This is a genomic window from Actinomadura sp. NPDC048021, from assembly GCF_040653135.1.
Lineage (GTDB): Bacteria > Actinomycetota > Actinomycetes > Streptosporangiales > Streptosporangiaceae > Spirillospora > Spirillospora verrucosospora.
Window position 1 is genome coordinate 55,602 of the sequence record NZ_JBEZJQ010000031.1, and the last position, 56,303, is coordinate 111,904.

Annotated in this window: 49 protein-coding genes; 24 read left to right on the plus strand and 25 right to left on the minus strand. The window is 72.9% G+C overall.

Annotation, left to right across the window (positions count from 1 at the left end; all coding sequences use genetic code 11):
• Positions 1–7 precede the first annotated feature (7 nt).
• On the minus strand, positions 8–154 hold the full coding sequence (locus AB0C87_RS36485; RefSeq protein ID WP_165959128.1) for a GPGG-motif small membrane protein: 147 nt from the start codon (positions 152–154) through the stop codon (positions 8–10).
• A gap of 148 nt (positions 155–302) precedes the next feature.
• Positions 303–2,465: an anthranilate synthase component I gene (locus tag AB0C87_RS36490; RefSeq protein WP_353832316.1), complete on the minus strand. Its 2,163-nt coding sequence runs from the start codon at positions 2,463–2,465 to the stop codon at positions 303–305.
• A gap of 333 nt (positions 2,466–2,798) precedes the next feature.
• On the opposite strand from AB0C87_RS36490, the gene AB0C87_RS36495 reads away from it, so the two are divergent.
• From AB0C87_RS36495 to AB0C87_RS36550, 12 genes are all read left to right on the plus strand, one after another.
• Positions 2,799–3,050 carry a DUF3311 domain-containing protein gene (locus tag AB0C87_RS36495; protein WP_360581498.1) on the plus strand — a complete coding sequence of 84 codons (252 nt, stop codon included), beginning with the start codon at positions 2,799–2,801 and terminating at the stop codon, positions 3,048–3,050.
• A 4-nt stretch (positions 3,051–3,054) separates the two neighbouring features.
• Positions 3,055–4,665, plus strand: a complete 1,611-nt coding sequence (mctP, locus tag AB0C87_RS36500; protein WP_345182155.1) for a monocarboxylate uptake permease MctP — start codon at positions 3,055–3,057, stop codon at positions 4,663–4,665.
• Positions 4,666–4,808: 143 nt separating this feature from the next.
• Complete coding sequence (locus tag AB0C87_RS36505) at positions 4,809–7,604, plus strand: family 20 glycosylhydrolase (RefSeq protein WP_360581499.1); 2,796 nt, start codon at positions 4,809–4,811, stop codon at positions 7,602–7,604.
• Positions 7,605–7,770: 166 nt separating this feature from the next.
• Positions 7,771–8,871, plus strand: a complete 1,101-nt coding sequence (locus tag AB0C87_RS36510) for a hypothetical protein (RefSeq protein WP_345182151.1) — start codon at positions 7,771–7,773, stop codon at positions 8,869–8,871.
• Positions 8,868–9,818, plus strand: a complete 951-nt coding sequence (locus AB0C87_RS36515; protein ID WP_345182149.1) for a DUF6772 family protein — start codon at positions 8,868–8,870, stop codon at positions 9,816–9,818. Before AB0C87_RS36510 ends, AB0C87_RS36515 begins: the two co-directional genes overlap by 4 nt.
• Positions 9,819–9,832: 14 nt before the next feature.
• Positions 9,833–10,174, plus strand: coding sequence for a hypothetical protein (locus AB0C87_RS36520; RefSeq protein ID WP_345182147.1), 342 nt, complete (start codon positions 9,833–9,835; stop codon positions 10,172–10,174).
• A gap of 11 nt (positions 10,175–10,185) precedes the next feature.
• Positions 10,186–11,700, plus strand: coding sequence for an ABC transporter substrate-binding protein (locus AB0C87_RS36525; protein WP_360581500.1), 1,515 nt, complete (start codon positions 10,186–10,188; stop codon positions 11,698–11,700).
• A complete protein-coding gene (locus AB0C87_RS36530; RefSeq protein ID WP_345182143.1) occupies positions 11,697–12,758 on the plus strand; it encodes a LacI family DNA-binding transcriptional regulator in 1,062 nt (353 codons plus the stop codon). Before AB0C87_RS36525 ends, AB0C87_RS36530 begins: the two co-directional genes overlap by 4 nt.
• Entirely contained in the window at positions 12,758–13,684 is a 927-nt protein-coding gene (locus tag AB0C87_RS36535) for an ABC transporter permease (RefSeq protein WP_360581501.1), read from the plus strand. The genes AB0C87_RS36530 and AB0C87_RS36535 overlap by 1 nt, the downstream gene beginning before the upstream one ends.
• Positions 13,685–13,841: 157 nt before the next feature.
• Positions 13,842–14,720, plus strand: a complete 879-nt coding sequence (locus tag AB0C87_RS36540) for an ABC transporter permease (protein WP_360581502.1) — start codon at positions 13,842–13,844, stop codon at positions 14,718–14,720.
• A gap of 25 nt (positions 14,721–14,745) precedes the next feature.
• Positions 14,746–15,780, plus strand: coding sequence for an ABC transporter ATP-binding protein (locus tag AB0C87_RS36545; protein ID WP_345182137.1), 1,035 nt, complete (start codon positions 14,746–14,748; stop codon positions 15,778–15,780).
• Positions 15,777–16,847, plus strand: a complete 1,071-nt coding sequence (locus tag AB0C87_RS36550; protein ID WP_345182134.1) for an oligopeptide/dipeptide ABC transporter ATP-binding protein — start codon at positions 15,777–15,779, stop codon at positions 16,845–16,847. The genes AB0C87_RS36545 and AB0C87_RS36550 overlap by 4 nt, the downstream gene beginning before the upstream one ends.
• On the opposite strand, the gene AB0C87_RS36555 is transcribed toward AB0C87_RS36550, so the two are convergent.
• From AB0C87_RS36555 to AB0C87_RS36570, 4 genes are all read right to left on the minus strand, one after another.
• Positions 16,832–17,239 (minus strand): phosphomannose isomerase type II C-terminal cupin domain, encoded by a 408-nt coding sequence (locus tag AB0C87_RS36555; RefSeq protein ID WP_345182132.1) that lies wholly within the window; start codon positions 17,237–17,239, stop codon positions 16,832–16,834. The two genes, AB0C87_RS36550 and AB0C87_RS36555, sit on opposite strands and share 16 nt — an antisense overlap.
• A complete protein-coding gene (locus AB0C87_RS36560) occupies positions 17,236–17,892 on the minus strand; it encodes a TetR family transcriptional regulator (protein ID WP_360581503.1) in 657 nt (218 codons plus the stop codon). Before AB0C87_RS36560 ends, AB0C87_RS36555 begins: the two co-directional genes overlap by 4 nt.
• 95 nt (positions 17,893–17,987) lie before the next feature.
• The gene (locus AB0C87_RS36565; RefSeq protein ID WP_345182130.1) at positions 17,988–18,581 is read right to left on the minus strand and encodes a lytic polysaccharide monooxygenase; all 594 of its coding nucleotides are present in this window, start codon (positions 18,579–18,581) and stop codon (positions 17,988–17,990) included.
• A 254-nt stretch (positions 18,582–18,835) separates the two neighbouring features.
• Positions 18,836–21,730: a M36 family metallopeptidase gene (locus AB0C87_RS36570; RefSeq protein WP_360581504.1), complete on the minus strand. Its 2,895-nt coding sequence runs from the start codon at positions 21,728–21,730 to the stop codon at positions 18,836–18,838.
• A 397-nt stretch (positions 21,731–22,127) separates the two neighbouring features.
• On the opposite strand from AB0C87_RS36570, the gene AB0C87_RS36575 reads away from it, so the two are divergent.
• A complete protein-coding gene (locus tag AB0C87_RS36575; RefSeq protein WP_360581505.1) occupies positions 22,128–22,850 on the plus strand; it encodes a hypothetical protein in 723 nt (240 codons plus the stop codon).
• 30 nt (positions 22,851–22,880) lie between these two features.
• Here the strand turns inward: AB0C87_RS36575 and AB0C87_RS36580 are convergent, their stop codons facing one another.
• The 6 genes from AB0C87_RS36580 to AB0C87_RS36605 are packed head-to-tail and all read right to left on the minus strand — an operon-like array spanning position 22,881 to position 28,979.
• Positions 22,881–23,753 (minus strand): class I SAM-dependent methyltransferase, encoded by an 873-nt coding sequence (locus AB0C87_RS36580; RefSeq protein WP_360581506.1) that lies wholly within the window; start codon positions 23,751–23,753, stop codon positions 22,881–22,883.
• Positions 23,750–24,748, minus strand: a complete 999-nt coding sequence (gene rfbB, locus AB0C87_RS36585; protein WP_345182123.1) for a dTDP-glucose 4,6-dehydratase — start codon at positions 24,746–24,748, stop codon at positions 23,750–23,752. The genes AB0C87_RS36580 and rfbB overlap by 4 nt, the downstream gene beginning before the upstream one ends.
• 37 nt (positions 24,749–24,785) lie before the next feature.
• Positions 24,786–25,739 (minus strand): homocysteine S-methyltransferase family protein, encoded by a 954-nt coding sequence (locus AB0C87_RS36590; RefSeq protein WP_360581507.1) that lies wholly within the window; start codon positions 25,737–25,739, stop codon positions 24,786–24,788.
• 19 nt (positions 25,740–25,758) lie between these two features.
• The gene (locus AB0C87_RS36595; RefSeq protein WP_345182118.1) at positions 25,759–26,877 is read right to left on the minus strand and encodes a PLP-dependent aspartate aminotransferase family protein; all 1,119 of its coding nucleotides are present in this window, start codon (positions 26,875–26,877) and stop codon (positions 25,759–25,761) included.
• A gap of 1 nt (position 26,878) precedes the next feature.
• Positions 26,879–28,189: a cysteine desulfurase gene (locus tag AB0C87_RS36600; protein WP_360581508.1), complete on the minus strand. Its 1,311-nt coding sequence runs from the start codon at positions 28,187–28,189 to the stop codon at positions 26,879–26,881.
• Positions 28,182–28,979 carry a crotonobetainyl-CoA--carnitine CoA-transferase gene (locus AB0C87_RS36605; RefSeq protein ID WP_360581509.1) on the minus strand — a complete coding sequence of 266 codons (798 nt, stop codon included), beginning with the start codon at positions 28,977–28,979 and terminating at the stop codon, positions 28,182–28,184. The genes AB0C87_RS36600 and AB0C87_RS36605 overlap by 8 nt, the downstream gene beginning before the upstream one ends.
• Before the next feature lie 226 nt (positions 28,980–29,205).
• Between AB0C87_RS36605 and AB0C87_RS36610 the strand changes: the two genes are divergently transcribed.
• The 3 genes from AB0C87_RS36610 (at position 29,206) to AB0C87_RS36620 (ending at position 31,833) form a co-directional block, all read left to right on the plus strand.
• Positions 29,206–30,558, plus strand: coding sequence for a nucleotide sugar dehydrogenase (locus tag AB0C87_RS36610; protein ID WP_345182112.1), 1,353 nt, complete (start codon positions 29,206–29,208; stop codon positions 30,556–30,558).
• 81 nt (positions 30,559–30,639) lie between these two features.
• Positions 30,640–31,548 (plus strand): SUMF1/EgtB/PvdO family nonheme iron enzyme, encoded by a 909-nt coding sequence (locus AB0C87_RS36615; protein ID WP_345182110.1) that lies wholly within the window; start codon positions 30,640–30,642, stop codon positions 31,546–31,548.
• Between the two features lie 9 nt (positions 31,549–31,557).
• Positions 31,558–31,833, plus strand: coding sequence for a MoaD/ThiS family protein (locus AB0C87_RS36620; protein WP_345182108.1), 276 nt, complete (start codon positions 31,558–31,560; stop codon positions 31,831–31,833).
• 37 nt (positions 31,834–31,870) lie between these two features.
• Here the strand turns inward: AB0C87_RS36620 and AB0C87_RS36625 are convergent, their stop codons facing one another.
• The 3 genes from AB0C87_RS36625 to AB0C87_RS36635 form a co-directional block, all read right to left on the minus strand.
• Positions 31,871–33,019: a DegT/DnrJ/EryC1/StrS family aminotransferase gene (locus AB0C87_RS36625; RefSeq protein WP_345182106.1), complete on the minus strand. Its 1,149-nt coding sequence runs from the start codon at positions 33,017–33,019 to the stop codon at positions 31,871–31,873.
• An 80-nt stretch (positions 33,020–33,099) separates the two neighbouring features.
• Positions 33,100–34,299 (minus strand): macrolide family glycosyltransferase, encoded by a 1,200-nt coding sequence (locus AB0C87_RS36630; protein ID WP_360581510.1) that lies wholly within the window; start codon positions 34,297–34,299, stop codon positions 33,100–33,102.
• A 32-nt stretch (positions 34,300–34,331) separates the two neighbouring features.
• The gene (locus tag AB0C87_RS36635; RefSeq protein ID WP_353832331.1) at positions 34,332–35,093 is read right to left on the minus strand and encodes a methyltransferase domain-containing protein; all 762 of its coding nucleotides are present in this window, start codon (positions 35,091–35,093) and stop codon (positions 34,332–34,334) included.
• 129 nt (positions 35,094–35,222) lie between these two features.
• Here AB0C87_RS36635 and AB0C87_RS36640 point away from each other — a divergent pair, with 129 nt between their 5' ends.
• The gene (locus AB0C87_RS36640) at positions 35,223–36,227 is read left to right on the plus strand and encodes a methyltransferase (protein WP_345182099.1); all 1,005 of its coding nucleotides are present in this window, start codon (positions 35,223–35,225) and stop codon (positions 36,225–36,227) included.
• Between the two features lie 15 nt (positions 36,228–36,242).
• Here the strand turns inward: AB0C87_RS36640 and AB0C87_RS36645 are convergent, their stop codons facing one another.
• Positions 36,243–37,937 carry an ABC transporter substrate-binding protein gene (locus AB0C87_RS36645; RefSeq protein WP_360581511.1) on the minus strand — a complete coding sequence of 565 codons (1,695 nt, stop codon included), beginning with the start codon at positions 37,935–37,937 and terminating at the stop codon, positions 36,243–36,245.
• A gap of 347 nt (positions 37,938–38,284) precedes the next feature.
• On the opposite strand from AB0C87_RS36645, the gene AB0C87_RS36650 reads away from it, so the two are divergent.
• Genes AB0C87_RS36650 through AB0C87_RS36660 form a run of 3 tightly spaced genes read left to right on the plus strand, consistent with a single transcriptional unit; the run spans position 38,285 to position 42,669 of the window.
• Positions 38,285–39,622 (plus strand): aminotransferase class V-fold PLP-dependent enzyme, encoded by a 1,338-nt coding sequence (locus AB0C87_RS36650; protein ID WP_360581512.1) that lies wholly within the window; start codon positions 38,285–38,287, stop codon positions 39,620–39,622.
• Positions 39,619–41,391: an ABC transporter substrate-binding protein gene (locus AB0C87_RS36655; RefSeq protein WP_360581513.1), complete on the plus strand. Its 1,773-nt coding sequence runs from the start codon at positions 39,619–39,621 to the stop codon at positions 41,389–41,391. Before AB0C87_RS36650 ends, AB0C87_RS36655 begins: the two co-directional genes overlap by 4 nt.
• 39 nt (positions 41,392–41,430) lie before the next feature.
• Entirely contained in the window at positions 41,431–42,669 is a 1,239-nt protein-coding gene (locus tag AB0C87_RS36660) for a DUF885 domain-containing protein (RefSeq protein ID WP_360581514.1), read from the plus strand.
• On the opposite strand, the gene AB0C87_RS36665 is transcribed toward AB0C87_RS36660, so the two are convergent.
• From AB0C87_RS36665 to AB0C87_RS36675, 3 genes are all read right to left on the minus strand, one after another.
• On the minus strand, positions 42,650–43,783 hold the full coding sequence (locus AB0C87_RS36665) for a nucleotide disphospho-sugar-binding domain-containing protein (RefSeq protein WP_345182088.1): 1,134 nt from the start codon (positions 43,781–43,783) through the stop codon (positions 42,650–42,652). The genes AB0C87_RS36660 and AB0C87_RS36665 overlap by 20 nt on opposite strands.
• A 153-nt stretch (positions 43,784–43,936) precedes the next feature.
• Positions 43,937–45,160 (minus strand): cytochrome P450, encoded by a 1,224-nt coding sequence (locus AB0C87_RS36670; RefSeq protein WP_360581515.1) that lies wholly within the window; start codon positions 45,158–45,160, stop codon positions 43,937–43,939.
• Between the two features lie 95 nt (positions 45,161–45,255).
• On the minus strand, positions 45,256–45,957 hold the full coding sequence (locus AB0C87_RS36675; protein WP_345182083.1) for a DUF899 family protein: 702 nt from the start codon (positions 45,955–45,957) through the stop codon (positions 45,256–45,258).
• A gap of 342 nt (positions 45,958–46,299) precedes the next feature.
• On the opposite strand from AB0C87_RS36675, the gene AB0C87_RS36680 reads away from it, so the two are divergent.
• Positions 46,300–46,971 (plus strand): DNA alkylation repair protein, encoded by a 672-nt coding sequence (locus AB0C87_RS36680; protein ID WP_345182081.1) that lies wholly within the window; start codon positions 46,300–46,302, stop codon positions 46,969–46,971.
• A 21-nt stretch (positions 46,972–46,992) separates the two neighbouring features.
• On the opposite strand, the gene AB0C87_RS36685 is transcribed toward AB0C87_RS36680, so the two are convergent.
• The 3 genes from AB0C87_RS36685 to AB0C87_RS36695 are packed head-to-tail and all read right to left on the minus strand — an operon-like array spanning position 46,993 to position 49,979.
• Positions 46,993–47,649 carry a hypothetical protein gene (locus tag AB0C87_RS36685; RefSeq protein ID WP_345182079.1) on the minus strand — a complete coding sequence of 219 codons (657 nt, stop codon included), beginning with the start codon at positions 47,647–47,649 and terminating at the stop codon, positions 46,993–46,995.
• Entirely contained in the window at positions 47,636–48,688 is a 1,053-nt protein-coding gene (locus AB0C87_RS36690; protein WP_360581516.1) for an NAD-dependent epimerase/dehydratase family protein, read from the minus strand. Before AB0C87_RS36690 ends, AB0C87_RS36685 begins: the two co-directional genes overlap by 14 nt.
• A gap of 52 nt (positions 48,689–48,740) precedes the next feature.
• A complete protein-coding gene (locus AB0C87_RS36695; RefSeq protein WP_360581517.1) occupies positions 48,741–49,979 on the minus strand; it encodes a macrolide family glycosyltransferase in 1,239 nt (412 codons plus the stop codon).
• A 183-nt stretch (positions 49,980–50,162) separates the two neighbouring features.
• Between AB0C87_RS36695 and AB0C87_RS36700 the strand changes: the two genes are divergently transcribed.
• Both AB0C87_RS36700 and AB0C87_RS36705 read left to right on the plus strand, forming a co-directional pair.
• Positions 50,163–51,176 carry an ATP-binding cassette domain-containing protein gene (locus AB0C87_RS36700; RefSeq protein ID WP_353832340.1) on the plus strand — a complete coding sequence of 338 codons (1,014 nt, stop codon included), beginning with the start codon at positions 50,163–50,165 and terminating at the stop codon, positions 51,174–51,176.
• A gap of 10 nt (positions 51,177–51,186) precedes the next feature.
• The gene (locus AB0C87_RS36705) at positions 51,187–52,014 is read left to right on the plus strand and encodes an ABC transporter permease (protein ID WP_360362545.1); all 828 of its coding nucleotides are present in this window, start codon (positions 51,187–51,189) and stop codon (positions 52,012–52,014) included.
• A gap of 6 nt (positions 52,015–52,020) precedes the next feature.
• On the opposite strand, the gene AB0C87_RS36710 is transcribed toward AB0C87_RS36705, so the two are convergent.
• A complete protein-coding gene (locus AB0C87_RS36710; RefSeq protein ID WP_360581518.1) occupies positions 52,021–53,451 on the minus strand; it encodes an NDP-hexose 2,3-dehydratase family protein in 1,431 nt (476 codons plus the stop codon).
• 102 nt (positions 53,452–53,553) lie between these two features.
• Between AB0C87_RS36710 and AB0C87_RS36715 the strand changes: the two genes are divergently transcribed.
• Positions 53,554–54,291: a methyltransferase domain-containing protein gene (locus tag AB0C87_RS36715; RefSeq protein WP_353832343.1), complete on the plus strand. Its 738-nt coding sequence runs from the start codon at positions 53,554–53,556 to the stop codon at positions 54,289–54,291.
• 23 nt (positions 54,292–54,314) lie between these two features.
• On the opposite strand, the gene AB0C87_RS36720 is transcribed toward AB0C87_RS36715, so the two are convergent.
• A complete protein-coding gene (locus tag AB0C87_RS36720) occupies positions 54,315–55,088 on the minus strand; it encodes a class I SAM-dependent methyltransferase (protein ID WP_360581519.1) in 774 nt (257 codons plus the stop codon).
• Between the two features lie 41 nt (positions 55,089–55,129).
• Complete coding sequence (locus AB0C87_RS36725; RefSeq protein WP_360581520.1) at positions 55,130–56,131, minus strand: aldo/keto reductase; 1,002 nt, start codon at positions 56,129–56,131, stop codon at positions 55,130–55,132.
• Positions 56,132–56,303 lie beyond the last annotated feature (172 nt).

The following is a 56,303-nucleotide window of genomic DNA, read 5'->3' on the forward strand; positions in this document are numbered from 1 at the left end:
TTTTCGGTCAGGTGAAGATGCTCACCCCGCCCGGGCCGACGAGGAGGCCGACGACGATGAGGACGATGCCCCAGAGGAGGTCGCGCCGCGCGAGGATCACGTAGATGCCGGCGATCACCAGGATGACCGCGATGAGCCACAGGATTGTCATCATGGACCCCGGCGTCCCCCCAGGGAGACCCAAGAAACCCCAATCTCTTTGCGGATGACCGAATTACCCGTTTTGTTACAGAGGGGGAAGGTCGAGCCGCCCCCTCCCCCTCCGCGCGACGACGGCGATCATCCGCGCCCCGACCGGGGCGTCAGCCCGCGGCGCGGCACAGGCGGAGGACGTTGGCGACGATGCGGTGCCCGGCGCCCCCGGCCGCGGTGAGGATCGACTCCGGGTGGAACTGCACGGCCCAGCGCCGCCGCGCCGGGTCCTCGATCGCCATGACGACGTCCCCGGTCAGCGCCGTGACCTGGAACCCCTTCACCCGGTCGGGCGTGGCGTGCAGCGAGTGGTAGCGGGCGGCGGTGAACTCCCCGGGCAGGCCCTCGAACAGGTCGCCCCCCTTCACCTCCACCCGGCCGGGCTTGCCGTGGGACGGCTCGGGCAGCAGCGACAGCTCGCCGCCGGCGTGCTCCACCATCGCCTGCAGCCCGAGGCACACGCCGAAGACCGGCAGCCTCCGGGCGTCCAGCTCGTCCAGGAGCGCGCGGGTGCCGAAGTCCTCCGGGCGTCCGGGGCCCGGCGACAGCACGACCAGGTCGGGCGCGTGCTCGTCCAGCAGCCGCAGCGGGAACCCGTGCCGCAGGGTCACCACGGAGGCGCCGTGCTGCCGGAAGTAGTCGGCGAGGGTGTTGACGAACGAGTCCTCATGGTCGACGAGCAGCACCCTGACGCCCTCGCCCGGCTGCGCGGGGAGCGGCGCCTCCTGCGGCACGACCCCGGCGCCCTTCCGCGCGGCGGCGAGCGCGCCCAGCAGGGCGCTGGCCTTCAGGTGCGTCTCGCGCTCCTCCTCGTCGGGGTCGGAGTCGTAGAGCAGCGTCGCCCCGGCCCGCACGGTCGCCACCCCGTCGCGGATCTGCGCGGTCCGCAGCGTCAGCCCGGTGTTCATCGAGCCGTCGAAGCCGACGCAGCCGACCGCGCCGCCGTACCAGCGGCGGGGCGAGTCCTCGTGGTCCTCGATGAACTGCATCGCCCACGCCTTCGGCGCGCCCGTGACCGTCACCGCCCACATGTGGGTGAGGAACGCGTCGAGCGCGTCGAAGCCCGGGCGCAGCCGCCCCTCGATGTGGTCGACGGTGTGGATGAGCCGGGAGTAGATCTCGATCTGCCGGCGGCCGAGGACGCGCACGCTGCCCGGCACGCAGATCCGGGACTTGTCGTTGCGGTCCACGTCGGTGCACATGGTCAGCTCGGACTCGTCCTTCGCCGAGGACAGGATCGTGCGGATCTGCTCGGCGTCCTCCAGCGGGTCGGCGCCGCGCCTGATCGTCCCGGCGATCGGGCAGGTCTCGACGCGGTCGCCGCTGACCCGGACGAACATCTCGGGCGACGCGCCGACCAGGAACTCGCCCTCGCCGAGGTTGAAAAGGAACTCGTACGGCGCCGGATTGGACTCCCGCAGCCGCTCGAAGAACGCCGCGGGCGCGTCGCAGCGCCCGTACATCGCGTGCCCCGGCGTCACCTCGAAAAGGTCGCCCCTGACGAACTTGTCCTTGGCGTCCCGCACCATCTGCGCGTACACGCCGGGGACGGGCTGCGCCGGGACGGCGGCCCGCCGCCGGACCGGCGTCGCCCCGGTGCCGCGCGGCAGCCCCGCGGTGCCCGACCCGTCGACCTCGAACTCGTAGGAGATCCGGTGCGAGGTCTCGCGCTTGCGGTCGACGACGACCATCTCGTCGGCCAGGTGCAGGACGAGGTCGCGCTGGTCGTCGGGGCGCTCCAGCCGCGTCCGCAGCGGCTCGAACTGCAGCGACAGGTCGTACCCGAACGCCCCGTACAGACCGAGGTGCGGGTCGTCGCAGCGGAACAGGTCGACGACCGCGCGCAGCGCGGTGAAGACGGTCGGCTGGCGGCTGCGCTCCTCTTCGGCGAAGAAGCCCTCGGCCGGCGGGACGAAGACCTCGAACAGGCCGGGCTCGTCGGTCCGCACCTCGCCGACCTCGCGCAGCGCGCCCGCCAGCGCGGGCAGGACGACCCGGCCGCGCCCGTTCAGGGAGCGGACGGCGACCGTCCGGCCGCGCGCGACGATCTCCAGGCAGGGATCGACGTAGGCCATGTGCCAGCGGCTGTAGCGGCCCGGGTACTCCATGCCGGAGCTGAGCACGCCGCCGCGCCGCTCCCCCACGGCGGCGACGAGGACGTTCAGCGCGTCGGACTTGCGCTCGGAGTCGACCGGGACGGCGGTACGGGTCACCCGTACGCCCCCGGCCGTGACGAACTCGCTGGTCAGCGGCTGTCGTGAGACGGTCTCCACCGCGGTGGCCCCTCATGTCGGGCCCCCACCGGGCGTCGCGAACAGGAAACGACCGCCGGTGAGGGCGGTCGCCTGGTCGTGAACACGCGCGAACCGGCACCGCCTCAGCGGCGCCACCACCACCGGGAGGCTGCGGTTCGCATGCGGCGAGGCTACCACGGGCGCACGGTTCCCCACCTGGCGCTTCCCGGCGTGGAGCGATCCACCGAAGTCGTGCCGCGGCCGATATCGGGCTGTGACCAGGGCGTGTGTAGGCTCGCCCGGCCGCACCCCCGGCACGGTCCCGTCGCGCGACCCGGGCGGACCGTGCGCGGGCCAGACGAGGAGGACCCCATGACTCCCGACGACTCCCGGGAACCGACTCCGACCCAGCCCCCGCCGCCGGACGCCGACCGCACCGACCGGAGCCCCTGGAACTGGCTCCTGGTCGTTCCCGTCGTGCTCCCGCTGCTCACGCTGCTCTACAACAGCGATGAGCCCCGCCTCGCGGGCTTCCCCGCCTTCTACTGGATCCAGCTGGCCTTCATCCCGCTGGGCGTCGCCTGCACCGTCCTCGTGTACCACATGACGAAGAAGCGGGGCTGAGCCGATGGCACGCGACCACCTCACCGAGATCATCATCTTCGCCGTCCTGTTCCTGCTGGTCAGCGGGATGGGCTTCGTCGCCGCCCGGTGGCGGCGGCCCGACTCCATGCACAGCCTGGACGAGTGGGGCCTCGGCGGCCGCAGCTTCGGCAGCTGGGTCACCTGGTTCCTGATCGGCGGCGACCTCTACACCGCCTACACGTTCGTGGCCGTCCCCGCCCTGGTGTTCGGCGCGGGCGCGGCCGGATTCTTCGCCGTCCCGTACACGATCGTCGTGTACCCGCTGGTGTTCCTGGTTCTGATCAAGCTCTGGTCGGTCTCGCACGTGCACGGCTTCGTGACGCCGGCCGACTTCGTCCGGGCCCGCTTCGGCTCCCCGACGCTGGCGCTCGTCATCGCGATCACCGGCATCGTCGCCACGATGCCCTACATCGCGCTGCAACTGGTCGGCATCGAGGCGGTGCTGAAGACGATGGGCGTGAACGGGCACTGGCCGATCATCATCGCGTTCGTGATCCTCGCGGCCTACACCTACCAGTCCGGGCTGCGCGCCCCCGCGCTGATCGCCTTCGTCAAGGACGTGCTGATCTACCTGGTCATCATCGTCGCGGTGCTGTACATCCCGGCGAAGCTCGGCGGCTGGGGCGACATCTTCGACGCGGCCAAGGCCAAGTTCGACAAGACCCCCGCGCCAGGAGACGGCATCACGATCGCCGGCAGCGGCCAGCTGAACTACGCGATGCTGGCGCTCGGCTCCGCGATGGCGCTGTTCCTGTACCCGCACAGCATCACCGGCGTGCTGGCCAGCAGGAACCGCAACGTGATCAAGCGGAACATGGCGGCGCTGCCCGCCTACAGCTTCGTGCTCGGCCTGATCGCGCTGCTCGGCTACATGGCCGTCGCGGCGGGCGTGAAGCCGGTCACCACGGACGGCAAGCCCGACACCAACACCGTGGTCCCGCAGCTGTTCGACCACATGTTCCCCGACTGGTTCGCCGGCGTGGCGTTCGCCGCCGTCGGCATCGGCGCGCTGGTCCCGGCGGCGATCATGTCGATCGCGGCGGCCAACCTGTTCACCCGCAACATCTACAAGGAGTACATCCGCCGCGACGCCGACGCCAGGGAGGAGGCGACCGTCAGCAAGCTGGTCTCGCTGATCGTCAAGGCCGGCGCGGTCGTGTGCATCCTCGCGCTCGACCCCGAGTTCTCCATCGACCTGCAGCTCATCGGCGGCGTCATCATCCTGCAGACGCTGCCGGCGGTGGGTCTCGGCCTCCTCACCCGCTGGTTCCACCGCGGCGCCCTCATCGCCGGCTGGGCCGCCGGCATGGCGGCCGGCCTGTGGATGCTGTACCGGATCCCGAACCCGGCGAAGGGCAAGGAGCACTTCGGCGGCTCGGCCTACCCGCTGAGCGACCTCGGCCTGGACACCAAGACGACGGTGTACGTCGGCATGCTGGCGCTCGCCGTCAACGTGGTCGTCGCGGTCGCCGGCACCCTGGTCTGCAGGGCCGCCAAGCTCGCGGACGGCGAGGACGCGACGCGCGCGGCCGACTACCTCGCCGACGAGGGCGACCCGCGGGTCAAGGATCTGGAGCTGGAGGCCAGCACCTGATCCGGCCCGGCCGGCCACCGGCGGCGCCGACCCGTCAAGATCCCCGGACTGACCGGGAGCGGACGGGCGGCGCCGCCTGCGCCTTCCGCGGTGGCCGGATCAGGCGCGGCCCCGCGGCAAACTATTAGGTTACTTTCCTATTCATGCCGAACCGACCCGCGGCCGTGCTGTCGGCCGCCGCGCTCGCCGCGAGCCTCGCGGCGATCGTCACGCCGGGAGCCGCCGCCGCGGCCTGCCGCCCGGACGCGCGCGATCTCATGGTCACCTACCAGCCGGTGGACCATACCGTCGCCGACGCGCAGTACCACCGCGCGCGGCTGACCATCGACAACCACGACGACCGCTGCGCGCTGGGCGCCGGCGGATGGGCGATGTACTTCAACGCCGTCCGCCGGCCCGCCGCCGTCCTGGACGGGTCGGCGGGCGACTCCGCCCGCGCGCGGCTCGCGGGCCAGGGCCTCGCGATCACCCGGGCGGACGCCGCGCGGAGCGGCGACTTCTACACGCTCAGGCCGGGGGACGGCTTCGCGCCCGTCGGGCCCGGCGAACGGCGCGCGATCGACGTCGACTTCGAGCTGTGGGCGGTCCACAAGTCCGACGCGCCCGCCGGGTGGACGATCGCCTTCGCCGGCGGGCGGCCGTCGTGGCTCCCGGCCAAGGCGCTGCTGGACCCGGCGGATCCGAAGCAGACCACCGCGTTCTCGGGCGACCACCGGCCCGTGCAGACCGCCGCGTCGCGCTATGCCGAGAACACGGCGCGCAGGCTCGACCTCACGCTGCGGCAGAGCATCGTCCCGCAGCCGCTGTCGGCCGCGGCCTCCGGCGGCACGGTCGCGATCGGCGGCGGGTCGCCCGTCTCGGCGCCGCGCTCGCTGCGCCGGGAGGCGGGCTACCTGCGCTCCGCGCTGACCGACGTGGCCGGCGGGCGCGGCGCGCCCGTCGCGCTGAGCGTCGACCCGAGGCTCGACGCCGACCGCGACGGCGAGCCCGACCCCGAGGGCTACACGCTGACCGCCGACGGCGGCGGAGTAAGAATCGTCGGCGCCGACCGCGCCGGGGTCCTCTACGGCGTCCAGACGCTGCGGCAGCTCGTCCCCGCGGGCGCCTACGCGGCGGCGGCGAGGGGACGGCCCGCGTCCACGGTCGAGGTGCCGCGCGCGAGGATCTCCGACGCGCCGCTGTTCGGCTACCGGGGCCTGCAGATCGACGTGGGCCGCCACTTCGAGACCAAGCGGACCATCGAGAAGTTCCTCGACCTGATGAGCTTCACCAAGCTCAACCGGCTGCACCTCGGCCTGACCAACGACGAGGGCTGGCGGCTGCAGATCCCGGGGCTGCCCGAGCTGACCGGGTTCGGCTCCGGCCGCGCCTTCGACCTCAAGGAGACGGAGGCTCTGCACCAGGGCATGGGGTCGGCGAACGACCTCGGCCCCGGCGACGGCATCTCCGGCAAGGCGGCCGGGCCGGCCGAGGCCAACCTCGGCCGGGAGCCCGCCTACCAGGGCTTCGAGCAGGGCACGCTCAACTTCGTCGGCAAGGGGAGCGGCTTCTACTCCGTACAGGACTTCGAGGAGATCCTCAGGTACGCGACCGAGCGGCACGTCGAGGTCGTCCCCGAGCTGAACTTCCCGGCGCACGCGCGCGCCGCGGTCCAGTCGATGGAACGCCGGTACCAGCGGACGCACGACTCCGCGTACCGGCTGCTGGACCCGGCCGACACGAGCCGGCACACCAGCGTCCAGTACTACACCGACAATCTCGCGAATCCGTGCCTGCCCAGCACGTACGCCTTCCTGGACAAGGTCGCCTCCGAGGTGGCGAAGATGTACGAGCGCGCGGGCGCCCCGCTCAACCGGCTCAACCTCGGCGGCGACGAGCCGCCGGGCCCGCCCGAGGGGTGGTGGTCGGGGTCCCCGGCGTGCCAGAAGGCGCCCGAGACGGCCGGCAGGTCCGGTGAGGAGCTGAAGGAGCTGTTCTTCACCCGCTGGAACGCCATCGCGCATAAGTACGCCCCCGCGACCGCCGGCTGGGAGGACATCACCGACCCGACGCGCTCGTTCCGCCTCAAGGGGTTCACGCCGCTGCCCTGGCAGAACGTCTGGGGCTGGGGACGCGAGGACTGGGCCTACCGGTTCGCCAACGAGGGCACCCCGGTGATCCTCGCGCACGCCACGAACCTCTACATGGACCTCGCCTACAACAAGGACCCGGACGAGCCCGGCTACTACTGGGCCGCCTACGTGGACGAGAAGAGCACCTTCACCTACCAGCCGTTCGACGTGTACGCCAACGCCACCGAGGACCGCTGGGGCAACCCGGTCACGCCGAACCCGTCCTGGACGAAGCTGACCGCCGAGGGCCGCAGGAACATCCTCGGTCTGGAGGCGCAGCTGTGGGCCGAGAACGGCAAGGCTCCAGGGATCCGTGAGTACCAGGCGTTCCCGAAGCTGCTCGGCGCCGCCGAGCGGGCCTGGAACCGCGACACCCCCGCACCGGACGAGATGGACGCGGCCTGGAGCGTCTTCAGCAACACGCTCGGCCAGAAGACGTTCCCGCTCCTGTCGTTCTACAAGCCGGTGGGCCTGAGCGGCGCCGGGGTGAACTACCGCGTCCCGCCGCCCGGCGCGAAGGTCTCCGGCGGGACGCTGGCGGCGAACGTCCGTGACCCGGGCCTGGCGGTCGAGTACTCCACCGACGGCGCGAACTGGCGGCCGTACGCGGGGCCCGTGCGGGTCGGCGCGTACGCGCTCGCCCGGACCCGGAGCGCGGACGGCCGCAGCAGCCGCATCTCCCCGGCCGGCGTCCCGGCCTGGCGGAACAGCACGGCCTACAAGGCGGGGGCGCTGGTGAGCCACCAGGGCGAACTCTTCCGGGCGACCCGCGACGGCTCCGGCGGGGAACCCGGGCGCGACCCCGGCCACTGGGCGCTCCTCCAGTAGCCGGGCGCCTCCCGACCGGCACGGCGACGGCCCGGTCGTCCGCTCACGCGGACGGCCGGGTCGTTTTCTTTTCGGCTCTTGACAGGCGGATAGGTGAACATCGAAGGTGTGTGAACGATCACGTTAACGTTAATGTGACGCCGCCGACAACGGAAGGCCTCCTCGCATGAGGACACCGCGTCCCCCCGCCCGCCCCCTCGCGGCCCTGACGGCCGCCCTCGCCGCCGCGGCACTGCTCGCCCCCGCCGCGGGCGCTCAGGCCGCGCAGGGCCCGCACCGCAAGATCGACCTGCGGATCGCGACCTACAACACCTGCGGGCACGGATGCCTGCCGACCACGCAGGCCTGCGTGGACACCATCGGGCGCGACTGCGCCACCAAGCTCGAACCGTGGGCCGACGGGCGCGCCGCCCGGGTCGCCGACGACATCGTCCGCGCGCGCGCCGGGGTCGTCGTCACCCAGGAGATCGGCAACAACGCCACCCCGACGCAGCCCGGCGTGGACGTGGAGTCGTTCCGCGCCCCGCTGACCAAGGCGATGGCCGCCCGCGGCTACGCCGAGGCGCCCGCCGACTACGCCGGGACCAGGCACCCCCAGGAGGGCTACCGGCTGCAGTCCGGCGCGGGGCGCTTCACCTACTACGACGCCCGCAGGTTCTCGCACCTGGACGAGCGCGGCCGCGCGCTCCCCCACGACCTGCTCTGGCTGCCGGACTCCACCGAGATCTACGGCAAGACGATGACCTGGAACACCCTGCGCGACCTGCGCACCGGGCTGCGGTTCGTGGTCGTCGACATGCACCTGGAGTACCGCAAGAACGGCGCGACCGACCCCAACGGCTGGACCAAGAACTGGGACGAGGTCCGCTACCTCGACGCGCGCCGGACGGCCGAGTACCTCACCCGGGACAACGCCGACACCCGGCGGCTGCCGATCGTGTTCGCCGGGGACATGAACTCGGCGTCGAAGGAGGACGGCCACAGCGCCTACGACGCCTTCTCCGACGTGGGCTACGCCGACTCGTTCGAGGCCGCGCCCGCGAGCCGCCGCACCGGCGCCGAGTACGCCTCGTTCAACGGCGGCAAGATCCCGCTGCCGAGGTCCGAGGACAAGATCGACCACATCTTCGTCCGCAACGGCACGCGCGTCCTGCAGTGGACGCTCGTCCCGCAGACCACCGCCCAGGCCGGCGAGCCCCGCGACCTGCTGCGGTCCGACCACAACATGGTGCACGCCACCGTGAGGATTCAGGAGCCCACCCGATGACCTCCCCCGCGAGCGAGCGGTCGCTGGCCGCCGAACTGCGCCGGGCCGACCCCGCCCTGTCCCGCTTCAACCCGCTCGACCGGATCCTCGTCCACGACGAGTTCAACACCGGCACGCACGGGTGGATCGAGCTGCTCGGCAACTACGACGGGCACGGGAACCTCGACACCGTCGACGACCACATGCGCGACTTCCGGCCGCCGCAGCTCAGCTCCTGCAACTTCTTCGACGTCGGCACGCACGGCGCGATGTCCGGGACGTACGCGCTGAAGGTCGCGACGCGCCCGGTGGCCGGGCACACCGGCGTCGCGATCCGGCGGCTCACGATGGCCGGCCGGGGGCGCGTGCAGTTCGAGGCGTACCTGACGTTCAAGACCGAGGCGGCCTCGGAGGAGAACCAGGCGGCGTCGAAGGCGGGCGCCGGCGAGTGGGACGCGAACCTGCACCCGTCCGAGCAGCAGTTCGGCGCGTTCACCATCGCGACCGACATCTGCGACGGCGTCCGCTACCACTGCGTCGCCCGCTACCTGAACACCGACCTGGAGAACCGGCTGCGGCGCGAGTGGGTGTACCCGACGGTGCCCGAGCCGACCCCGCGCGAGCACTTCGAAGGCAAGATCAAGCTGCCGCCGACCGCGGACTTCACCGCCCCGGAGCCGGACGACTGGAAGCCGTTCGGCGGGCCGCAGGAACTCTGCTACAACGAAGTGCCCACCAAGGTGAACTGGCACTACGTGCGCTGGGTGATAGACACCAGCACCCGCTCGAACATCGAACTGCAGGTGAACGACACCGTCTACGACATGCGCGACGTGCCGGTGCCGCCGTACGAGGAGGAGTACGGCTCCCTGGGCAACCTGCTGAACTTCTACGTCTCGGTCAGGACGCACACCGACGTGCGCAACTTCCTGTTCCTGGACTCTGTCCTGATCTCGGTCGACTGGTGAGGAGCCCCCAGAGCATGCGCGAGTCGTTCACGGCGGTACTGGAACGCAACCGCACCCTCGCGGGCGGTTTCGCGACGGAGCCGTACGAGGTGGCGTGGGCCGCGGAGGCCCGCTGGTTCGTCCGGACGCTGGAGCGGACCGGGACCGGCACCCTGATGCGGGTCACCACGCAGGTCTCCCCCGACGGCCTGCACTGGTGCGACCTGGACCCCGAGCGGGAGGTGACCGGCGACCTCGTCACCTGGGAGTCGTCCGGCTTCGGCGGCTGGCTGCGGCTGAAGGGCGCCGTCGAGGGCGAGGCCGGCGGCGGCGAGGCGTCGGCGAAGGTCATGATCTACCTCGCGCTGAAGAGCTGAGAGGAGCCGTCATGGACGTGCGCAGGCGCGAGTTCCTCGCCCTGACCGGCCTGGCCGCCTCCGCCGTGGCGCTCGGCGGCTGCGCGGTGCCCGGGGCGGCGGCCGCGCCGGACGGATCGCTGCGCGCCGCGTTCGGGCAGCCGGTCACCGACCTCGACCCCTACAACGCGGGGACGGCGGTCGACGAGGCGTCGCTGATCGTCAAGCGGCTGGTGTTCGACACGCTCGTCCGCTACGAGGGCGGGCGGCTCGCGCCCGGCCTGGCGACGTCGTGGCGGCGGACGGACGACACGACGTGGGTGTTCGACCTGCGCCCCGGCGTCCGCTTCCACGACGGGAGCCCGCTGACCGCGCGGGACGTCGTCGCCTGCGTGGAGCGCACCAAGGCCGTGAAGTCGGCGCAGTCCGCGCTGTGGGCCACGGTGAAGTCCGCGCGGGCCGACGGCGACCACCGCGTCACGTTCGTGACGGACGGCCCGATGGGCACCCTGCCGGTGAACCTGACCCTGCTGTTCATCGTGCCGGCCCGGCGTGTGGCCGACCCGGCGCAGAAGCGCCGCCCGGTGGGCTCGGGCCCGTTCCGCGTGACGGGGTTCACCCCGTCGACCAACGTGGAGCTGGCCCGGTTCGACGGGTACTGGGGAGGCCGCGCCGGGCTGCCCGGCATCTCGATGCCGTTCATCGCCGAGACCTCCAGCGCGATCACGGCGCTGCGCAACGGGGACGTGGACCTGCTGTGGCCCGTCCCGTCCGACCAGCTCGGCGAGGTGCGGGGGCGGCGCGGCGTCAGGGTCCGGACGGTGCCGAGCTGGACCTACTACCTCACGTGGTTCAACTGCGGCCGCAAGCCGTTCACCGACCCGAGGGTCCGGCGGGCGATGTGGCAGGCGCTCGACATGGAGGAGATCGTCGGGAAGCTGTTCGGCGCGGGCGCCGAGCGCATGCGCGCGCCGATCCCCTCGACCGTCTTCGGCTACGCCGAGCAGGCGCCGTACCGGTACGACCCGGCCGCGGCCCGCGCGGCGCTGCGCGCCGCCGGTCTCGGGGACGGCTTCGAGACCACGATGATGTGGTTCGACGCCACCGGCCCCCTCGCCCGGGAGCTGGCCCAGTCGATGATCTCGGGGTGGGCGCGGATCGGGGTCGAGGTCAGGCCGCAGAGCATCGAGAAGGCCCAGTGGCTGCAGCGCCTCAACTCCCTCGACTGGGACATGGAGCTGCAGACCAACACCGTGACGACCGGCGACGCCGCGTTCACCCTCGGCCGGCTCTACACGTCCAAGGCCGACCGGATGGGCTACCGCAACGCCGGGCTGGACGCGGTGCTCGCCGAGGCCGGGCAGGCCGCCGACCCCGGCCGGCGCGAGGAGCTGTACGCGCGGGCCTGCAAGACGATCTGGGACGACGCGGTCGGGATCTTCCCCGCCGCGCTCACCACCGCCTACGGGCTGCGGACCGGGCTCTCCGGCTTCACCCCGGCGGCGAACAACCAGCCGGACCTGTCCACGGTCAGGAGGAACCCATGACACCCCGCCGCAGGGCCACCCTGCGGGACATCGCCGCCGCCCTCGACCTGTCGGTCAACACGGTGTCCCGCGCCCTGGCCGGCAAGGACGCGGTCAGCCCCGAGACCCGCGAGCGGGTGCGGGCCGAGGCCGAACGCCTCGGGTACGTGCCGAACACCATGGCGCGGTCCCTCGTGCAGGGCAACGCGATGACCCTCGGGCTGGTCATCACCAACCCGTCCAACCCCTTCTACACCCGTCTGATCAGCGCCATCGAGGAGCGCGGCCGGGTCCACGGCTACTCGCTGATGCTGATGGTCACCGAGGACAGCGTCGACAACGAGCGGCGCGTCGTGGACGAGCTGATGCGCTGGGGCGTGGACGGCGTCCTGGCGGTGCCCGTCCAGCACGGGATCGACCACTGGGACCGGCTCCGCAAGTCCGGGACGCCGGTCGTCCTGGTCAACCGCGACCTGCCGGGGCTCGACACCGACCTCGTCGGCGTCGACTACTACGACAGCGCGCGGCGCGCCACCGAGCACCTCGTCGCCGAGGGCGCCCGCGACCTGTACCTGGTCGAGGAGGACCTGGACATCTCGCCCGTCGCGGAACGCGTCCGAGGGTTCCGGTCCGTGCTCGACGAGCACGGCATCGCGGTCCGCGACGACCACATGGTGAAGGTGCCGACCCGGCGCCGCGAGGCCAGCTCGCAGCCGTGGGACCCGGTGGACTCCTACGAGATCGGGCGCGGGCTCGCCGCCCGCGTCGGGCCGGGCGCCGCCGTCCTGGCCGGCAACGACTACTTCGCGCTCGGCGTGTACCGGGCGCTCACCGAGCACGGGCTGAGCATCCCCGGCGACGTCCGCGTCGCCGGGCACGGCGACCACCCGTTCGCCGCCTATCTCGCGCCGCCGCTCACCACGGTCCGGCTGCCGGCCGCCGAGGTCGGCGCCGCCGCGGTGGACCGGCTCCTCGAACGGATGTCGGGCGAGTCCGGCGCGGGCTCCCCGCGGCAGACCCTGCTGCCGGCGGAACTGGTCGTCCGCGCCTCGTCGCGGACCGCGAACGGAGGCGGCTGATGGGACGGTTCCTGCTGAGGCGCGCCGGTCAGGCCCTCATCGTGGCCTGGGGCGCCGTCACGGTCGTGTTCCTCGTCGTGCGCGTCGTCCCCGGCGACCCCGCGACGCTGATCCTCGGACCGGACGCCAGTCCCGCGCAGCTCGCCTCCGTCCGGGCCGACTTCGGGCTGGACGAGCCGCTGTGGCGGCAGTACCTCGCGCACATGGGCGAGATCCTGCGCGGCGACTTCGGCGACTCGTGGCGGCTCGGCGGCGGCGCGATGGACGCCGTCCTGGACCGGTTCCCCGCCACCCTGACGCTGGCCTCGCTCGCCCTGGTCATCACCCTCGCCGCCGGCTACCCGCTCGGCATGATGTGCGCGCGGCGGCCCGGCAGGATCCTCGACCTGCTGGTCTCCACGGGGTCGCTGGTCGGGCAGGCGGTGCCGTCGTTCTGGCTCGGCATCGTGCTGATCCTGCTGTTCGCGCGGCAGCTGAACTGGCTGCCGAGCACGGCGGGCGGCGGCCCGGAGGCGGTCATCCTGCCCTCGGTGACGCTGGCGCTGCCGTTCGTGGGCTGGCTGGCCCGGCTCGTCCGCAACGGCGCGCTGGAGGAGAGCGGCAAGGACTACGTCCGCACCGCCCGCGCGAAGGGGACCGGCGAGGGCGCCGTGATGTACGTGCACGTGGCGCGCAACATCGCGCTGCCCGTCGTCACCGTCCTCGGGCTGCTGATGGGCAACTTCATCGCCAACGCGGTGATCATCGAGGTCGTGTTCTCCTGGCCGGGCATCGGTTCGCTGATGGTGGACGCGATCACCAACCGCGACTACGCCGTCGTCGAGGCCGCGATCGTCACGATCACCGTCTCCTACATCGCGCTGAACCTCCTCGTGGACGTCCTGTGCGTCGCCCTCGACCCACGTCTCACCCCGGAAAACGCATGAGCGCAGCGAACCGGGGGGTGTGGGGGGTCGCCCCCCCACCCGAACAGCGCATGAGCGCAGCGAACCGGGGGGTGTGGGGGGCCGCCCCCCCACCCGAAGAACGCATGAGCGCAGCGAAGCAGGGGGCGTGGGGGACCGTCCCCCACAAGGAGGAAGCATGAGTGCCATCGCACCCGCCGCGGTCGCGGTCCCCGCGGCCCGGCGGCGCAGGAGGCTGCCCGCGCGGGCGTGGGCGGGCCTCGCCATCGTCGGGCTGTTCGTCCTGGCGGCCGTGTTCGGGCCGCTGCTGATGCCCTACGACCCGGCCGCGACCGACCTGCCGCACCGGCTGCTGGCGCCGGGCGCCCGGCTCGGGGACGGGTCGGTCGCGTGGCTCGGCACCGACCAGGTCGGGCGCGACCTGCTGTCCGCGCTGCTCGCCGGAAGCCGCGTGTCGCTGCTCGTCGGCGCCGCCACCGTGCTCATCGGCGGCGCCGCGGGCCTGGTGGCGGGGCTCGTGTCCGGCTACTTCGGCGGCTGGACCGACGCCGTCCTGTCCCGGTTCGGGGACGTGCAGCTGGCGTTCCCGTCGATCCTGCTGGCCATCCTCATCGCGGGCGTCCTCGGCCCGAGCGTCACCAACATTGTCATCACGCTGGCGGTGACCCGCTGGGTGATCTTCGCCCGGGTGGTGCGGGCGTCCGCGCTCGCGACCCGGGACCTGGAGTCCGTCGACTCGGCGCGGGTGCTCGGCGCGGGGCACGCGCGGATCCTGTTCCGGCACGTGCTGCCGTCGTGCTGGCAGCCGCTGCTGGTCGCCGCGACCGTGCAGATCGGCCTGGTCATGGTGGCGGAGGCGTCGCTGAGCTTCCTCGGCCTCGGCATCCCGCCGGACCAGGCGTCGTGGGGCGCGACCGTCTCGGCGGGCCGCGACTACCTCGGCTCGGCCTGGTGGATCTCCACGATGCCGGCGATCGCGCTGGCCGCCGTCGTCACCGGCGTCGGCCTCGTGGGCGACGCCTTCCGCGACCTGTCCGACCCGCGCTCGCAGATCTGATGGCGCACATCCCATGGAGGCGCACATGACCGTTCCAGCCGTCGATCACGCGCACGCCCCGGCCTCCGGGGACGTGGCCGCGGAGCTGCGCGACGTGCACATCGGGTTCCGCTCCGGCCGGCAGGTCACGCCGGTCGTGCGGGGCGTCGACCTGCGGCTGCGGCGCGGCCGCGTCCTCGCCCTGGTCGGCGAGTCCGGCAGCGGCAAGAGCCTGACCTCGCTCGCGCTCATCGGGCTGCTGCCGCCCGGCGCGCAGATCACCTCCGGGTCCGTCGTCCTGGAGGGCGAGGACACGGGCGGCTTCTCGGCCCGGCGCTGGCGCGAGACCCGCGGCAGCCGCGTCGCGATGATCTTCCAGGACCCGATGGCGGCGCTGAACCCCGGCTTCGCCGTCGGCCCGCAGATCGCCGAGCCCTTCCGGCGGCGCCTCGGCCTCGGCCGGCGGGAGGCCCGGGAGCGGGCGGTCGCGCTGATGCGCGAGGTCGGCATCGCCTCCGCCGAGTCCCGCTACGGCGACCACCCGCACGAGTTCTCCGGCGGCATGCGGCAGCGCGCGGTGATCGCGATGGCGCTGGCGCTCGGCCCGTCGGTGCTGCTGGCCGACGAGCCGACCACCGCGCTCGACGTCACGGTGCAGGCGCAGATCCTGCGGCTGCTCGCGCGGCGGCAGCGCGAGGCCGACCTCGCGACGCTGCTGGTCTCGCACGACCTCGGCGTGGTGGCGCGGGTCGCGCAGGACGTCGCGGTGATGTACGCCGGGCGGATCGTGGAGCGGGGCCCGCTGGACGCCGTCTACACCCGCCCCGCCCACCCGTACACGCTCGGCCTGCTGGAGGCCGTGCCGGACGCCGGGTCCGGCGGCCGCCTCAAGCCGATCGACGGCGTCCCGCCGGACCCGCGGCACCGTCCCGGCGGCTGCGCGTTCCACCCGCGCTGCCCGTTCGCGACCGACCGGTGCCGCACCGAGGACCCGCCGCTCACCGGGGACGGCGACCGCGCCGTCGCCTGCCACCACTCCGCGGAGGTCGTCGCCTCCCAGCACAGCGAGGAGCCCCGATGACGGCCACCGCGCAGGACACCGAGGTCGTGCTCAGGGTCAGCGGCCTGGAGGCGGGGTACGAGCGCCCCGGCCGCCACGGGTTCGGACGGCGGCGGGTGCCCGTCGTCGCCGGGCTCGACCTGACGGTGCGGGCCGGGCGGACGCTGGGCGTCGTCGGCGAGTCGGGCTGCGGCAAGTCGACGCTGGCGCGGGCCGTGGTGGGGCTGCGCCCGGCGTTCGCCGGGTCGATCGAGTTCGCGGGCGCGGACCTGGCGTCCGTCCCGCCCCGCCGGCGCCGCCGCATGAGCCGCGACCTGCAGATGGTGTTCCAGGACCCCTACACGTCGCTGAACCCGAGGATGACCGTCGCCGACGTCGTCGCCGAGGGCTGGCGCGTCCACCCGGGGATCGTGCCGCGCGACCGGGAGGACGCCGAGGTCGCCCGGCTCCTCGACCTCGTGGGCCTCGCCCCCGAGCACGGCCCCCGGCACCTGCACCAGTTGTCGGGCGGCCAGTGCCAGCGCGTCGCGATCGCCCGCGCCCTGGCGCTGCGGCCGAAGCTCCTGGTGTGCGACGAGGCGGTGTCCGCGCTGGACGTGTCGGTCCGCGCGCAGATCCTCAACCTGCTGGCGGACCTGCAGTCCGAGCTGGGCGTGGCGTACCTGTTCATCTCCCACGACCTGGACGTCGTCCGGCACATCGCCCACGACGTCGCCGTCATGTACCTCGGCACGATCGTCGAGCGGGGGCCGGCCGCCGAGGTGTTCGGCGACCCGCAGCACCCCTACACGCGGGCGCTGCTGTCGGCGGCGCCGTCCGTCCGCGACCGGCCCGGCGACGACGCGGGTGAGATCGTGCTGCGCGGGGAGGTGCCGTCGGCGGCCGAGCCGCCCAGCGGATGCCGGTTCCGGACCCGCTGCTACATGGCCGCCGACGTCTGCGAGCGGGAGACGCCCGCGCTCGTCCCGCGGGACGGGCTGCCCCAGGCGGTGGCCTGCCACTTCGCCGACGGCGCCGGAACGACGGCCCCGCCCGCGCGGGAACGGGCGCCGGAGGGCGGGGGCCGCGAGGGTCAGGCGCGGCCGTAGGCGTCGTCGAGGCGCTCGATGTCGTCCTCGTCGAACCGGCCGAAGGCGATCTCCATGACGCGCACGGCCGGGCCGTCCGAGCCGAGCCGGTGGGTCTCCCCCGCGCGGATCAGCACCCGCTCCCCCACCTCCGGGAGGACGCGGCGCCCGGCCACCTCGAACACCGCGCCGGGGTCGAGCGCGACCCACAGCTCGTCGCGGTCGCGGTGCCGCTGGAGGCTGAGCCGCTGGCCCGGCTCCACGTGAATGATCTTCACGGTGGACGGCTCGTTGAGGGTGAAGCGCTCGAAGCGGCCCCAGGGCCGCCGCTCGGTCCGCACGTCCGGCACGGGCCGCGGGTCACGGCGGGCCTGGGGCTGCGCGCCGGTCGGCACGTCGGTCTGCACGGTCACCTCGGGGATCGCGGGTCGTCGGGCGGGCGGGGGCCGCGGGCTTCGGACGCGGCGGCGGGAAGCCCGCCGAGGACGAGGTCGACGAGGCCGTCGACGACGGCCTCGCGCGGCACGTCGTCGGCGTGGTCCAGCCACCAGTCGCCGGCCGTCTGCACCATGCCGACGATCGCGTGGCCCCACACGTAGGCGCGGGTCCGGTCCGCCATCTCCCCCTCGGCGATCATCACCTCGGCCAGCTCCCGGCTCACGTCCCGGATCATGGTGCTCATCGCGCTGTGCGTGGCCGTGTCCTCGGCGCTCGCCCGGTGCATGAGGAACCGGTAGAGGTTGAGGTTCTTGGAGATCGTCGCCAGGTAGGTGTCGATGGTGGAGCGGGTGCGGTCGCGGATCGGGTCGCCGCGGGAGAACTCGTCCCGGATGCCCTCGATCAGCTTGCGCGTGTGCCGCTCGGCCAGCGCCTGGTAGAGGCCGCTCTTGTCGCCGAAGTGGCGGTACAGGATCGGCTTGCTGATCCCCGCCTCCGCGGCGATCGCGGCCATGGACGCCTCGGGCCCCTCGCGCTGGATGACCCGGTCGGCCGCCTCCAGCAGGGCACGGCGGCGGCCGGGGTCACGCCGTGGTCCGGGCCCCGGCAGGCCCGCCGCACTCGTCATGACAGCACGGTATCCGGGGGTGTTACCCGGTGACAACACCGGCCGGCCCGCGGCGGGGAGGCGTGCCCGCCGCGGGCCGGCCGCCCGCCGGCGGGTCAGCCGAAGTCGAGGTCAGAGCACTGGTAGAAGGCGTTGCCGGTGTCGGCGATGTCCCACACGGCGAGCAGGAGGTGCCGGCCGTGCCGCTGCGGGAGCGTCCCGGTGTGGGTGGTCTGGCCGGACGGCGGCCGCCCGTTGTAGTTCTGCTGGAGGAACGGCGTGAGCTCCAGAGCGCCGCGGGTCAGCGGCTTGGCGGCGTCCCAGCCGTCCTTGGTGAGGAAGTAGCGGAAGGACGTGGTGGCGTGCGCCGCGGTGAACTGCCAGCTGATGCTGAACGACTGGCCGGCCGTCACCTTGGTGGCGGGCCACCCGGTCCCGCCGCGCGGGTCGTCGAGCGGCGCCCAGCGCCCGTCGGCGCCGGCGCAGATCTTCCCGTCGCCCGGTCCGCGCTGCGGGAAGCCCTTCGGCCCCTCGACGCCGTCGGGGTCCCACTGGACCTGGCCGCAGTTGCGGACCTGGTGCGTCCCGCACAGGTAGCTGCGGCTCGGGGGCGAGGTGGTGTACCCGTGGGACCAGGCCGGCACGGCGAGCGCCAGCGGCAGCCCGGCGGTCACGGCGGCGGCCACGGCGAGGCTGGTCTTCCTTGGCATCCTGCGTCTCCTTGGCGGGGGGAGGTACGGCGTACCCGAAGGCGGAGGGAGCCGGCCCAGAGGCCAACTCTAAGGAAACTTTCCTTTTAGAAGGTCGCGGCGCCGCGCCGCTCCGTCAACCGGACCGCCCGGGATCGGGCACGCGGAGACAAGCCTCTGGCAGGCACGGCAAAGCCGCGGGCCCCGGCGGCCCGCCTTGCAAGGCGAAGCGGGGGGCGGATCCTCTCCGCCCCCCGCTCGGTCCGGCCTCTCTCCTAGCGGGCGAACGCCTGGAGCTCGGCGGTCCGCACGATGCCCGCGCTCGGGCTCGCGGTGCCGCAGTCGGTGGCCGACCGCGGGTCGTCGTCCTGCTCCCCGGCGTAGGCCGGCGCGCCCGTGCACTGGCTGGAGACCACCTCCAGTCGCAGGTGCGTCGCGGTGACGTTTCGCAGGTCGAACGAGCGCATGATCAGGTCCGGCGCCGTGGGCCGCGGCCGGTCGGCCGGGAACGCGTCGGACGGGCTGGTGTAGACGGTGCGGTACGAGGCGTTCTGGGCGCAGTCGGCCTTGGAGGCGTCACAGGCCAGCAGCCGGAAGGCGCGCAGCGCCGTGAACCGGTTCTGCGTGCCGCCCGCGCCCTCCGGGTCGCCCGCCACCGACGGCCGCAGCATCGCGCTCACCTGCACCCTGCCGACCCTGACCGGGCGGTCGCCGGCCAGGTCCACGGTCACCTGGCGTCCGGCGACCGGGGCCGTCACCGACTGCCAGTTCGTCGCCTCGGTCTCGTCGAGCAGCGCGGCCTGGGACGCGCCGTCGCCGGTCGCCGTCGCGCCGTTGGCGCCCGCGGCCTCGTTGCGGGACATCGCCACCGGCAGGGTCCGCTGCGACGCGCCGACCGAGGCGGTGAACCGCCGGTGCCCGAAGCCCGCGCCCACCGCGACGAAGGAGTAGCGGCCCGGGGCGAGCGCGACGGTGTCGCCGAGCGGGGTCGCCGGGTCGGTGTCGGCGACGGGGACCGCGCGGGCCTCGTAGTCGCCCACGTACAGGCGCACCTTGCCGCCCCTGGCGTCCCCGAGGGGCGTCAGCCGGACGCGGGCGTTGCGCGACAGGGGCGAGGCGAAGCTCGGCGTCGGGTCGGCGTCGGCGGGGCCGTTGCTCGCGGCGTCCTTCCCGAGGCCGTGCTCGGCGAAGACCTTCCACATCATCTCGTGGTCCCTGCCGCCGAAGCGGAGGGTGTCGGCGGCCAGCAGGGCGTCGCGGTGGTCGACGTAGCTCACCGCACCGCTGGCCATGAGCAGCAGCGCGTCGAACGACAGCTGCGCCCAGCGCCGGTTGCCCGGGCACTTCGCCACCGGCACCGTCCCGTCGGCGCACCCGCGCTGCGACGCGGCGCCGCCCTCGCCGTACCTCCGGACGAACGCCTGGCGCAGGTCGAACTGGGTGGCGGTCCAGATCTCGCCGTCGGCGTGGACCTGGGTGCCCACGAGGTCGTATCCGAGGTCGGCGTAGTTCAGCGGGCTCCGGCTCATGTCGTAGTTCCGGATCCCGGCGCGCCGGTCTCCGGTGACGTACCCGCCGATGACGTACGGCGTGCGTCCGGGCTGGCGCAGCCCGTACTCGTTGAGGTACTCCATGGCGAACAGGTCGGAGGTGCTCTCGTTCATGGCGCCCGCCTGCGGCCCGCTCCACCCGGCGTCCGGTCCGGCGATCATGCGGCCGGAGATGGCGTGGGTGTACTCGTGGCCGATGACGCTCATGTCGAAGTCGCCGTCGACGCACGGCGGGTAGAACGAGCCCGCGATCGGCTGCCACAGGTACATGTTGGTGATGGCGGGCGTCCCGTCCGGCGGGGTGATCTGGTTGGCGTTGTCGCGGACGGTCGGGAACCGCGCGCCGGCCTGCGCGTTGCCCTGCTCGGGGTCGCCGCCGAGCCCGCCGCGCTCACCGTTGTCGGCCTGCATGTTCCAGGCCGACTCGGTGAACCCGAGCCGGTACGACCAGTCGTGCATCCGGTTGTGCTGGACGAACAGGTTGGACATGGCCGCTTCCAGGTCCGCTTCCTGCGGGCTGTCCAGCGTCGCGGGGTCGCACCTGCCCGTGTGCCACTGGTTGGTCCACGGGTAGGTGTAGTTCCGGTCGGGCTTCGGCGCGCTGGTGCGGGTCCCGACCGTGAAGGGGTCGCCGCTCGCGCGGTTCTCGTACGACCTCGCCGCGTTGCCCACGGTCGTCGCGCTGGACGCGCCGGTCGCCGGGTCGACGTCCCAGGGCCGTCCGCTGGAGGGGTCGCCGCCGACGGTGCGGCACCCCGCCGCGGGCGCGAAGCACCAGGTCTCCCGGGTGTCGCGGGAGGAGTAGTCGCCGGGCGGCGTCGCCGGGAACACCGCCCAGCGCGGGTCGTCGCTGTCGTGGTCGACGAGGTTCTCCCGCACGAGCACCGAGCCCGTCCGGGCGTCGACGTGGGAGGTGACGGCCTTCGGCTCCGCCCCGGAGGCGTCCATGAGCGTGACCTGGTACGCGCTGCGGACGCCCTCGGCCGTGGGCACCGCGACGAGCCGCGCCTTGCGGGGGTCGCCGGCCGACGCGGGGATGCCCGCGTCCCGTCCGGCCGCGGCCACCGCATCCCGCGGGGAGAGCGTGGCGGGCGCCGGGGCGGCGACGTCCCGGGAGAGGGTCGAGGTGACCGAGACGACCTCGCCGCGGGTCACGCCGACCGCCACCAGGCCGTCGTGGCCGGCGGGAAGGCCGCCGAACCGCTGGCGCAGCAGCACGGCCGCGCCGTCGCCGACCGGGTTGACGGCGACCTTCTCCAGCGCGCCGACGGCGGCGGCGTCGAGGCCGAACAGGTCCCGGTGCCCGGTCAGGTACGCGCGGGCGGCCTTCTCCGGATCCCCGGGCAGCCCGCCGGCCAGGGGCCCGGCATCGGTCACCGAGGCGGGCGTGCCGAGCCTGTTCCACCGCACGGTCACGCCGCGGGCGGCGCCCACCTGGCGGCTCGTCGGGGCCAGCCGCCCGGGCCGCGCGTCCTTGTCGGCCGGCTCGGTGTGCTCTCCCGGCGGCCGCGGGCGGGGAGGCGGCGGCTCGGCCCGTCCGGGGACCGCGAGGCCGGCGGTGAGGAGTGTTCCGGTGGCCGCCAGAGCGGTCAGGGCGGTCCAGCGCGTCCTGGGCACCATTGCCTCCTGGAGGCGGGCCGACGGGCCCGGTCTCGGGAATCGGCCGGAGGGGACATCCGGCCGATCTAGAGACAAGCAGCGCTTTCACCACTCACCTATGGCGAATCACCACATTTACGAAGTGTCGCCGTGCGGCGGTCTTCGCCCTTGACACCGCCGTTTCCTCGAAAATCCCATGTCAGGCGCCCGATCGTTGCCGGGCGGCCACGCCCGCCGCGACCGCCCGGCCGGTTGACCGGGCCCGGCCACCGCCCGCCGCCCGCGCCCTCACCGGGTCGGGAACAGACCCTGACCTGACTGTGGTCTTCGCTCCTCCGCTGCCGGGGAGGGAGCAAAATGATCGCCGCGTTCGACATGCCGCGCCGGAACCCGCGCGCGACGCGGCGCCGGGAGAATCATGAACTGGACACGTTCGCGCCGGACGGCCGCGCTGGGGGTGCTCGCCGGATCGGTCGCCATGGCCCCGGCGGCCGTGGGGCCCGCCCGGGCCGCCTCCCCGATCGGACCCCGGCCGCCGGGCGATGCGACGACCGCGGAGCAGGCCGGCCCGCACACGCCTTCGCCGCCCCGACTCCCGCGGGACTTCCGCGGGACGGGGAAATGGATCGTCCGGGATCTCGGCATCACGGTCCCGTTCACCTGGACGGGGAGCGGCGGGAACAGCCAGATGATCGCGGGCGGTCCGCGATACCCGATCTGGTTCACGAACCTCATCTACAAGAATTCCCTCTACACCCTGACCTACAAATGGCCCGGTCTCCGCGACCACCGGTGCTCGCGGATTCCGGGATTCGACCTCGGCGTCCTCAACCGCAAACTCGCGACGGCGCGGTTCGTCGGGCGGGAGATCCTTCAGCGCAGGCCGCAGCGGCACGTCGACCACTGGCGGGTCGGCGTCGTCGCTCCGCAGCTGCCTCCGGGGAACTACCTCAGGTTCCCGATCGCGCTCGGCGACGTCTACGTCGACCAGCGCGACCCGACGACCTTCTGGCAGGTGCTGCAGTTCGGCCTCCAGAACCTGTACGACCCCGAGCTGGACGAGTGGCTGGTGATGTCGACCTTCGAGCACGCCCCCGGCAGGGTCGTGCTGCCCCGCCGGTGCCCGCCGCCCGCACCGTGACGCCGCCGGCCCCGGCGCGGGGCCGGCGGGCTAGTCCCGGGCGGGCGCGACGGCCCGGACGATCAGCGCCGTCGACGGCAGCGTGAACGCCTCGCCGCCGGAGCGGTAGGGCCCGGTGGCGTCGGCGAAGGCCCGCCACGTGCCCGGGTCGTCCGCGGAGCCGAAGCGCTCCGCGAGCTTCCGCAGCAGCATCGGCGGCGTCACGGCCTTGGTGAACGCGACGCACTGCTCGACGGAGTCGAACGGGAACCGCACGACGAACTCGGTCACCGACACGTCGGCGAACCCCGCCGCGGCCACCTCGGCGGCGAGGCGCTCCGGGTCGGCCATGCTGAACGGGCCCGGCGTTCCGGGCGGCGGGGGCGGCAGTTCGAGCCGCTCGCTCAGCACCCGGAAGCCCAGCGAGATCGCCGGCGCGCTCGGCGCCTCGCCCCACACCGCCGCGGCGAGCACGCCCCCGGGGGCCAGGAGCCGGGCGAGGCCGCGGAAGGCGGCGACGCGGTCCACCGCGAACATCAGCCCCCAGCGGCTGAGCACGACGTCGAACGAGCCCGCCGGCAGGTCGATGGACTCCACGTCCGCCTCGGCGAACACGAGGTTCGGCGTGCCCTCGGCCCGGCGCCTGGCCAGGTCGAGCATCGCCGGGGAGATGTCCACTCCGGTCACCCTCCCGGTGGGCCCCACCCGACGGGCCGCCGTCAGGGCGGGCTCCCCGTGGCCGGTCCCGACGTCGAGGACCGCCTGGCCCTCCCGCACGCCGCCGAGGTCGAGCAGCCGCCGCGTCACCGCGGCGGCTCCGAGCTCGAACCTCTCCTGCGCCGCCGCCCAGTTCGCGCTGAGGGCGTCCCAGGAGGCCCGCTGCCCCTGCTTGACGGCGACGGGGTCGATGTCCGCGGCCGTCACGAGTTCACCTCCACGTCCCGCGGCACGTGCATCGTGAGCGGCTCCCACCATTCGCGGTTGTCCCGGTACCAGGCGACGGTCTCCGCGAGGCCCGCGGCGAGGTCCCGGCGCGGCCGGAACCCGAGCTCCGCCGCGATCTTCGTGCAGTCCATCGCGTACCGGCGGTCGTGGCCCCTGCGGTCCTCCACGTACGACACCGCGTCCCAGCCCGCGCCGCACTGGGCGAGCAGCCGCCCGGTCAGCTCGCGGTTGGTCAGCGGAACGCCGCCGACGTTGTAGACCTCGCCCGCCCGGCCCTTCGTCAGCGCCAGGTGCACGGCGCGGCAGTGGTCGTCGACGTGCAGCCACTCGCGGACGTGGAGCCCGTCGCCGTACAGCGGCGCCTTCCCCCCGTCGAGCAGCTCGGTGACGAACAGCGGGACGATCTTCTCGGGGAACTGGTACGGGCCGTAGGTGTTGCAGCCCCGGGTGATCCGGACGTCCATCCCGAAGGTCCGGTGGCAGGCGAGCACGACGAGGTCGGCCGCGGCCTTGGACGCCGCGTACGGGTTCCCCGGCGACAGCGGGTCCCGCTCGCTCCACCGCCCCGTCCCGATCGGCCCGTAGACCTCGTCGGTCGACACGTGCACGAACGGGGCGGTGCCGTGGCGCCGCGCCGCCTCCAGCAGCGTCTGCGTGCCGAGGACGTTGGTGACGACGAAGTCCTGCGCGCACCGGATCGACCGGTCGACGTGGGACTCCGCGGCGAAGTGGACGATCGCGTCGTGGGCGGCGACGAGGTCGTCGACCACCGCGGCGTCCGCGACGTCCCCGTGGACGAAGGCGAAGCCCGGCGCGCGGCGCACCGGGTCGAGGTTGGCCGGGTTGCCGGCGTAGGTGAGCTTGTCCAGGACGGTGACCTGGTGCGCGCCGCCCCCGGCCCGTTCGGGCCCGAGGAGCCGGCGCACGTAGTGGGACCCGACGAACCCGGCGCCGCCGGTCACGAGGATCCTCATGAGCCGGTCCGCGCCCGGCGGCGGGCGCCGCGGACCCTCACCGCCCGCTCCGGAGCAGCCGGTCGCGGGCCGCGGCCAGATGGTCCGGCGTCGTGCCGCAGCAGCCGCCGACCACGTCCAGGGAGAACTCCGCGTCCCAGCGGGCGACCAGATCGGCGAACTCCTCGGGCCCCATCGCGGCGGGGACGTGCCGGTCGACGTGCGCCGAACGGGGGATGCCGCCGCGGTCCTCGATGTTGGGGTAGACGCCGATCGGGCCCGAGCAGGCGTCCCGCAGCGCCCGCAGCGCCGTCTCGCTGTCGGCGGGAGCGGTACAGTTGACGAGCACGGCCTCGGCGCCGTCCTGTTCGGCGGCGGCGGCCGCCTCGGCCAGCTTCTCCCCCGACAGCAGCCGGGCGTCGGCGTCGCACACGAAGCCGACCCAGGCGCGGGCGCCCGCCCGCCGCACCTCCTCCAGCGCGATGCGCGCCTCGCGCTCGGAGTTCATCGTCTCGACCAGCACGAGGTCCACGCCCACCCGCATCAGCTCCGTCGCCAGCCAGCGGTGCTCGTCCCGCAACTCGTCGTCGGGCGGGACCAGGTCGGGCCGGTAGCAGTCCTCGACCGGCCCCACCGACCCCGCGACCAGGGGGCGGTCCGCGTCCTGCGGCCCGTCCGCCCGCCCGTCCTGGACGGCGCGGACCGCCGACTGGGCCACGCCCACGGCGGCGTGCACCATCCAGGCCAGGCCGGCGTCGAAGAGGCCGAGGCGGCTGAGCGCCCGCAGGTTGCACCGGAAGGTGTTGGCGGTGATCACCTGCGCTCCGGCGCCCAGGTAGCCCTGGTGGATCCCGCGCAGCCGCGTGCGGTCCGCCTCGGTGTTCATGGCCCGGTTGGTCCACCACGGGCCGTCGACGCTCATGCCGGCGCGCTGCAGCTCGGTCGCGGTCGCGCCGTCCAGCCACAGGGGCCCGCCGCCTCCGGACCGGCGTGCCCCGGATAGGTCGTTCATGTGTCCATCCCTCCGCAGTTCAGAGCGCGTCCATCAGGTCCCGCACCAGGTCGGCGGGGTCCTCGATGCCCGCCGACACCCGAATGAGGTTGTCCGAGACGCCCAGCCGCCCCCGGACCTCGCGGGGGACGGAGGCGTGCGTCATCATGGCGGGGCACTCGATGAGCGAGCGCACGCCGCCGAGGCTGACCGCGCACGCGTACAGCCGCACCCGGTCCAGGAGCTTCTCCGGCTCGCCGAGGTACTCGAAGCTCAGGATCGACCCGGGCGCCGACATCTGCCGGGCCGCCACCTCGTGCTGCGGATGCTCGGGCAGCCCCGGATAGTGGACGGCGCCCACCCGCGCGCACCCGCGCAGCGCGGCGGCGATCTCCTCCGCGTTGGCGACCTGCCGGGCCGTGCGCAGCGAGAGCGTCTTGAGCCCGCGGTGCACCAGGAAGCAGTCGAAGCCGCCGGGCACGCTCCCCGTGGTGGTGCGGTGGGACGACAGCTCGCGGTGCAGGTCCTCGTCGTCGTAGACCAGGGCGCCGCCGATGACGTCGGAGTGGCCGGCGATCGACTTGGTGGTGCTGTACAGGGTGATGTCGGCGCCGAACCGCAGCGGCCGCTGCAGCGCCGGGCCGGCGAGGGTGTTGTCCACCACCACGCGGGCGCCGGCCCGCCGGGCCCGCTCGCACACCACCGCGAGGTCGGCGACCTTCAGGAGCGGGTTGGTCGGCGCCTCCACCCAGATCATGTCCACGTCGTCGCCGAGCGCGGCGTCGAGCGCGCGCGCGTCGGTGAGGTCGACGTGGTCCACGGCGATGCCGTGCCGGCCGAGCAGCGCGAACAGCGACCGGGTGCCGCCGTACACGTCGTCCGAGGCGATCAGCCTCCGGCCGGCGCGCAGCAGGGACAGCGCCGTGGTCCCCGCCGCCTGCCCGGAGGCGAAGGCGAGGGCGAAGCGCGCGTCCTCCAGTCCGGCGAGGCAGCGTTCGAGGGCCTCCCGCGTCGGGTTCTCGCCGCGCGAGTAGAAGTAGCGCAACGGGTCCTGGACCCGCCGCTCGAACGTGGCCGCGACATGGACGGGCGGCACCACGTCCCCGGTGACGCCGTCGGATTCCTGGCCGAGGTGGACCAGCCTTGTGTCGAAGCGCATGTCACAGGAAACGCGTGGTCGGGTGGTCGGCGGTCCAGGTGCCCGGCCGCACCGAGCGCAGGGCGCCGGCCACGACGTCGATCTCGTCGACGGTGTTGTAGACGGCGAACGACATCCGCACGGTCCCGAGCAGGCCCATCTCGTCCAGGAAGGTGCTGGCGCAGTGCACGCCGCTCCGCACGGCCACACCGTGGCGGTCCAGATGCCCGCCGACGTCGTAGGGGTGGATGCCGTCGACGACGAAGGACACGATCCCGCTCGGGGCCGCGGCCGGGTCGCCGACGACCCGCACGCCGTCGATCCGCCGCAGCGACTCGACCGCGTACCGCACCAGGGCCTCGTCATGCCGCCGCACGGCGTCCCAGCCGAGATCGCGGAGATACCGGAGCGCGGCGGCCAGGCCGACGGCTCCCGCGACGTTCGGGGTGCCCGCCTCGAACCGGGCGGGCACGGGGACGTAGCGGACGGGCTCGGTGTGGCTCACCCCCTTCACCGTCCCCCCGCCGACCTGGTACGGCGGCAGCTCCGCGAGCAGGTCCCGCCTGCCGTACAGCACCCCGGTGCCCATCGGGCCGTAGGCCTTGTGCCCCGAGAAGCAGTAGAAGTCGGCGTCGAGACCGCGCACGTCCACCGGCGCGTGCGGCACCGCCTGGGCTCCGTCCACGACGACCGGGACACCGCGCCGGTGCGCCTCGGCGATCATCGCGCGCACCGGGTTGACGGTGCCCAGCACGTTGGACACGTGGGCGACGGCGGCGATCCGGACGCGGGGCCCGAGGACGGCGGCGAAGGCCGCGGCGTCGACGGCGCCCCGCTCGTCCACGGGGGCCACGACCAGCTCCGCCCCCGCCCGCTCGCAGAGCCGCCGCCACGGCAGCAGGTTGGAGTTGTGCTCCATGCCGGTGACGACGACCTGGTCCCCCCGGCCGACGAGCCCGGCGCCGAAGCCGTCCGCGATCATGTTCACCGCGTCCGTGGTGCCCCGGGTGAACACGATCTCGTCGGCGTGCTCGGCGCCGAGCGCCTGCCGCACGGTCTCGCGCGCCTCCTCGTAGCGGTCGGTGGAGGCCATGCTCAGCCGGTAGTACCCGCGGCCCACGTTGCTGTTCGCCGTCGAGTAGTAGTCGACGATCGCGTCGAGGACCGCCCGCGGCTTCTGCGCCGTCGCGGCGTTGTCCAGGTAGACCAGCGGCCCGCCGCCGCCCTGCGCGGTCGCCAGGATCGGGAAGTCGTCCCTGATGGATCTGGGAAGGAGATCCTGGTCCGCGAACCGTACGGGAGGTCCCCCCGCTTGCGGCATCAGGTCAGTCATCCGGACTCCTCTCAAGCTGGAAAAGGCTCGTGAACGCGTCGAGGAATCGCACCGGGAACGCGAAGACCTTCTGCTCCGGGTACGGGCGGCGGGCCGGCGGCACGTGGCCGGGTTCGCCGGGTCCCGGCAGCCTGCCCGCGCCGTCCAGGAGGTGCGGGCCGTAGAAGAACCAGCAGATCTGACCGATCTGCTCGGTGAACAGGATCGGATGCACGTCCCGCGAGTACGTGTGCATGTGGCAGAAGGCCGCGAGGAACTCGCCCCTGGGGCCGAACCCGTTGCCGAGCATCACGTGCCCGAAGATGTCGTGCACGGCCCGGAACAGGTCGTTGTGGCAGAACTCCACCCCGTCGACCACGATGCCCGACGGCCCGGACAGCGGGTGGTCGCCGGCGGCCGGCGACGGCCCGTGGCCCGCGCTGGTCAGGTAGACGTGGAGCCGCCCGGTCCGGTGCACGCTCTCGCGCAGGTCTCGTGATCCCCTGTACGGCTGCCCCTCTCCGAGCCACGGGGCGATCTCGATGCCCGCCTCGACGATCGACCGGAACTGCCGGAGGTTCTGGCGCTTCAACCGGTCGTAGCGCCGGCGCAGCTCCGCGTCGCCGCCGCGCAGCGGCGCGCGGTCGTAGTACGCCGCCACGGCCCGGCAGTAGTCCTCGTCCAGCCGGACGGCGGTCCGGGCCAGCCGGGCGATCGAGGGGCCGCGCCCGCCCGCGGGGGCCCACTGGTCGGCATGGCGCTGTGCCAGCGAGGACAGGTCGACGCCGGCGGGGCGTTCCTCGGTCACCATCTCCCGTTCCGGAGGTCACGAGCGCGAGGTCACTCACTTAACTATCATATAGCAAGTGATCGGACGACTCCAACGACCACGCCCGGAAGCGCCCCGGAGAACAGGCAGTCGGCGCCCGTGCGTACCGGTGCTCTCGCAGGCCAGCCCGGGACATCATCACTTCAGTAATATATTGTAACTATGCCCGGCAGCGCCGAAGGCGCGGAGAACGGCGAGGAAGGCGGCCATGGAATTCTTGTCAGATTCTCCGAGCCCGCGGATCGCGATCCTGGGGTTCGGCTACATCGGCACGTGCCTCGGGACGGCGCTCGCCGAGCGCGGCATGACCGTCGTCGGCGTCGACAGCGACGCGCCGATGATCGCCGGGCTGCGGGCCGGCCGGTGCGCGATCCCCGAGCCCGGACTCGCCGAGGCGCTGGCCCCGCTGGTCGCGAGCGGGCGGCTGGCGTGCACGACCGACTACGACGTCCTGGCGGACGCCGACGTCGTGCTCATCACGGTCGGCACGCCCGTCGACGGGAACGGCGCCCTGGTGACCGCGCAGCTGGAGGAGGCGTGCCGGCAGCTCGCGCCCCGGCTGCGCGCCGGCCAGCTGGTCATCCTGAAGAGCACCGTCGCCCCCGGGACCACGCGCACGCTGGTCGTTCCGCTGCTGGAGAGCGGCGGCCTGGCCGAGGGCCGGGACTTCGGACTCGCCTACTGCCCGGAGCGGCTGGCCGAGGGGGACGCGCTGGCCCAGCTGCGCGAACTGGCGGTCGTCGTCGGCGGGTGCGGCCCCGGCGTCACGGCGGCGGCGGCGCGGTTCTGGAAGGCGGCGCTGGGCGTGCCCGTCCGGATCGTGCCCACGGCCGACATCGCCGAGATCGTCAAACTGGCCGGTAACTGGTGGATCGACGCGAACGTCGCGATGGCCAACGAGCTCGCCCGGTTCTGCGCGCTGTTCGAGGTCGACGTGATGGAGGTGATCGCCGCGGCGAACTCGCTCCCGAAGGGGGACGGGCGGGTCAACATCCTGCGGCCCGGCACGGGCGTCGGCGGACCGTGCCTGACCAAGGACCCCTGGATGACCTGGCGCACCGCCCGCGACCGGGGCGTCCGGCTGCGGACGGTGGAGACGGCGCGGCACGTCAACGACGCCATGCCCGAATACGCCTACGAGGTCATCAGGGACGGCCTGGCCAAGTTGGGCAAGGACCTGGCGTCGGCGAGGATCGCCGTCCTCGGCGCCGCCTTCAAGAACGACACCGGCGACCTGCGCAACACCCCGGCGAGGGGGGTGGTCCGGGCCCTCCAGGCGGCCGGCGCGGAGGTCCGGGTCTTCGACCCCCTCGCCGACCGGGAGCGGATCCGGGCGGAGGTGGGCGGCTCCCCCGCCGACGACCTCGACCAGGCGGTCGAGGGCGCCGACTCCGTCGCCTTCCTCGCCGGGCACCGGGGGTTCCACGGCATCGACCTGGAGAGGCTGCGGCGGCTGGTCGCGATGCCGTGCCTGGTCTTCGACGGGCGCATGCACTATCCGGCGGAGACGATCCAGCGGCTCCGCGACCTCGGGTTCGGCTACCGCGGGATCGGGCGGTGAGCCGTGACGCGAGCGGCGCCCAAGTGCTATATGTTTATATAGTTTCTGCTCGACGAGAACCCTGATCTACGGGATGGCGCTGTGGCAGACCACGAGGCGGCGTTGCGCGGCGGGGCTTCGGCCGGGGAGGCGGTCCTCATCGAGGGAGCGTCCTTCCGGCTCGGATCGCCCGAGTGGGTGCTCGACTGGCTGGCCGAGCAGGACCAGCCCTTCCCCACGCCCTGGTTCCGCGACGAGACCCCGCAGACGCTCGTGGAGGTCGCGCCGTTCCTGATCGACCGCCACCCGGTCACCTCCGGCCGGTACGCGGCCTTCGTGGAGGCCACCGGGTACCGGACAGTCGCCGAGCGCCGCGGCTGGAGCCTGGTCTACGGCGCCGACTACTGGCAGAGCACGCCCGGCGCGTCCTGGCGCCGTCCGGCGGGGCGGGACTCCGGGTACGTCCCGCCGGACGACCACCCCGCCGTCCACATCGCGGTCGAGGACGCCGAGGCCTTCGCCGCGTGGGCGGGCGCACGGCTGCCGACGGAGGCGGAGTGGGAGCTGGCCGCGCGCGGCCCCGGGTACCGGCTGTGGCCGTGGGGCGACGAGTGGTCCCGCGAGTGGACCAACACCACCGAACTGCGGCTGGGCGACGCCGCCCGCAGCGCCGCCGAATGGCGCGCGTGGTGGAAGGAGCTCCAGAGCGACCAGGGCCCGATCCCCCTGACCACCCCGGTCGGCAGTTTCAGCCCGCACGGCGACAGCCCCTACGGGGTGGCGGACATGGCGGGCAACGTCTACGAGTGGACGGCCTCGCCGAGCCGGCTCTACGGCCCGTCCCCCGACTGCGACGAGTCGCTGCTGAGCGTGATGGGCCGGTTCCGCGTCATCCGCGGCGGCTCCTGGATGAACCTGCGCTTCCAGGCCCGCACCAGCGAGCGCCTGCACGGCGACCCCACCGGATGGGCCTGCTTCGCCAGTGGTTTCCGATGCGTCCGCGACCTGTGAGGATGCCCCATGCCCCACCTCATCGTCCCCGGCAGCTGGCACAACGTGACCTCCGGCAAGGTGCGCTCGGAGCTGCCCGCGGCCAACCTGAGCGAGCTCCTGCGGACGTTCGTGCGCTCGCACCCGGAGGCCGGCTACCGGCTCTACTCCCCCGCCGGCGACCTGCTGCCCTACCACCTGTTCCTCGTCGACGGCGAGCAGGTGCCCCGCACGACGCCGCCGGACGACGTCGAGCTGGCGCCCGGCAGCCGCGTCGAGATCATTCCGCCGCTGGCGGGAGGCTAGGCCTCCCGCCCGGCCCGGCCCGCCGCGGCCGCGGCGGTCACCAGCCCGACCTGATCGTGTCCGCGATGTGGGCGCGCTCCTCCTCCGACAGCCACCAGCCGACGGGAACGTAGACCACGCGGTCGTGCACGCCGTCCAGGCCCGGCAGCTCCTCCCGGGCCGCGGCGACGCAGCTGTGGGCGTCGTTGCGCCGGGAGATGACGCTCGTCATGATCCCGGCGTCGGCCATCTTCCGCATGAAGGACGTGCGGTCCGCCACCTTCAGCGGGTACGCCCAGAACGAGGGCTCCCGGTCGTCGGCCCGCTCGGTGTGCTCGACGCCCGCGATCCCCGACAGCTCCTTGTCGTAGAAGGCGGCGTTCCGGCGCGTCCGCGCGAGCAGCCCGTCGACGATCTCCAGATTGGACAGCCCGATCGCGGCGGAGATGTCGTTCATCGGGAAGCGGTAGCCCCACTCGGCGACGTCGTAGTCGCCGTGCACCCGGTCGGCCTGCCGCTCGATGCCGAGCCAGCGGCGCAGCCGGGCCCGCCGGTGCAGGTCGTCGTCGGGGAGCACGATCAGCCCCCCGCTCCCGGCGGTGAGGATCTTGATGGCGCCGAAGCTGTACACGCAGACGTTCCCGTGGTTCCCGAGCGGCGCCCCCCGGTAGGTCGCGCCCCACGCCTGCGCGCAGTCCTCGATCACCACGGGGCGGAACCCGTGGGCCTCCTCGGCCCGGTCGACGATCTCGCGCAGCCGGTTCAGGTCCACCGGGTAGCCCAGCCAGTGGACGACGACGATCGCGCGGGTGGCCGGCGAGATCTTCGCGGCGAGGTCGTCCAGGTCGATCGTCAGCGTGCCCGGATCGACGTCGACCCAGCGCACGCGCAGCCCGTGGGCCAGGATCGGCCAGTTCGTCGCCTCGAAGGTCAGCGGCGTGCTCAGCACCTCGCCCGGCCCGCCGGCGCCGCCGGAGGGCTGGGCCGTCGCGGGGAACCGGTCGGGGTCGGCCACCATGCTGAGCGCGAGGTGGAGACCGGAGGTGCCGCAGTTGACCGCGAGGACGCGCGGGTTGCCGAGGCGCAGCGCCAGGGCCTTCTCGAACTCGGCCACCTTGGGTCCGTGCTCCAGGCGGCCGCTGTCGAGCACCTCGGAGATCCGGCCGAGCGCGTCCGGCGCCATCGCGACCTTGAACAGCGGAATCATCGCGGACTCCCTCTCTTCGGGACGGCGCCCGGCCGTATTTAGTACCTAATTTTAAAGTTAAGGCGCGGCCTTCGTCCCGGTCAACGCTCCCGTGCGAGATAGGCCTCGAGCACGTCGGCGGCGCGGGCGGCGCCGCCGGCCCTGGCCGCGTGCTCGCGCATGCGGAGCACCCGCTCCAGCGCGGCCCGGTCGCCCGCCAGGTCCTCCACCGCCTCGCGCAGCCGCGCGCCGGTGAACTCCGCCGCGGGGACCACCGTCCCGAGCCCGAGCTCGCCCACCCGCCGGGCCATCGGCTTGACGTCGAACGTGAACGGCACGACGACCATGGGCCGCCCCGCGGTCAGCGCGTCCATCACGGCTCCGATGCCCCCGTGGGTGACGAGCAGGCGCGCGTGTTCGAGCACGGCGGGGAGGGAGACCCAGCGGTGCGCCTCGACGTTCGGGGGCAGCGGGCCGAGATCGCCCGCCCCGACCCTGTCCCCCAGGGCCATCACCACGTGCCAGGGCGTGCCCGCGAACGCCTCCGCGCACTGCCGGTAGAAGTCGGGATGGTCGTTGAAGGTCGTCCCCAGCGAGATCAGCACCACCGGCGAGCCGTCCTCCGGGGGCCGCCACGTGCCGGGCCGGTCCTCTCGCGCCGCCGAGCGCCCGACGAACGCGAACCGCTCGTCGAAGGTGTCCTGCGCGATCTGGAACTCGCGCGGGATGAGGACCAGGTTGAGGTCCTCGACGCGTTCGGCGAACTCCCCCGCCCGGTCCCGCAGGCCGTACCCGGCGAGGAGATCGGCCAGCCGCGCGTCGACGACGTCCCGCGTGCGCTCGTCGACGCCGCCGGTCTCCTCGATCATCTCCCGCGAGTAGGAGTAGACGTGGTTGGAGGCGAAGCCCGGGTTGATCCGGCACGCGGGGCGCTTCCAGACGGCCGCCAGCGCCTGGCCGGCGATGATCGGCACCTCCCCGTACAGCACCAGGTCCGGCGCGTCCTCGCCGTAGTGCGCGTGCGCCGCCCGCAGGATCGCCTCGTTCTCCGCGAGGTACAGCAGGTGCGGCCGGGCGGGGTCGTCGTCCGCGAACGCCTCGGCCGCGCCGGAGGCCCCCGACGCGTAGGGGATCGCCGTCGCGCCGGCCCGCTCGACCATCCCGGCGCACTCCGGCGACGTCACGTAACCGACGTCGTGGCCGCGCCGGACCAGCTCCGACACCACCGGAAGGGTGGGAAGCACGCTGCCGTGGTTGGCGACGTTGACAAGGGCGATTCGGTGGGCCGCTGCGCTCCGCATGGCGGTAGCATCAAGCGTTGACTATATGAAAGTCAAGCATGACGGACGGGTTCGGCCGCTTCCCCCGCGCGGACTCCGACGAAGAGGCCGGGGCTGTTCGGGCGGCCGTCGGCCAGCGAGAAGCCGGGCACGAACTCGACGGAGCAGCCGGCCCGCTCGAAGGCGGCCTCGTACCGCTCCTTGGGGAGCAGGTATTTCACGACCACCTCGGTGAACTCCCGGAACCCGGACGAGTCCACGATCATGAACCGGATCTCCACCCGGCTCTTGTCCCCGTGCCTCGCCGAGTGCGTCAGCCGCGAGACCACCCGCCCGTCCTCCCGGAACAGGTGCCCGGCGGCGTGCCCGTCGAGGAAGTTGTCAGGGAAGTACCACGGCTCGACGATGAGGACCCCGCCCGGAGCGAGGTGCGCCGACATCCTGGCGACCGAGCCGGCCATCTGCTCGGGCGAGTCGGCTTCGGCGAGGCCGCTGCCCATGCAGGTCACGACGTCGAAGGTCCGGTGGAGCTCGAAGTCCCGCATGTCGCCGGGATGCACCGCGACGCCGGGCAGACGCCCCCGCGCGACCTCCCGCATGGCGGGCGAGTGGTCGAGTCCTTCCACGTGGTCGAAGTGCTTGGCGAGGTTCTCCAGATGGGCTCCGGTGCCGCACGCGACGTCGAGCAGGGACCGCGCTCCCGGCAGCCTGGACCGGACCAGGCGGTTCAGCCCCTCGGCCTCCGCCTCGAAGTCCTTCCCGCGGCTGAGGAACACGGGATCGTAGAGTTCGGCGTGCGCCGCTCCGTAGCCCATCGGTGCGTCTCCTGGCGTCAACCTTGATCCACCCCCGTTGCACGAGGCCCAAGTTACTTTATATTCATAGAGTAACTCTCTGGCGAGGACGGACCACGGCGGGCTGCCGTCGGGAGGGAGCAGAGGCCGATGGACGCGCAGCAGTCCGCGCTCTTCCTGTTCGAGGAGGCGATGGGGTTCACCTACTCGGCCGCGCTGCGCGCGGCGGCCGAACTCGGTGTGGCCGACCACCTGGCCGAAGGCCCGCGCACGACGGCCGAGCTCGCCGCCGCCACCGGGACGGGGCAGGGCGCGCTGTACCGGATCCTGCGCCTGCTCGCGGCGCGGGACGTGGTCCACGAGGACGAGCCGGGGCGGTTCCGGCTGACCGCGAGGGGCGACGCGCTGCGCGCCGGCGCGCCGATGTCCGCCCGCGCGGGGATCCTGATGTTCACCGACCGGATGTTCTGGACCGTCGCCCACGAGGCCGCGACCGTCGCCCGGGACGAGGCGACGACGTTCGAGCAGCTCTTCGGCACGACGATCGGCGGCTACTTCGCGGAGAACCCCGACACCGAGGCGCTCTTCTACGACGGCATGGCGACGGTCTCCGAGGCCGAGAACGCCCTCGTCGCCGGGAGCTACGCGTTCCCCTCGACGGGCACGGTCGTCGACGTCGGCGGCGGGAAGGGCGGGTTCCTCCGCGCCGTGCTGCGCGAGAACCCGGGGCTGCACGGCGTCCTGCTCGACCGGGAGGAGCACGTGCTCGGCCACCACCTGCTGGGCGGCGACGACATCGCCGGCCGCTGGCAGATCACCGACGGGGACTTCTTCGCCTCCGTCCCCACCGGGGACGTCTACCTGATCAAGCGGATCCTGCACAACTGGGACGACGAGAAGTGCGTGGCGATCCTGCGCAACTGCCGCCGGGCGATGAAGCCCGACGGGCGGGTCCTCGCCGTCGACGCGATCGTCCCGGCCGGCAACGAGGCCCACCAGAGCAAGCCGATGGACTTCATGATGCTCGCGGCGCGCACCGGGCGGGAGCGCACCGAGGCGGAACTGCACCCGCTGTTCGAGGCCGCCGGCCTGCGGCTCGCCCGCGTCGTGCCCACCGCCTCGGTCATGTCGATCGCCGAGGGCGTGCCGCGCTGACCGCCCCCCCCCTCGTCAGTCGGGCGGGTCCAGCCAGATGCAGGCCGCGTCGAGCCAGCGGTCCACCTGCGGCAGCGGCAGGCCGTTGCGCACGCGCGCGCTGGTCATGTGGGGGATGGTCGGCTCGCACGCCAGGACGGGCACGATCGCGACGTCCTCGATGACCTGCCGGTCGATCCGGTGCCACAGCTCCTCCGCCCGCGCCGGGTCCTGTTCCGACAGGGCCTCCTCGATGAGGCGGTCGACCTCGGGGTTGCGGTAGCCGCCGTAGTTGCTGGTGCCGGCGGCGAAGTTGGACTGGAACATCGGCTGGACGTAGGCACGGCCGTTGTTGCCGAACCAGTCGGGCGTCCACGCGGCCGCCGTGATGTCCCACTCGCCGGCCTCGGCCATGGCCGGGTTCTGCAGGAACCGGTAGTACTCGTCGGGCTGGCTGATCAACCGCAGTTCGACCGTGAACCCGGCCTTCTCCAGGTCGGCGGCGTAGTACCGGGCGATGTCGGCGTGGGGGGCGTCGGCGCGGTAGAGGGCCCTGAGGGTGAGGCCGTCGGGGTACCCGGCCTCGGCGAGCAGCGCCCGCGCCTTCGCCGGATCGCCGTGGTCGCCCGGCGTGGGATAGCGGTCGTACTCGCGGTGCCCGAAGTTGCCCGGCGGGATCGCCGTGTGCGCCGTCTGGGTCACCGTCCCGAGGTCCATGTCGTCGAGCAGCCTGACCATGGAGGCCTTGTCGACGGCGTACGCGACGGCTCTGCGCACCCTGACGTCGCGCAGCGCCCCGCCCTCGTTCGGGCTCTTCATGTTGAACACCAGGTACGGGTTCATCGCGTATCCGAGATGCCGGTCCGCGTCCGGGGGGCGGCGGTCCTCGCTGATGACCGGCGCGCCCCACGAGAGGTCGGCCTCCCCGCTCCGGATCGCCTCCCGCACCCGGTCGTCGTCGACGCGCGCCATCCGCACGTCCAGGCCGTCGACGTACTGGTGCCGCAGCGGGTCGGTGTCCTGCCGCCACACCGGGTTCCGCTCCATCGTCAGGAAGCGGCCGTTCTCGTAGCCGGTGAGGCGGTACGGGCCGTTGGAGCGGATGTTGGCGATGAACTCATCGCTGTCCGGGATGAACTGGTCATACTCGCGCGGCGCGGCGGACGCGAACATCATCGACAGCAGGTTCAGCAGGTCGTTGGCGGGGCGGACGAGCTCGACGACCAGGGTGCGGTCGCCGTCGGCCCTCAACCCGGCGATCTCGTGCGCGTTCTGGTAACCCGCCAGGTCGGCGGCCGACGGGGTCCGTCCGGCGAACTCCCGCCGGTAGCCCTTGGCGAACTCGGCCATCCCCCTGATCGTGCTCGTGTAGTAGGCGATCGCCCCCGCCCCGGCCACCGGGTTGCACATCCGCTTGAAGCCGCGCACGAAGTCCTCCGCGGTCACCTCGCGCGGCGGGTCGGTGTCCCACATGACGCCCGGGCGCAGGCGGATCCGGTACACGAGCCCGTCCGGGCTCATCCCGCCGTTGGCGACCGTCGGCGCCTCCGCGGCGACATCGGGGACCGGGGTCAGGGCGCTCTCGTCCACGGCCGTCGGATAGCCGAACAACTGCCGGGCGAACAGCCTGATGATCTGATGCGAAAAGGCGTAATAGGCGCAGGCCGGATCGACATGGTCCATTCCGCCCGGTCCGAAGTAGCGGAGAGTACCGCCGTAACGAGGCTCCACACCGATCACCCTCCCTGCGCGTCACCGGGCCCCGCGGCCGCCGCCGGCGCCCCACCTGTCCCACGCTGGAGATTACCATCGTTTCTTAAAGCACAATAGCGACGCCATCCCCCTCGCTCGCGCCTCTCCCGGCTCCCCTCGACCAGGCCGGCCGCCCTCCCCGGCACCTCTCGATCCTCGCGCCCACCTCTGCCCACGGCAGCCATCGCCCCCCCCGGACGAAGCCCGGCGCGGGCTCCGGGAGCGACGGACGGAATGCCCTCATCCGGGGTCCATTGGCCGAGTAACTTCAAAAACATATTGTATTGTGAGGGCGACTGGTCATCCGCACGTGGAGGGGGTCACTCGTGACACAGTCCGTGAAGCCCGGCGAGCGCAGCGTCCCGGACCCGGCCGGGACGGCGAACGGCGGATCGCCGCGGCGGCTCCGCGACGCGCCATGGGAGAGCATCCGCGAGATGTTCGCCCTCGATCCGACCACCGTCCACCTCAACACCGGCACCGTCGGCGCGATGCCGTACGAGGTGCTCGACACGATGGACCGGGTCACCCGCGAGTGGACCGGCGGGCTCGCCGACGTCTACAAGCCGTCCGGCTACTACGAGCACCGCGCCCTCATCGGCCGGGCGTTCGGCGTCGACCAGGACGAGATCGTGATCTGCCACAACGCCACCGAGGGCGTCGCCCGGATCATCCAGGGGCTCGACCTCCACGAGGGCGACGAGGTGGTCACCACGAGCCACGAGTGCTACTCGGTGCTCTCGAACTTCAACCTCGTCCGGAACCGGTACGGCCTGACGATCAAGACGCTGACCATGCCGACCGGCTACGGCGTCACGGCCGACGAGATCGTCGATCTCTTCGAGGCGGCCATCACCCCCCGCACCAAGGTGCTCGCGTTCGCCGGGATCACCCTGTTCACCGGCACGATGATGCCGATGCGCAGGCTGTGCGAGCTGGCGCAGCGGCACGGCCTGACCACCGTGATCGACGGCGCGCTGCTGCCCGGCCTCGTGAACCTCGACATGCGGGCGCTCGGCGCCGACTTCATCGCGTGCTCGGGGTCGAAGTTCCAGTGCGGCCCGCTGGGCACCGGCATCCTCTACCTCCGCAACAAGGTCTTCCCGGAGTACAACCCGCTTCCGCTGCCGACGTTCTGGCCGGTGATCTCCACCTGGTACCCGATGATCGGCAGTCCCCCGCCGCGGACGAGGACGTCGGTCGAGAGCGACGACACCGCCCTGTACGTCCAGAGCGCCGGCAGCGCCAGCATCGCCCGCGGCGCCGCGCTGGCGCGGGCCTGCGAGATCTGGGACGAGATCGGCCGGGACCGCATCGAGAAGCGGGCGATGGAGCTCGGCGACCACGCCCGGGGGCGCCTCGTGGAGGCCTTCGGCAAGGAGTCGATCTTCTCTCCCGGCGAGGACCCGCTGCTGAAGTCCCCGCTCATCGCCTTCAACCCGTTCCGCGACCCCGAGGCCGCCTGGAACATCAAGAAGTTCACCGCGTTCACCGACCGGCTGGAGCGGGAGCACCGCATCTGGATCCGGTGGACCGAGTTCGACGTCCCGGGCTCGCCGCACCAGCACTACGCGGCGCGGGTCTGCACCCACCTGTTCAACACCCGCGAGGAGATCGACCGGGCCATCGGCATCATGGCCCGCCTCGGCGAGGAGATGTCATGACCGTGTCCGAGCAGCGCGCGGACGCCCGCTGGAGCGAGGACCTGCCGCGGCCCGGCGGGACGCTCCGCCTCCACGGCCCGGCCCCCGTCCACCGCCTCGACCCCTCGGCCTCCCACCAGGCGCCCGCCGACCAGGTCGTCAGGCTGTTCGCCCGGCAGCTGTTCGGCTACGTCCCCGCGCCGGACCTGCGCGACTGGCGGGCCATCGCCCCCGCGCCCGACCTCGCGACCGACGTCCCGTCCACCTACAACACCGGGATGGGCGCGCGGCACACGAACTACGTGGTCCACCTGCGCCGCGGCGTGTTCTGGGACACCGCGCCCGCCCGGGAGGTCACGGCGCACGACGTCGTGCGCGGGCTGAAGCGGCTGGCCAACCCGCTCACGAGGCCCGCCGCCCTGCCCTACTTCACCAGCACGATCAGGGGCATGGCGCGGTACTGCGAGGACTACGCCGCGGCGATCCGCCGCGACGACCCGACCGCCGAGGAACTGGCCGCCTTCCAGAACTCCCACGACATCCCCGGCATGCTCGTCCTGGACGACGAGTCGCTGGTCATCGAGCTCATGCGGCCGGCCATCGACTTCGCCGCCATCATGGCCCTGCCGTGCGCGTCGCCCGCCCCGGTCGAGTACGACGCGTTCGTGCCCGGCAGCCCGGAACTGCACCGCAACCTCCGGAGCAACGGGCCGTACCGGCCGGTCCGTCTGGTTCCGGGCCGCGAGCTGCGGCTCGAACCCAACCCCGCCTGGCGGCAGGAGTCCGATCCGCTCCGGCGCCGGCACCTGGACGCCATCGAGATCACGGTCGGGGACGCGGAGCCCGAACACGTCGCCGCGCGGATCGCGTCGGGCGCGGCCGACCTGCCCTGGGGCGTGCGGGTCGCCGAGCCGCACGACGCCGAGCCGGGCGATCCGGGCGACGGCCTCGGCCTCTCCCTCGACCCGTACCTCGTCTTCAACGTCGAGAGCCCCACCGCGGGCGGCGCGCTGGCCGACGTCCGGGTGCGCCGGGCGCTCTCGTACGCGATCGACAAGGCGGCGATCGCCGACCTGTACCGGCGGTCCGGCAGCGGTGCGCTGGTGCGGATCGCCGGCTCCGTCGTGCCGCCGGGCAACGACGCGCACCAGGAGCTCGACCTCTACGCGACCCCCGGGAGCCGGGGGGACGCGGCCAAGTGCCGGGCGCTGCTGGACGAGGCGGGCCACGGGAGCGGCCTGGCGCTCACCGCCGTCCATCTCGACACCGGCCTGGACGCCGCGGTCGCGCGGTCGTACGCCGCCGACCTGGAGAAGGCCGGCGTCACCGTCCGGCTGGTGGCGCTCGACCACGACGCCCGGGACGCCCTTCTCGGGGATCCGCGGCGCGCGGCGGCGGGCGAGTGGGACCTCGCGGCCGCGTCGTGGTCGCCGGACTGGTACCCCGCCAACGGCCGGGTCTTCCTGCAGCCGATGTTCCAGTCGGGCGACTCCCGCAACGCCGCGAACCGCGGCCGCTACCGCCGTCCGGAGGTCGACCGCCTGATCGAGCGGGCGCTCGCCACGATCGAGGAGCCGGCGCGGTCGACCGCGGCCTGGAACCAGGCCGAGCGGACGGTGCTGGAGGACGCCGCGGTCGTGCCCGTCCTGTTCCAGCGGCCGGCCGTCCCGGGCCTGCGCGGCCCGCGGGTGCGGGGCGCGGTCCCGATGCCGGCGTTCGGCCACGCCTACGACCTCGCCGGCGTCTGGCTCGACCCGCCGGACGACCCGCCGGGCACCCCCGCGGGATGACGGCGGCGGACCGCACGGCGGCGATCCAGGGAGCGCGGTATGCGTGAAGAGGTGGTGACCGAGTACCTCAGCCTCGGGCTGCGGTTCGGCCGGCTCGCCGACGGGTTCGTCGACTCCTGGTACGGCGACCCGGAGCTGGCCCGCCAGGTGGACGCCGAGCCCAGGCCCGACGCGTCCGGGCTGGCCGCCCGGTCGGCCCGGCTGCTGGCCGCGCTCCCGGACAGCGGCCTCGCCGAGCCGCGGCGCCGGTTCCTGTCCGCGCAGCTCGCCGCGCTGAACTGCGCGGCCCGCCGGATGGCCGGGGAGGAGATCCCGTTTCGGGACGAGGTCCGGACGTACTTCGAGGTCGACATCGAACCCGGCGACCCCGACCGCTACGCGGAGATCCACGACGCGATCGGCGCGCTGCTGCCCGGCTCCGGGGACCTGCGTGCCCGGACCGCGGCGTTCTACGAGCGCAACGCCGTCCCCCCGGACCGCCTGGCTCGGGCCGTCCAGGCGGTGTCCGGCGAGCTGCGCGCCATGACCCGCACGGTGTTCGGCCTGCCGGAACAGGAGAGCGTCGAGTACGTGGTCGTGCACGACAAGCCCTGGAACGCCTTCAACCGCTACCTCGGCGGTTTCCGCTCCAGGGTGGAGCTCAACGCGGAAGCGGGCCGCACCGTCGCCGCCCTGCCGCTGCTGGCGATCCACGAGGCCTACCCCGGGCACCACACCGAGCACTGCCGCAAGGAGGCCGGTCTGGTCGGCGGCGCCGGCCACGACGAGCACCTGATCTCGCTGGTCAACACCCCGCAGTGCCTGATGGCCGAGGGGACCGCGGAGATGGCCGACGCGGCGGTGCCGGGCCCGGGCTGGGGCCGCTGGACCGCCGACATCCTGGCCGGCGAGGGCGTCCGGGTCGAGGGCGAGCTGGTGGAGGAGATCCTGCGGCTGATCCGGCTGCTGATGCCCGCCCGCCAGGACGCGGCCATCATGCTCCACGACCGCGGAGCCGACGCCGACGAGGTCACGGACTATCTGGAACGGTGGCTCCTGGTGCCTCCGGAGCACGCCCGGCGGATGACGCGGTTCCTCACCGACCCGCTCTGGCGCGCCTACTCGGTGACGTACATCGAGGGCCCGCGGCTGGTGGGCGCGTGGCTCGGCGCCGGGACGGGCCGGACGTCCCTCGTCGAGCGCTACCAGAGGCTTCTCGACGAGCCGCTGCTGCCGTCCGACCTCCGCGCGGACCTGGAACCCGCGAACCCTCCGGGCCTCAGAACAGGTGCTCGATGATGCGCTGGGCGGTGGCGGCGGGGGTGGGCAGCGTCGCCATCTCCCGCTGAACCTCCGCGGTGGCGGCGCGCACGCCCTCGTCGGTCATCAGCCGGGTCAGCAGGTCGGCGTCGACGTCCTCGCGTTCGCTCACGAACCCGATGCCCCGCTTCCGCACCGCCTCCAGGGTCGTGTGCTGGAACAGGTCCCTGGGGTCGGGCGTGATGAGCTGCGGGATGCCGGCGTCGATCGCGGTCAGGGCCGTCCCCCCGCCGCCGTGGTGGACGATGGCGGTGCACGTGCCCAGCAGGAAGTGCAGCGGGATCCAGCCGACGGAGCTGACGTTGTCCGGCAGCGGGCCGAGCGAGCCGATGTCGACCCCGCCGAGCGCCAGCACGAACTCCGCGTCGACGCCCGAGGCCGCGTCGATGATCGTGCGCATGGTCCCGGTGCCCAGCATCTGGAGCTCGACCGTCCCCATGCTGACGGCGATCCGCGGCCGCCCGGAGGGCTGGGGCAGCCGGTCTCCGACGACCGATCCTCCGCTGTGCGGCAGCCAGCGCATGAACCATCCCTCGGGCTGCTCGCCGGCCAGCATGCTGGGCGGGAACTCCTCGATGGTGACGGCCGGCTTGGAGATGGACACGCCGTACCGCTCGCAGACGTCGGGCAGGTAGGCCTCGGCGGCCTCGTGCATGCCCCGGGTGCGCCAGGCGCTCACGTTCCGCTGCACGGCGGGCGCCCCGGCGCGGGCCGCCGCGAACAGGCCGGCGGTGGTGCCCTGGTCGTAGACCACCAGGTCCGGGCCCCAGTCGTCGGCCAGCGCCACCATGCCGTCGATCAGGGGACGGTTGATCGCGGCGAACCCGGGCCCCCACTCGTCGAGGTTGATCGCCGGCTTGGTCGCGACCGTCCGGACGAACTCGGGGTGCTCGCGGGCCAGCCGCTCGTTGACGGCCTCCATGCTGAAGCCGGGCGCGGCGTCGACGATCTCCACACCGGAGCCCGCCGCGCCCTCGGTGGGCCCCGCGAGCGTGGCGATCACCTCGTGGCCCGCCGTACGGAACGCCCAGGCGAGGTGGACGAGCGGGAAGAAGTGTCCGAGACCTGGGTGAGAACAGAACATCACGCGCATATCCGGAAGATCCCTTCTACCCCGTGCCCCCGTCCGCGACGGGACCGGACGGCACCCGGGATCGGGAGCCGCGGCACGCGGACTTCACTATATGAACTTAAACTACGATCTTCGCTCGTTCAATATCCGCGGCGGTACGGAGGCGGTGGCCGCTCACCAGGTGACCGGGAGCTCGCGCACCCCGTAGATGTTCGCCTTCTCCTTGAACGACAGCGCGCCGAACGGGACCGCCAGCCGCAGGCCCGGCAGGCGCCGGAAGAGGGCGTCGAACACGACCTGCAGCTCCATCCGCGCGAGGCGGTGCCCGAGGCACCGGTGCCGGCCGGCGCCGAACGCCAGGTGCCGCCCGCCGCCGCGCCCGACGTCGAACTCGTCCGGCCGCTCGAACACCTCCGGATCGCGGTTGGCGGCCGGGCCCAGCACCACCACGCCCTCCCCCGCCCGCACCGTGACGCCGCCGACCTCGACGTCGGCCAGCGCCGTGCGCGTGGTCGAGGCGTTGACCACCGTCAGGTACCGCAGCAGCTCGTCGACGGCGAGCGGCGTCCTGGCGGGGTCGGCGAGCATCGAGGCGAGCTGGTCGGGATGCTCCAGCAGGGTCAGGGCGCCGAGCGCGATCATGTCGGCGGTGGTGGAGTGCCCGGCGACGAGCAGCACGAACGCCATGCTCACGACCGCCTCGCGGTCGGCCGCGCCCTCCCGGCGCCCCCGGACGATGAGGCGGCCGAGGAGGTCGTCGGGCGGGTCGCGCTCCTTGTCCGCCACCAGCTCGGCCAGCAGGGACCGGATCTCGTGCGCCGCCCGGGTGCGCTCCGCGGCCGGGGTGGCGTGGCTGAACATCCGCCCCGTGCGCTCCTCGAAGTGGCCGTGCGCGGAGTAGGGCACCCCGAGAAGCTCGCAGATCACCAGCGACGGGACCGGGACCGCGAGCTCGCGCACCAGGTCGACCGGGCGCGGGGCGGCCGCCATCAGCTCCAGCCGCCGGTCGACGATCTCCTGGACGCGCGGGCGCAGCGCCTCCGTCCGCGCGGGGGAGAACTCGGCGCGGACGGACCGCCGGGCGGCGGTGTGCTCGGGCGGGTCCATCCAGTTCATCGGCGGCCGGAAGCCGCGGAAGGACGCCTGCCGCTCCTCCTCGGTGACGGGGGCGAACCGGGGGAAGCCCTCGCGGCGGCGGTCGACGCTCATCCTCGGATCACTGAGGACCTTGCGCGCGTCCTCATGCCGCGCGACCAGCCAGGCCGAGTTCCCGCCGGCCATGCGGGCGCGGACCGCGCGCCCCGCCGACAGCAGCCGCTCGTACTCCGGCGGCAGGCCGAACGGGCACGCGCGCGGGACGGGGAAGACGCCGGCGTCGGCCGCGGGCTGACTCGTCATCGGGACCCCCGATCAGCTCGATACTACGAAAATATATACCGAGTTGACCCCCGGGGGGCCGGGAGCGTTCCGATCGACCGGCGGCGCGCCGGGGCTCAGCCGCGCCCGGCGTAGGCGTTTCCGGCGTACCAGTCGCCGCGGCCGCCGGGCAGCAGGTCGAGCACGTTCCACACCGGGGAGAGCAGGTCGATGCCGCGCTGGGCGCCGTCGAGGAAGTCGGCCGGAAGCGTGTAGAAGTGGTGGACCCGCCCGTCCTCGCGGACCAGGACGCTGATCATGGGCCGCTGCGCCCCGTCCGGGCGCTCGGCGTGCATGTCGGCGTTGAACGACGTGCCGTGGCTGGACAGGACGCGCACGGCGTCCCATCCTCTCCGCCGCGCCCAGGCGCGCAGCTTCGGCAGGGGCGCCTTGCCGACGACGGCGAAGGCGGTGTGCTGCGCCAGGTGGGCGGCGACGCCGTTGAAGCCGTCCACCCACATCGAGCACATCGGGCACGCCGCCTCGTCGTCGGGGTGGAACATGAGGTGGTAGACGACGAGGGTCTCGCGGTCGCCGAACAGGTCGCGCAGCGACACCGAACCGGTCGGCTCGTCCTTCTCGAGATCCGCCGGCCCCTCGGTGAAGGTGTAGTCACCGAGCTCGGCGCCCCGGGGCATCCGGCGCCGGGCGGCGGCGACCTCCTCGACCCGGTCGCGCAGCCGCCTTTCGGCCTTCGCCAGTTCGATCCGCGCGTCGATGTACTCCCGGCTCGTCCCGACCGGCCACATCGGTGCGATCTCCGGCTCGTCGTCGCTCATCACTGGCCCCTTCGAGTCCGTGGGCGGCATGGGTCAATTCGATATCGGACTCTACGATAATGAACCCGCCGGCGTGCGCGGTTCGGCCCCATCCGGCGGGCGCGGCGGTCGGGGAGCACGCGCCGCCTCGGCCGCCTCGCCGTTCCGAAAACGGCATTAGATCAGCAGATACGCCGCGATTCACCGCATAGCAACTGGTCCGCATAATGAAGACGAAATCACTCTCCACGAGGTCCGGGAGAGTTGAAGGGAAACACGGCGCATGTTAAGCTCGTTATTGCGACAATTGTCAACTATGCCGATATTCTCAGACGCTCGCGATTCGAGGCACAGGAGGCTGGGATGGCCGGGACCGCGGTGGCCGACGTGATGGCCGAGCTGGCCGAGCTGGAGGACCCCAAGGCGCGCGAGGTGAACGAGAAGCGCGGCGACGACCACGGCGTGAACCTCAGCAAGCTGCGCGCGCTCGCGAAACGGCTGAAGACGCAGCAGGACCTCGCGCGCGGGCTCTGGAAGACCGGCGACAGTTCGGCGCGGCTGCTCGCGACCCTGGTCTGCCGCCCCAAGGAGTTCGAGCGCGACGAACTCGACGCCATGCTGCGCGAGGCGCGCACCCCGAAGGTGCACGACTGGCTCGTGAACTACGTGGTGAAGAAGAGCCCGCACTCCGAGGACCTGCGCCTGGCGTGGCTCGACGACGCGGATCCGGTGATCGCGAGCGCCGGCTGGGCGCTGACCACCGAGCGCGTGATGCGCAAGCCCGACGGCCTCGACCTCGGCAAGCTGCTCGACACCATCGAGGCGGAGATGAAGGGCGCCCCGGACCGCCTGCAGTGGGCGATGAACGACTGCCTGGGCAACATCGGGATCAAGCACGAGGAGCACCGCGCCCGCGCGATCGAGATCGGCGAGCGCCTGGAGGTGCTCAAGGACTACCCCACTCCGCCGAACTGCACGTCTCCGTACGTGCCCATCTGGATCAGCGAAGTGGTGGGCAAGAAGAAGGCGAAGTAGGGAGTCCGCGCGCCGGCCCGCTCAGGCGGCGAGGACCGCCGACAGTTCCAGGGGACGGATCGCGCGCGCGGGGAAGTCGCAGTACCAGAGTCTGCGGCCGTCCCACGTCAGCCCGGTGGGGCGGCCCGGGACGGGCAGGGCCCCCAGGTGCTCCCCGGTCTTCGGGTCCATGGCGCGGAGCACGGCGTCGTCGAAGTCGCCGTAGACGACCACCCCGTCGGCGTACGTGAGCCCGGAGGGCGACTCCCCCGCCGCCGGGAACTCCCGCAGAACGGTCATGGTGTCGTAGTCGCGGACCTGCACCACCGTCGGACCGCGCAGGCACATGTACATGCCCTCCGGCCCGTGCTCGATCCCGGTCAGCCTGCCGCTCGCGGGGAGCACCTCCTTCTCCCCCGTGATCCGGCCGTCCTCGGGATCGATCAGGACGATCCGCTTCGGGCGACCGCCGACCTGGCACAGCCGGGCGCCGTCGAAGGCCAGGTCCGCCCGCACCTTGTCGCAGGCGAACGTCCTGCTCACCCCGCCGGTCGCCGGGTCGATCGCGAAGATCTTCTCCGCGTCCTGGTCCGAATGCCACAGCAGGGCGCCGTCCCAGGTCAGCCCGCACATGTAGGCGGCGGGAGCGGGCAGGGCGCCGGTGCCCGCGGCCGTCGCCGCCGTCTCACCCGATGTCATGTCCCCTCGCTTTCCGGCCGTCCGCGGCCGTCGTGACGCCTGTGGGTACCAGCGGCCGCCGGGGCGCGCCCGCGACGGCGTCCAGCCACCACGGGCTCTCCCTCGCCCAGGCGATCGTCCTTGCGAGGCCCGCCCGCAGCGGGGTGCGGGCGCGCCAGCCGAGCATCTCCCTGGCCTTCCCGACGTCCGGGACGCGCCGGGGAATGTCCTCGTAGGCGCTGCCGAGCGCCGAGTCCGTGCTCACGCGGATCGGGGCGAACTCCGTCCCGCCCAGCCGGGTCACCAGCCGGACGGCGTCGGCCACGGAGGTCTCGCGGTCGCTGCCGACGTTGAAGCACTGGCCGTCGGCGATCTCCCGGGCGCCGACCCGCAGCGTGGCGTCCACCGCGTCCTCGACGAAGGTGAAGCAGCGCGTCTGGGCGCCGTCGTCGTACAGCAGCGGGGGCAGCCCGCGCAGCACCCGGTGGACGGTCTTGCTGATCACGTACGCCGGGCGCTGCCGCGGCCCGTAGACGTTGAAGTACCGCACGACCGAGGCGCGCAGGCCCCGGTGGCGGGCGTAGGCGACGACCATGTGCTCGGCGACGGCCTTGCTCGCGGAATAGGACCACCTGTCGGCGGCGACGCTGCCCAGCACCCGGTCCGCGTCCTCCGACCAGGGGACGGCGGGATTCTTGCCGTAGATCTCGCTGGTGCTGGAGACCACGACCTTCACGCCGGCGGCTGAGGCCGCGCGCAGCACGTTGCGGGTGCCGGAGACCGCGACGTCGATCACTTCGAGCGGGTCGTCGAGGTACTGGTCGACCCCGACCAGCGCGCAGAGGTGGTAGACGGTGTGCACGTCCGGGCCGATGGCGCCGGCGAGGGCCCGCTCGTCGCGGATGTCGGCCCTGACGTGGCGGACGGAGGCCCCGCCGCAGTCGAGGTCGGGCGGCGGCACCGCGGGGTCGTAGACGACGACGTCCTCGCCCTGGCGCGCGAGGCGTTCCACGAGGTGGCTGCCGATGAAGCCACAACCGCCGGTGACCACGACCGTCATCGGTCCTCCGCCCTTCGCCACGGCCGCCCCGCACGGGGCGGCCATCGTCGTGTCAGCGGACGGCGCCGAACGCGCCGCCCGACCGGGTTCCGGCCCTCCGCGCGTACGAGTCGATCGCCTCCGCGGCCCGGGCGGCGCCCCCGGCGTCGCGGGCCTCCGCGCGCATCCGCGCGATCCGCCGGCGGACGCCGTCGTCGGCGACCAGGTTCTCCACCGCCGGGACGAGGCCGCCGCCGTCGACCTGCTCGGGCCGGAGCACATGGCCCAGGCCGAGCTCGACGGACCGCTCGGCGAACGGCCTGGCCTCGACCGCGTACTCGGTGAAGAAGAGCATCGGGCAGCCCCAGTGGACGGCTTCCATGGTCGCGCCGAGGGTTCCCTGCAGGATGAAAGCCTTCGCGTGGCGAAGGACCTCCATGAAAGAGATGTACTGGTGGACCTCGACGTTGGGCGGCAACGGCTCCAGCGCCTTAGGGTCGGTGCCGTCGCCCGTCACCAGGACGACATGCCACGGCGTGCCCGCGAACGCCTGCGCGCAACTGCGGAAGAATTCCGGATGCCCGTTGAACGTCGAGCCCAGGGAAACGAGGAGCACGTTCGCGTCCTCGCGGGGAGGGCGCCATCCCGGCCGCAGCCGCCCCTGCGAGAAGCTCGGTCCGACGAAGACGAAACGGTCGTCGAAAGTGTCGCTCTTCACCTGGAACGACCGCGGCAGGAAGATGACGTTCAGATCCTCGATCGCGTTCCAGAACTCCGTCGGGGAACGGTCGATGCGATATTCCGGCAGAAGCTCGGACATCATCCTCTGGAAGGTCTCGGTCTCGACGATGGGCCGGTGCCCGTGCACCGCGCTGAGCGCCTCCCACACCGAGTAGTGCTCGTTCGAGGCGAAGCCTCCGTTGATGCAGACGGCCGGCCGCTGCCACCTGGCGGCCAGCAGGCGCCCGGCGATCAGGGGGAAGATGTCGTAGACGACCAGGTCCGGCGGATCGTCGTCCAGGGCGCTCTCCGCCGCCCGGAGCATCGCGAGGTTCTCGTTGACGAAGGCGCTCACCGTCAGCGCCTCGGCGTCCTCCTGCTCGACGATCTCCGGCAGGTCGACGCCGTCCTCGAAGATCGACCGGTGGCGGATCTGCCGGGCCCCGACCTCCGCGAGGTCCTCGGCGTAGTCGCCGGAGGTCACGAAACTGAGCCGGTGCCCCCGGGCGGAGAGCTCGTCGAGGACGCCGTAGGTCGGGCGGATGTGCCCGGACCCGCCGGTGACGGCGAAAAGGATGTGGTGTGGTCGCATCACGATTCCCCGGATCGGGCGAGATGAGCCATGAAAACGGACACTACTATGGTTTTTTCAAGTTAGCAAGAGAGTGATCACCCGGCACGCGCGCGCCGTCCGGCCCAGTCCTTAGGCATTGACTTATATAAGCTGCTGCTTTAAGATGAGCTCGATCTTCTGGTGGCGACGGGAGGCACAACCGTGGGATCGAATTCGACCCTCGCTGTCGAGACGTCCGGGCTGGTCAGGACCTTCGGCGAGACCCGGGCGGTGGACGGCGTCGACCTGGCCGTCCCCACCGGCATCGTCCACAGCCTGCTGGGACCGAACGGCGCCGGCAAGACCACGTTCCTCCGGATCCTGACGACGCTGCTGCGTCCGACGGAGGGCACGGCCAGGGTGCTCGGCCACGACGTGGTCCGGGAGGCCGACGCGGTCCGGTCGCGCGTGAGCGTCACGGGCCAGTCCACCTCGATCGACGAGGACCTCACCGGGAGGGAGAACCTCGCGATGGTGGGGCGGCTGCTCGGGCACCGGGGTGCCGCGGCGCGGCGGCGGGCCGACGACCTGGTGGACGCCTTCGAGCTGTCGGAGGTGGCGGACCGGCCGGTGAAGACCTGCTCCGGCGGCGAGCGGCGGCGGATCGACATCGCCGCCAGCATCATCGTCACGCCGGACCTGCTCTTCCTGGACGAGCCGACCACGGGCCTCGACCCCCGGGCGCGCAACCAGGTGTGGGACATCATCCGCGCCCTGGTCGCCGGGGGCACGACCGTGCTGCTCACGACGCAGTACCTCGACGAGGCCGACCGGCTCTCCGACCGGGTCGCGGTCCTGGACCACGGCAGGGTCATCGCGGAGGACGCGCCCGGGAAGCTGAAGTCCCAGGTCGGCACCGGCGCGCTGAAGCTGCGGCTCCAGGATCCCGGACAGCGCGCCCTGGCGGCGGAGATGCTCTCCCGCGAGCTGACCGTGGAGCCGGGCGCGGACTCCGATCCGCACCGGCTGTCGGTGCGGGTCGGCGACGCCCAGCAGGCGGCGCGGGCGGTCACCGCGCTGGCCGACGCCGGGATCGCCCTCGACGACTTCTCGATGGCCCAGTCGAGCCTCGACGACGTCTTCCTCGCCCTGACCGGCCACCCGGTGGCCGACGGCGGGCGAGCGGACAAGGACGAGGACGAGGCCGCGGACGACCAGACGCAGACGGTCAACTGAGGAGGGCGAGATGACGACGTCCCAGCCGATGACGCGCGCGCGGGGGCCGCTGGCGGCGCCGGGCGAGCGCCCGCCGAGGGCCGGCGCGCTGTCGGCGTCCATGACGTTCGGGTGGCGTGCGCTGCTGAAGATCAAGCACTCGCCGAACCAGCTGGTGGACGCCCTCATGCTCCCGGTCATCTTCACGCTCTCGTTCACCTACCTGGTGGGCGGCGCGATCGCCGGGTCGCCCGACCGCTACCTGCACTTCTTCCTGCCCGGCGTCATGGTCATGGCGGTGGCCCTGACCACGGCGTACACCGGGATCGTGCTGAACCAGGACGTCGACCAGGGGGTGTTCGACCGGGTGCGGTCGCTGCCGGTGTGGCAGTCGTCGGTGCTGGTCGGGGCGATGCTGGGGGACGTGGTCCGGTACGCGGTGGCCTCGGTGGTGCCGCTGCTGCTGGGGCTGGCGCTGGGTTTCCGCCCCGACGGCGGCCTGGGCGGCGTCGTGCTGGCGCTGCTGTTCCTCCAGGTGTTCGCCTTCAGCCTCGCCTGGATCGGGACCTTCGTCGGGGTCAGCGTGCGGACGCCGACCGCGGCGCAGACGCTGAGCTGGACGCTCCTGTTCGTCCTCGTCGTCGCCAGCAACGTCATGGTGCCGCAGCAGACGATGCCGGGCTGGCTGGAGGCGCTGATCAAGGTCAATCCGATCAGCGTCGTGACGACCGCCATGCGGGGGCTGATGGACGGCACCGTGACCGCGGGCCAGATGGGCTGGGCGTTCCTGGCCTGCGCCGTCCTCGTCGCGGTCTTCGCGCCGCTGACCATGTACCGGTACGGCCGCGGCCGCCGCTGAGCGCCCTCACATCGCGTGCAGGCAGAGCAGGAGACTGCGGGCCTCGATGTTGACCTGGTAGCTCTGGCGGGCCAGCGCCATCGCCTGGGGCACCGTGAGCCAGCAGAAGTCCGGAGGCGGCTGGAGGGGGAAGCCGCCTCCGACCTCGACCACGAGATGGCGGGTCAGGGCATGCCGGAACCGGCCGCCCTCCTCTGACTGCACCACGTCGTACTTCACCTGGACGGCTCTGGAGAGGACGAGGTCGAGATACCGGGGGCGCCGGTCGCCGGGCGCCTCCGCGTAGTTCTCGGGGGTGCACTGCACGGTGGGGCCGAGCTCCACGGTGTCGCGGCATCCCGGACGCAGGTCGGCGCGGGCCAGGAGATGCCGGACCCCGTTGATGCGGCGGACGACGAGGGCGGCCAGCCCGATGCCGGAGGGTTCGAGGAGCGGCTGGCACCAGTGGGACACCTCCCGGTTGCCCGCGTGGACCTCCACTCCGAGGATGCTGAAGAACCTGCCGTCGGGACGGGAGACCGCCTCGGCGCCGCGCTCCCATCCGTCCACGGAGTCCAGGGGGACCGCGCGCGTCGTGAGCGTGTACGCGGACTTGCGCTCGGTGAGCCAGCTCCTCACCTGCGCCGGGGAGAGGAGCGCGTCCCCGCCGGAGGCGTACGCCTCCGCGAAGGTGGCCGCGGCGCCGTCGTCCGGCCGCGCGCCCATGGACGGGGCCGCGGCGAGCAGGCAGGCCAGGACGGTCCTGGAGTCCATGTTCACGACGTTGGGGTGGTGGAGGAGGTCGAGGATCTGGCCGAGCGTCATCCACGCGAAGTCCTCGTGCGGCTCCACCTCCCCGGCGACCTCCATGACCACGTTCCGGTTGCGCTTGGCCCAGAACCACGCCCCCTGCTCGGACTGGAGGACGTCGACCAGCACGCGGGCCCGCCCGGGCTCGGTGAAGTACTCGACGAACCGGGACCGGGCGCCGCGGTGCGCGCGCAGGTAGTTGCTCGACGTGGACTGCACCGTCGGCGACAGCTGCACCGTGTTCACGTTGCCCGGCTCGATCTTGGCCTGCATCAGGAAGTGCAGGACGCCGTCGATCTCCCTGGCGAGGATGCCCACGATGGCGACGTCCTGCTGGTAGATGATCGGCTGCCGCCATTCGGGGGTGACGCCGTAGTCGGTGCGGGCGTGGATGCCGCCCACGGTGAAGAAGCGGCCGCTCTCGTGCACGAGGTCGCCCGACCCCGGCGCGAACGACCAGCCGGTCATGCGCGCGAACGGGATGCGCGTCACCTCGACCGGGACGCGGCGGCGGCGTTCGTCCAGCCATTCCAGGACGTCCCCGGCCGGCCGGGGCCGGCACTCGGCCGACGCCGCGAGCCGCCGGCCCAGCTCGGATTCCTCGCTCGGCGCCGCCCTCAGCGCAGAGCCCGCGTTCGCACCCGCCATGCCCGCCTCCGTCCGCGGCCGCCGGATCCGGCTGCCGTTCGCGCCCGGCTGTATCATCTACTTAAATTACATATAGCATTAGCAGCCGGGAAGGGAGAGCCCGTGTCCGCCTCGGAGCGCGACGTCGCCTTCGGCCCGCAGCACGCCGAGGTCTACGAGCTGACGTACCGGCACCGGGGCAAGGACTGGGGCGAGGAGGCGGCGCAGGTCGCGCGGCGCATCCGGGCGCGCCGCCCCGGCGCGCGGTCCCTTCTCGACGTCGCCTGCGGCACCGGGGCCCACCTGGAGGCGTTCCGGTCGGGCTTCGACCACGTCGAGGGCCTGGAGATCTCGCGCGCGATGCGGGAGCGGGCCGTCCGGCGGCTGCCGGGGGTGACCGTCCACGACGGCGACATGCGGGCCTTCGACCTCGGCCGCGCCTTCGACGCCGTGACGTGCCTCTACACCGCGATCGCCTATCTGCCGACCGTCGCCGCCATGCGCGCCGCGGTCGGGGCCATGGCGGACCATCTCGTCCCCGGCGGGGTGCTCGTCGTCGAACCCTGGTGGCCGCCGGAGAGGTTCATCGAGGGATACGTCGGAGCCGACCTGGTGCGGGACGGCGACACGGTCGTCGCGCGGGTCTCCCACTCGACCCGGCGCGACCGGGCCGCGCGGATGGACGTGCGCTGGCTGGTGGGCCGCCCCACCGGCGTCAGCGAGTTCCGCACCCTGGAGACCTTCACCATGTTCACCGCCGACGAGTTCGCGGCGGCGTTCGAGGACTCCGGATGCGACGTCGAGCACGAGGAGGCCGGCCTCAACGGCTACGGCCTGTTCGTCGGAGTGCGCAGGGGCTGACCCGCGGGCGGCGCCGGCGGGCGCTACTCACCCCAGCGCAGGTACGTGATGGGCGGCTCCCGTCCGGGAAGCGTGCGCAGAGTCACCTTGTCGAGGCCGACGGCCTCGCGCAGCGCCGCCGTCTCCCCCGGCCACTTGGAATAGGCGATCTCGTCGAAGGCGAGCACGCTGCCTTTCGTGAGGTAGGGCCGGATCGCCTCCAGCGCGGCGCGGGTCGGCGCGTGGAGGTCGAGGTCGAAGTAGGCCAGCGCGATCACGGTCTCCGGGTTGTCGGCGAGGTAGCGCGGCAGGGTCTCGCGGATGTCGCCCTGGACCACCGCGGTCCGCCGGACGTGCGCGAAGGGCTCGCCGGACTCGTGCGCGTCGAGCACCTCCCGCAGGTAGTCGGGGTAGCCCTCGCTCACCGCGAACCGGCCGGCCACCGCGTTGGGCCCGGCCCGGTCGACGTCGCCGACGTCGGGGAAACCGGTGAAGGTGTCGAAGCCGATGACGCGCCGCACCGAGGTGTAGGGCTCGTGGCAGCCGCGGAGCGCGGTCAGCGTGGCCAGGTGCCGCCCGTGGAGGACGCCGAACTCCATGATCACGCCGGGGACGTCGAGGATCATGCGGTACAGCGCGTCCATGCACAGCAGGTCGGTGAGCTGGGGCCGCCGCAGGTACAGGGCCAGGTTGTCGATCAGGTACTCGGGCGGGATGGGGGTCTCGCGCAGCAGCCGGGTGAGCCGCTCGCGCACGTCGCGCTCCTGGTCCGACTCGCGCGCCAGCGAGCGCGGGTCCCTGTGGTTCGGCGAGGTCACCTGTCTCGTCCTCCCAGCGGCAGAGATCGCGTCAAGACGGGTCAGCTCATCCACGCGGCCGGCGCCGGTCCGCCCCGGCCGACGGGCGGGAAGAGGGCCTCCAGCCGGTCGGTCTCCTCCTCGGTCAGCGGCTTGTCCAGCGCCCTCACCGCGCCGTCGACGTGGTCGGGGGTGCGCGGGCCGATGAGGGCCGCGGTCACCCCCGGCCTGGACAGCGTCCAGGCGAGGCCGACCTCCGCGGGGTCCCGCCCGATGTCGGCGCAGAACCGCTCGTACTCGGCGATGGCCGCCGCGTGCTCCTTCAGCGCGTCGACCGCGCGCCCCTGGGCGGACTTGACCGCGGTCCCCTCCGCCTTCTTGCGCAGCACGCCGCCGAGCAGGCCGCCGTGCAGGGGCGACCAGACCAGCACCCCGAGCCCGAGGGCCGTCGCCGCGGGGATCACCTCCAGCTCCGCGTGCCGGGTGACGAGGTTGTAGACGCACTGCTCCGAGGCGAGCCCCGGGACGCGGCGGCGGGCGGCGGTCTCCTGGGCCAGGGCGATGTCCCAGCCGGCGAAGTTGGAGGAGCCTACGTGGCGGACCTTTCCCTGGCCGATCAGCAGTTCCATGGCCAGCCAGATCTCGTCCCAGGGGACCGACCGGTCCACCTGGTGCATCTGGTACAGGTCGATCCGGTCGGTGTTCAAGCGGCGCAGGGACGCCTCGCACGCCGCGACGATGCGCCGCGCCGACAGGCCGCGGTCGCCCGGGTCGTCGCTCATCGGGCTCCCGACCTTCGTGGCCACGACGACCTCGTCCCGGCGGCCCGGGCGCGCCGCGAGCCAGTCTCCGATGACCTCCTCGGTGTGGCCCTTGTAGACGCGCCAGCCGTAGATGTCCGCGGTGTCGACGAGGTTGATCCCGCTCGCCAGCGCGTGGTCCAGGAGGCGGTGCGCGTCCGCCCCGTCGACCCGGCCGCCGAAGTTCACGGTGCCGAGGCCGAGGCGGCCGATCCGCAGATCGGTGGAACCCAGCGGTACGCGGAACTCTCCGGGATCGGGCATCGACCGCCTCCTCAGGCTCGAACGGCTTTCACGATACTAGTTATTAAAGCCAGATTCCCCTATGTCCCCTACTATCGCGTCCTGCGACGTCAATGCTATCGTTTTCTCAAGTGTAGGACCTTTGGCGGGTAAAGGTGGTCCACATGGCCCCGAGTGCGGTACCGCATCGGCG

Excerpts from the sequence above, each read along its gene's own strand:
- AB0C87_RS36485 (WP_165959128.1), bottom strand. The coding sequence starts at position 154 with ATGATGACAATCCTGTGGCTCATCGCGGTCATCCTGGTGATCGCCGGC.
- AB0C87_RS36495 (WP_360581498.1), top strand. The coding sequence starts at position 2,799 with ATGACTCCCGACGACTCCCGGGAACCGACTCCGACCCAGCCCCCGCCG.
- mctP (WP_345182155.1), top strand. The coding sequence starts at position 3,055 with ATGGCACGCGACCACCTCACCGAGATCATCATCTTCGCCGTCCTGTTC.
- AB0C87_RS36505 (WP_360581499.1), top strand. The coding sequence starts at position 4,809 with ATGCCGAACCGACCCGCGGCCGTGCTGTCGGCCGCCGCGCTCGCCGCG.
- AB0C87_RS36510 (WP_345182151.1), top strand. The coding sequence starts at position 7,771 with ATGAGGACACCGCGTCCCCCCGCCCGCCCCCTCGCGGCCCTGACGGCC.
- AB0C87_RS36515 (WP_345182149.1), top strand. The coding sequence starts at position 8,868 with ATGACCTCCCCCGCGAGCGAGCGGTCGCTGGCCGCCGAACTGCGCCGG.
- AB0C87_RS36520 (WP_345182147.1), top strand. The coding sequence starts at position 9,833 with ATGCGCGAGTCGTTCACGGCGGTACTGGAACGCAACCGCACCCTCGCG.
- AB0C87_RS36525 (WP_360581500.1), top strand. The coding sequence starts at position 10,186 with ATGGACGTGCGCAGGCGCGAGTTCCTCGCCCTGACCGGCCTGGCCGCC.
- AB0C87_RS36530 (WP_345182143.1), top strand. The coding sequence starts at position 11,697 with ATGACACCCCGCCGCAGGGCCACCCTGCGGGACATCGCCGCCGCCCTC.
- AB0C87_RS36535 (WP_360581501.1), top strand. The coding sequence starts at position 12,758 with ATGGGACGGTTCCTGCTGAGGCGCGCCGGTCAGGCCCTCATCGTGGCC.
- AB0C87_RS36540 (WP_360581502.1), top strand. The coding sequence starts at position 13,842 with ATGAGTGCCATCGCACCCGCCGCGGTCGCGGTCCCCGCGGCCCGGCGG.
- AB0C87_RS36545 (WP_345182137.1), top strand. The coding sequence starts at position 14,746 with ATGACCGTTCCAGCCGTCGATCACGCGCACGCCCCGGCCTCCGGGGAC.
- AB0C87_RS36550 (WP_345182134.1), top strand. The coding sequence starts at position 15,777 with ATGACGGCCACCGCGCAGGACACCGAGGTCGTGCTCAGGGTCAGCGGC.
- AB0C87_RS36560 (WP_360581503.1), bottom strand. The coding sequence starts at position 17,892 with ATGACGAGTGCGGCGGGCCTGCCGGGGCCCGGACCACGGCGTGACCCC.
- AB0C87_RS36565 (WP_345182130.1), bottom strand. The coding sequence starts at position 18,581 with ATGCCAAGGAAGACCAGCCTCGCCGTGGCCGCCGCCGTGACCGCCGGG.
- AB0C87_RS36570 (WP_360581504.1), bottom strand. The coding sequence starts at position 21,730 with ATGGTGCCCAGGACGCGCTGGACCGCCCTGACCGCTCTGGCGGCCACC.
- AB0C87_RS36575 (WP_360581505.1), top strand. The coding sequence starts at position 22,128 with ATGAACTGGACACGTTCGCGCCGGACGGCCGCGCTGGGGGTGCTCGCC.
- rfbB (WP_345182123.1), bottom strand. The coding sequence starts at position 24,748 with ATGAGGATCCTCGTGACCGGCGGCGCCGGGTTCGTCGGGTCCCACTAC.
- AB0C87_RS36590 (WP_360581507.1), bottom strand. The coding sequence starts at position 25,739 with ATGAACGACCTATCCGGGGCACGCCGGTCCGGAGGCGGCGGGCCCCTG.
- AB0C87_RS36595 (WP_345182118.1), bottom strand. The coding sequence starts at position 26,877 with ATGCGCTTCGACACAAGGCTGGTCCACCTCGGCCAGGAATCCGACGGC.
- AB0C87_RS36600 (WP_360581508.1), bottom strand. The coding sequence starts at position 28,189 with ATGACTGACCTGATGCCGCAAGCGGGGGGACCTCCCGTACGGTTCGCG.
- AB0C87_RS36605 (WP_360581509.1), bottom strand. The coding sequence starts at position 28,979 with ATGGTGACCGAGGAACGCCCCGCCGGCGTCGACCTGTCCTCGCTGGCA.
- AB0C87_RS36610 (WP_345182112.1), top strand. The coding sequence starts at position 29,206 with ATGGAATTCTTGTCAGATTCTCCGAGCCCGCGGATCGCGATCCTGGGG.
- AB0C87_RS36620 (WP_345182108.1), top strand. The coding sequence starts at position 31,558 with ATGCCCCACCTCATCGTCCCCGGCAGCTGGCACAACGTGACCTCCGGC.
- AB0C87_RS36625 (WP_345182106.1), bottom strand. The coding sequence starts at position 33,019 with ATGATTCCGCTGTTCAAGGTCGCGATGGCGCCGGACGCGCTCGGCCGG.
- AB0C87_RS36630 (WP_360581510.1), bottom strand. The coding sequence starts at position 34,299 with ATGCGGAGCGCAGCGGCCCACCGAATCGCCCTTGTCAACGTCGCCAAC.
- AB0C87_RS36635 (WP_353832331.1), bottom strand. The coding sequence starts at position 35,093 with ATGGGCTACGGAGCGGCGCACGCCGAACTCTACGATCCCGTGTTCCTC.
- AB0C87_RS36640 (WP_345182099.1), top strand. The coding sequence starts at position 35,223 with ATGGACGCGCAGCAGTCCGCGCTCTTCCTGTTCGAGGAGGCGATGGGG.
- AB0C87_RS36655 (WP_360581513.1), top strand. The coding sequence starts at position 39,619 with ATGACCGTGTCCGAGCAGCGCGCGGACGCCCGCTGGAGCGAGGACCTG.
- AB0C87_RS36660 (WP_360581514.1), top strand. The coding sequence starts at position 41,431 with ATGCGTGAAGAGGTGGTGACCGAGTACCTCAGCCTCGGGCTGCGGTTC.
- AB0C87_RS36665 (WP_345182088.1), bottom strand. The coding sequence starts at position 43,783 with ATGCGCGTGATGTTCTGTTCTCACCCAGGTCTCGGACACTTCTTCCCG.
- AB0C87_RS36670 (WP_360581515.1), bottom strand. The coding sequence starts at position 45,160 with ATGACGAGTCAGCCCGCGGCCGACGCCGGCGTCTTCCCCGTCCCGCGC.
- AB0C87_RS36675 (WP_345182083.1), bottom strand. The coding sequence starts at position 45,957 with ATGAGCGACGACGAGCCGGAGATCGCACCGATGTGGCCGGTCGGGACG.
- AB0C87_RS36680 (WP_345182081.1), top strand. The coding sequence starts at position 46,300 with ATGGCCGGGACCGCGGTGGCCGACGTGATGGCCGAGCTGGCCGAGCTG.
- AB0C87_RS36685 (WP_345182079.1), bottom strand. The coding sequence starts at position 47,649 with ATGACATCGGGTGAGACGGCGGCGACGGCCGCGGGCACCGGCGCCCTG.
- AB0C87_RS36690 (WP_360581516.1), bottom strand. The coding sequence starts at position 48,688 with ATGACGGTCGTGGTCACCGGCGGTTGTGGCTTCATCGGCAGCCACCTC.
- AB0C87_RS36695 (WP_360581517.1), bottom strand. The coding sequence starts at position 49,979 with ATGCGACCACACCACATCCTTTTCGCCGTCACCGGCGGGTCCGGGCAC.
- AB0C87_RS36705 (WP_360362545.1), top strand. The coding sequence starts at position 51,187 with ATGACGACGTCCCAGCCGATGACGCGCGCGCGGGGGCCGCTGGCGGCG.
- AB0C87_RS36710 (WP_360581518.1), bottom strand. The coding sequence starts at position 53,451 with ATGGCGGGTGCGAACGCGGGCTCTGCGCTGAGGGCGGCGCCGAGCGAG.
- AB0C87_RS36725 (WP_360581520.1), bottom strand. The coding sequence starts at position 56,131 with ATGCCCGATCCCGGAGAGTTCCGCGTACCGCTGGGTTCCACCGATCTG.